The organism is Halosolutus halophilus, from assembly GCF_022869805.1.
Taxonomy (GTDB): domain Archaea; phylum Halobacteriota; class Halobacteria; order Halobacteriales; family Natrialbaceae; genus Halosolutus; species Halosolutus halophilus.
This window is the reverse complement of sequence record NZ_CP094974.1, coordinates 1-53,483: the sequence shown is the minus strand read 5'-3', so window position 1 is coordinate 53,483 and position 53,483 is coordinate 1. Positions and strand designations below refer to the sequence as shown.

General features: G+C 66.0%; 62 protein-coding genes and 4 pseudogenes (1 of these 66 running past the window's edge). 30 read left to right on the top strand and 36 right to left on the bottom strand.

The window, feature by feature from the left end:
• The 4 genes from MUG98_RS00325 to MUG98_RS00310 all read right to left on the bottom strand — a co-directional run.
• A protein-coding gene (locus MUG98_RS00325; RefSeq protein ID WP_265110199.1) for a DNA polymerase domain-containing protein crosses the window boundary here: on the bottom strand, positions 1-841 show its beginning. It extends 1,436 nt beyond the left edge of the window; only the first 841 of its 2,277 coding nucleotides appear in the window; the start codon lies at positions 839-841; its stop codon lies off the left edge, out of view.
• Positions 838-1,116, bottom strand: a complete 279-nt coding sequence (locus MUG98_RS00320) for a DUF8156 family protein (protein WP_265110198.1) — start codon at positions 1,114-1,116, stop codon at positions 838-840. The genes MUG98_RS00325 and MUG98_RS00320 overlap by 4 nt, the downstream gene beginning before the upstream one ends.
• The gene (locus MUG98_RS00315; protein ID WP_265110197.1) at positions 1,116-1,769 is read right to left on the bottom strand and encodes a P-loop NTPase family protein; all 654 of its coding nucleotides are present in this window, start codon (positions 1,767-1,769) and stop codon (positions 1,116-1,118) included. The genes MUG98_RS00320 and MUG98_RS00315 overlap by 1 nt, the downstream gene beginning before the upstream one ends.
• Positions 1,770-1,930: 161 nt before the next feature.
• Positions 1,931-2,956: a Cdc6/Cdc18 family protein gene (locus tag MUG98_RS00310; RefSeq protein ID WP_265110196.1), complete on the bottom strand. Its 1,026-nt coding sequence runs from the start codon at positions 2,954-2,956 to the stop codon at positions 1,931-1,933.
• Positions 2,957-4,405: 1,449 nt separating this feature from the next.
• Here MUG98_RS00310 and MUG98_RS00305 point away from each other — a divergent pair.
• The 11 genes from MUG98_RS00305 to MUG98_RS00255 all read left to right on the top strand — a co-directional run bounded on the left by MUG98_RS00305 (position 4,406) and on the right by MUG98_RS00255 (position 10,707).
• On the top strand, positions 4,406-5,257 hold the full coding sequence (locus MUG98_RS00305; RefSeq protein ID WP_265110195.1) for a GNAT family N-acetyltransferase: 852 nt from the start codon (positions 4,406-4,408) through the stop codon (positions 5,255-5,257).
• Between the two features lie 31 nt (positions 5,258-5,288).
• Positions 5,289-5,675, top strand: coding sequence for a DUF7971 family protein (locus tag MUG98_RS00300; RefSeq protein WP_265110194.1), 387 nt, complete (start codon positions 5,289-5,291; stop codon positions 5,673-5,675).
• A gap of 165 nt (positions 5,676-5,840) precedes the next feature.
• Positions 5,841-6,326 (top strand): hypothetical protein, encoded by a 486-nt coding sequence (locus MUG98_RS00295; protein WP_265110193.1) that lies wholly within the window; start codon positions 5,841-5,843, stop codon positions 6,324-6,326.
• 88 nt (positions 6,327-6,414) lie between these two features.
• Positions 6,415-7,524: a glycosyltransferase gene (locus tag MUG98_RS00290; protein WP_265110192.1), complete on the top strand. Its 1,110-nt coding sequence runs from the start codon at positions 6,415-6,417 to the stop codon at positions 7,522-7,524.
• A gap of 103 nt (positions 7,525-7,627) precedes the next feature.
• Positions 7,628-8,329 (top strand): YqjF family protein, encoded by a 702-nt coding sequence (locus MUG98_RS00285; protein ID WP_265110191.1) that lies wholly within the window; start codon positions 7,628-7,630, stop codon positions 8,327-8,329.
• Positions 8,330-8,419: 90 nt separating this feature from the next.
• Positions 8,420-8,770 (top strand): hypothetical protein, encoded by a 351-nt coding sequence (locus MUG98_RS00280; protein WP_265110190.1) that lies wholly within the window; start codon positions 8,420-8,422, stop codon positions 8,768-8,770.
• Between the two features lie 85 nt (positions 8,771-8,855).
• Positions 8,856-9,146 carry a ubiquitin-like small modifier protein 1 gene (locus MUG98_RS00275; protein WP_265110189.1) on the top strand — a complete coding sequence of 97 codons (291 nt, stop codon included), beginning with the start codon at positions 8,856-8,858 and terminating at the stop codon, positions 9,144-9,146.
• Positions 9,147-9,295: 149 nt separating this feature from the next.
• Positions 9,296-9,502, top strand: a complete 207-nt coding sequence (locus MUG98_RS00270; protein ID WP_265110188.1) for a hypothetical protein — start codon at positions 9,296-9,298, stop codon at positions 9,500-9,502.
• Positions 9,503-9,507: 5 nt separating this feature from the next.
• Positions 9,508-9,768 (top strand): MoaD-like domain-containing protein, encoded by a 261-nt coding sequence (locus MUG98_RS00265; RefSeq protein ID WP_265110187.1) that lies wholly within the window; start codon positions 9,508-9,510, stop codon positions 9,766-9,768.
• Entirely contained in the window at positions 9,768-10,139 is a 372-nt protein-coding gene (locus MUG98_RS00260) for a DUF8048 family protein (RefSeq protein ID WP_265110186.1), read from the top strand. The genes MUG98_RS00265 and MUG98_RS00260 overlap by 1 nt, the downstream gene beginning before the upstream one ends.
• 115 nt (positions 10,140-10,254) lie before the next feature.
• Complete coding sequence (locus tag MUG98_RS00255) at positions 10,255-10,707, top strand: pyridoxamine 5'-phosphate oxidase family protein (RefSeq protein ID WP_265110185.1); 453 nt, start codon at positions 10,255-10,257, stop codon at positions 10,705-10,707.
• Positions 10,708-10,745: 38 nt separating this feature from the next.
• Here MUG98_RS00255 and MUG98_RS00250 read toward each other — a convergent pair whose 3' ends face one another.
• On the bottom strand, positions 10,746-10,895 hold the full coding sequence (locus MUG98_RS00250; RefSeq protein WP_265110184.1) for a DUF7560 family zinc ribbon protein: 150 nt from the start codon (positions 10,893-10,895) through the stop codon (positions 10,746-10,748).
• A 119-nt stretch (positions 10,896-11,014) separates the two neighbouring features.
• Positions 11,015-11,671 (bottom strand): helix-turn-helix domain-containing protein, encoded by a 657-nt coding sequence (locus MUG98_RS00245; RefSeq protein ID WP_265110183.1) that lies wholly within the window; start codon positions 11,669-11,671, stop codon positions 11,015-11,017.
• A gap of 315 nt (positions 11,672-11,986) precedes the next feature.
• Between MUG98_RS00245 and MUG98_RS00240 the strand changes: the two genes are divergently transcribed.
• Entirely contained in the window at positions 11,987-12,370 is a 384-nt protein-coding gene (locus MUG98_RS00240; protein WP_265110182.1) for a winged helix-turn-helix domain-containing protein, read from the top strand.
• 168 nt (positions 12,371-12,538) lie between these two features.
• Here the strand turns inward: MUG98_RS00240 and MUG98_RS00235 are convergent, their stop codons facing one another.
• From MUG98_RS00235 to fdhF, 3 genes are all read right to left on the bottom strand, one after another.
• The gene (locus MUG98_RS00235; protein ID WP_265110181.1) at positions 12,539-13,171 is read right to left on the bottom strand and encodes a metal-dependent hydrolase; all 633 of its coding nucleotides are present in this window, start codon (positions 13,169-13,171) and stop codon (positions 12,539-12,541) included.
• A 156-nt stretch (positions 13,172-13,327) separates the two neighbouring features.
• Entirely contained in the window at positions 13,328-13,921 is a 594-nt protein-coding gene (locus MUG98_RS00230; protein ID WP_265110180.1) for a YIP1 family protein, read from the bottom strand.
• Between the two features lie 108 nt (positions 13,922-14,029).
• Positions 14,030-16,171: a formate dehydrogenase subunit alpha gene (fdhF, locus tag MUG98_RS00225; RefSeq protein WP_265110179.1), complete on the bottom strand. Its 2,142-nt coding sequence runs from the start codon at positions 16,169-16,171 to the stop codon at positions 14,030-14,032.
• A gap of 179 nt (positions 16,172-16,350) precedes the next feature.
• On the opposite strand from fdhF, the gene MUG98_RS00220 reads away from it, so the two are divergent.
• Positions 16,351-16,908, top strand: a complete 558-nt coding sequence (locus MUG98_RS00220; RefSeq protein ID WP_265112526.1) for a hypothetical protein — start codon at positions 16,351-16,353, stop codon at positions 16,906-16,908.
• An 81-nt stretch (positions 16,909-16,989) separates the two neighbouring features.
• Here MUG98_RS00220 and MUG98_RS00215 read toward each other — a convergent pair whose 3' ends face one another.
• The 3 genes from MUG98_RS00215 to MUG98_RS00205 all read right to left on the bottom strand — a co-directional run bounded on the left by MUG98_RS00215 (position 16,990) and on the right by MUG98_RS00205 (position 21,445).
• Positions 16,990-18,927, bottom strand: coding sequence for an aldehyde ferredoxin oxidoreductase family protein (locus MUG98_RS00215; protein ID WP_265110178.1), 1,938 nt, complete (start codon positions 18,925-18,927; stop codon positions 16,990-16,992).
• Between the two features lie 302 nt (positions 18,928-19,229).
• Positions 19,230-19,424, bottom strand: coding sequence for a DUF1328 family protein (locus MUG98_RS00210; RefSeq protein ID WP_265112525.1), 195 nt, complete (start codon positions 19,422-19,424; stop codon positions 19,230-19,232).
• Positions 19,425-19,558: 134 nt separating this feature from the next.
• Positions 19,559-21,445 (bottom strand): bacterio-opsin activator domain-containing protein, encoded by a 1,887-nt coding sequence (locus MUG98_RS00205; RefSeq protein ID WP_265110177.1) that lies wholly within the window; start codon positions 21,443-21,445, stop codon positions 19,559-19,561.
• A 128-nt stretch (positions 21,446-21,573) separates the two neighbouring features.
• Here MUG98_RS00205 and MUG98_RS00200 point away from each other — a divergent pair, with 128 nt between their 5' ends.
• Both MUG98_RS00200 and MUG98_RS00195 read left to right on the top strand, forming a co-directional pair.
• A complete protein-coding gene (locus MUG98_RS00200; RefSeq protein WP_265110176.1) occupies positions 21,574-21,765 on the top strand; it encodes an HVO_0649 family zinc finger protein in 192 nt (63 codons plus the stop codon).
• 180 nt (positions 21,766-21,945) lie between these two features.
• Positions 21,946-23,046: an archaeosine biosynthesis radical SAM protein RaSEA gene (locus MUG98_RS00195; protein WP_265110175.1), complete on the top strand. Its 1,101-nt coding sequence runs from the start codon at positions 21,946-21,948 to the stop codon at positions 23,044-23,046.
• Between the two features lie 78 nt (positions 23,047-23,124).
• Here the strand turns inward: MUG98_RS00195 and MUG98_RS00190 are convergent, their stop codons facing one another.
• The 5 genes from MUG98_RS00190 to MUG98_RS00170 all read right to left on the bottom strand — a co-directional run bounded on the left by MUG98_RS00190 (position 23,125) and on the right by MUG98_RS00170 (position 26,466).
• On the bottom strand, positions 23,125-24,282 hold the full coding sequence (locus MUG98_RS00190) for an MFS transporter (protein WP_265110174.1): 1,158 nt from the start codon (positions 24,280-24,282) through the stop codon (positions 23,125-23,127).
• 217 nt (positions 24,283-24,499) lie between these two features.
• Entirely contained in the window at positions 24,500-25,186 is a 687-nt protein-coding gene (gene purQ, locus MUG98_RS00185) for a phosphoribosylformylglycinamidine synthase I (RefSeq protein ID WP_265110173.1), read from the bottom strand.
• A complete protein-coding gene (gene purS / locus MUG98_RS00180; RefSeq protein WP_265110172.1) occupies positions 25,187-25,438 on the bottom strand; it encodes a phosphoribosylformylglycinamidine synthase subunit PurS in 252 nt (83 codons plus the stop codon).
• A 76-nt stretch (positions 25,439-25,514) separates the two neighbouring features.
• Positions 25,515-25,886, bottom strand: coding sequence for a rhodanese-like domain-containing protein (locus MUG98_RS00175; protein ID WP_265110171.1), 372 nt, complete (start codon positions 25,884-25,886; stop codon positions 25,515-25,517).
• A gap of 265 nt (positions 25,887-26,151) precedes the next feature.
• Positions 26,152-26,466, bottom strand: a complete 315-nt coding sequence (locus MUG98_RS00170) for a HalOD1 output domain-containing protein (RefSeq protein ID WP_265110170.1) — start codon at positions 26,464-26,466, stop codon at positions 26,152-26,154.
• A gap of 146 nt (positions 26,467-26,612) precedes the next feature.
• On the opposite strand from MUG98_RS00170, the gene MUG98_RS00165 reads away from it, so the two are divergent.
• Together MUG98_RS00165 and MUG98_RS00160 are read left to right on the top strand one after the other, a co-directional pair.
• A complete protein-coding gene (locus MUG98_RS00165; protein ID WP_265110169.1) occupies positions 26,613-26,846 on the top strand; it encodes a hypothetical protein in 234 nt (77 codons plus the stop codon).
• Positions 26,847-26,905: 59 nt separating this feature from the next.
• Positions 26,906-27,853, top strand: coding sequence for a formyltetrahydrofolate deformylase (locus MUG98_RS00160; RefSeq protein WP_265110168.1), 948 nt, complete (start codon positions 26,906-26,908; stop codon positions 27,851-27,853).
• Between the two features lie 99 nt (positions 27,854-27,952).
• Here MUG98_RS00160 and MUG98_RS00155 read toward each other — a convergent pair whose 3' ends face one another.
• Together MUG98_RS00155 and MUG98_RS00150 are read right to left on the bottom strand one after the other, a co-directional pair.
• Entirely contained in the window at positions 27,953-28,111 is a 159-nt protein-coding gene (locus MUG98_RS00155) for a DUF7576 family protein (RefSeq protein ID WP_265110167.1), read from the bottom strand.
• Positions 28,112-28,198: 87 nt separating this feature from the next.
• Positions 28,199-28,606 carry a DUF2267 domain-containing protein gene (locus MUG98_RS00150; protein WP_265110166.1) on the bottom strand — a complete coding sequence of 136 codons (408 nt, stop codon included), beginning with the start codon at positions 28,604-28,606 and terminating at the stop codon, positions 28,199-28,201.
• A gap of 239 nt (positions 28,607-28,845) precedes the next feature.
• Here MUG98_RS00150 and MUG98_RS00145 point away from each other — a divergent pair, with 239 nt between their 5' ends.
• A complete protein-coding gene (locus MUG98_RS00145) occupies positions 28,846-30,153 on the top strand; it encodes an acetamidase/formamidase family protein (protein WP_265110165.1) in 1,308 nt (435 codons plus the stop codon).
• A gap of 135 nt (positions 30,154-30,288) precedes the next feature.
• On the opposite strand, the gene MUG98_RS00140 is transcribed toward MUG98_RS00145, so the two are convergent.
• From MUG98_RS00140 to MUG98_RS00130, 3 genes are all read right to left on the bottom strand, one after another.
• Positions 30,289-30,615 carry a DUF5789 family protein gene (locus MUG98_RS00140; RefSeq protein ID WP_265110164.1) on the bottom strand — a complete coding sequence of 109 codons (327 nt, stop codon included), beginning with the start codon at positions 30,613-30,615 and terminating at the stop codon, positions 30,289-30,291.
• Positions 30,616-30,838: 223 nt separating this feature from the next.
• Positions 30,839-31,054 (bottom strand): hypothetical protein, encoded by a 216-nt coding sequence (locus MUG98_RS00135; RefSeq protein WP_265110163.1) that lies wholly within the window; start codon positions 31,052-31,054, stop codon positions 30,839-30,841.
• Positions 31,055-31,223: 169 nt separating this feature from the next.
• Entirely contained in the window at positions 31,224-32,336 is a 1,113-nt protein-coding gene (locus MUG98_RS00130) for a phosphoribosylaminoimidazolesuccinocarboxamide synthase (protein WP_265110162.1), read from the bottom strand.
• 152 nt (positions 32,337-32,488) lie between these two features.
• Between MUG98_RS00130 and MUG98_RS00125 the strand changes: the two genes are divergently transcribed.
• From MUG98_RS00125 to MUG98_RS00115, 3 genes are all read left to right on the top strand, one after another.
• On the top strand, positions 32,489-33,286 hold the full coding sequence (locus MUG98_RS00125; protein ID WP_265110161.1) for an alpha/beta fold hydrolase: 798 nt from the start codon (positions 32,489-32,491) through the stop codon (positions 33,284-33,286).
• Between the two features lie 129 nt (positions 33,287-33,415).
• A complete protein-coding gene (gene cofH, locus MUG98_RS00120) occupies positions 33,416-34,789 on the top strand; it encodes a 7,8-didemethyl-8-hydroxy-5-deazariboflavin synthase subunit CofH (protein WP_265110160.1) in 1,374 nt (457 codons plus the stop codon).
• Positions 34,790-34,913: 124 nt separating this feature from the next.
• Positions 34,914-35,195 (top strand): hypothetical protein, encoded by a 282-nt coding sequence (locus MUG98_RS00115; RefSeq protein ID WP_265110159.1) that lies wholly within the window; start codon positions 34,914-34,916, stop codon positions 35,193-35,195.
• Between the two features lie 100 nt (positions 35,196-35,295).
• On the opposite strand, the gene MUG98_RS00110 is transcribed toward MUG98_RS00115, so the two are convergent.
• The 5 genes from MUG98_RS00110 to MUG98_RS00090 form a co-directional block, all read right to left on the bottom strand.
• Positions 35,296-35,802 carry an Hsp20/alpha crystallin family protein gene (locus MUG98_RS00110; protein WP_265110158.1) on the bottom strand — a complete coding sequence of 169 codons (507 nt, stop codon included), beginning with the start codon at positions 35,800-35,802 and terminating at the stop codon, positions 35,296-35,298.
• Between the two features lie 169 nt (positions 35,803-35,971).
• Positions 35,972-37,129 (bottom strand): 7,8-didemethyl-8-hydroxy-5-deazariboflavin synthase subunit CofG, encoded by a 1,158-nt coding sequence (gene cofG / locus MUG98_RS00105; RefSeq protein WP_265110157.1) that lies wholly within the window; start codon positions 37,127-37,129, stop codon positions 35,972-35,974.
• 86 nt (positions 37,130-37,215) lie between these two features.
• Positions 37,216-37,851 (bottom strand): 2-phospho-L-lactate guanylyltransferase, encoded by a 636-nt coding sequence (gene cofC, locus MUG98_RS00100; RefSeq protein WP_265110156.1) that lies wholly within the window; start codon positions 37,849-37,851, stop codon positions 37,216-37,218.
• 139 nt (positions 37,852-37,990) lie between these two features.
• Positions 37,991-39,172 carry a tubulin/FtsZ family protein gene (locus MUG98_RS00095; protein WP_265110155.1) on the bottom strand — a complete coding sequence of 394 codons (1,182 nt, stop codon included), beginning with the start codon at positions 39,170-39,172 and terminating at the stop codon, positions 37,991-37,993.
• Between the two features lie 291 nt (positions 39,173-39,463).
• The gene (locus MUG98_RS00090) at positions 39,464-40,381 is read right to left on the bottom strand and encodes a complex I NDUFA9 subunit family protein (RefSeq protein ID WP_265110154.1); all 918 of its coding nucleotides are present in this window, start codon (positions 40,379-40,381) and stop codon (positions 39,464-39,466) included.
• 112 nt (positions 40,382-40,493) lie between these two features.
• Here MUG98_RS00090 and tmk point away from each other — a divergent pair, with 112 nt between their 5' ends.
• Together tmk and pdhA are read left to right on the top strand one after the other, a co-directional pair.
• Positions 40,494-41,105 carry a dTMP kinase gene (gene tmk, locus MUG98_RS00085; protein ID WP_265110153.1) on the top strand — a complete coding sequence of 204 codons (612 nt, stop codon included), beginning with the start codon at positions 40,494-40,496 and terminating at the stop codon, positions 41,103-41,105.
• Positions 41,106-41,240: 135 nt separating this feature from the next.
• Positions 41,241-42,287, top strand: coding sequence for a pyruvate dehydrogenase (acetyl-transferring) E1 component subunit alpha (gene pdhA / locus MUG98_RS00080; RefSeq protein WP_265110152.1), 1,047 nt, complete (start codon positions 41,241-41,243; stop codon positions 42,285-42,287).
• Between the two features lie 12 nt (positions 42,288-42,299).
• Here the strand turns inward: pdhA and MUG98_RS25315 are convergent.
• Together MUG98_RS25315 and MUG98_RS25310 are read right to left on the bottom strand one after the other, a co-directional pair.
• Positions 42,300-42,652 (bottom strand): annotated as a pseudogene (locus MUG98_RS25315) (nucleotidyltransferase domain-containing protein); the annotation flags it as partial.
• A pseudogene (locus MUG98_RS25310) lies at positions 42,649-42,952 on the bottom strand (RNA polymerase subunit sigma-70); the annotation flags it as partial. The pseudogenes MUG98_RS25310 and MUG98_RS25315, both read right to left, overlap by 4 nt.
• Here MUG98_RS25310 and MUG98_RS25465 point away from each other — a divergent pair.
• Positions 42,953-44,063: pseudogene (locus MUG98_RS25465) on the top strand (RNA-guided endonuclease InsQ/TnpB family protein); the annotation flags it as partial.
• A 75-nt stretch (positions 44,064-44,138) separates the two neighbouring features.
• Positions 44,139-44,399 (top strand): annotated as a pseudogene (locus MUG98_RS25295) (hypothetical protein); the annotation flags it as partial.
• Positions 44,400-44,567: 168 nt separating this feature from the next.
• Here MUG98_RS25295 and MUG98_RS00065 read toward each other — a convergent pair.
• Positions 44,568-44,798, bottom strand: coding sequence for an Lrp/AsnC family transcriptional regulator (locus MUG98_RS00065; protein ID WP_265110150.1), 231 nt, complete (start codon positions 44,796-44,798; stop codon positions 44,568-44,570).
• Positions 44,799-44,912: 114 nt separating this feature from the next.
• On the opposite strand from MUG98_RS00065, the gene MUG98_RS00060 reads away from it, so the two are divergent.
• On the top strand, positions 44,913-45,614 hold the full coding sequence (locus MUG98_RS00060) for a potassium channel family protein (protein WP_265110149.1): 702 nt from the start codon (positions 44,913-44,915) through the stop codon (positions 45,612-45,614).
• Positions 45,614-45,844, top strand: a complete 231-nt coding sequence (locus MUG98_RS00055; protein ID WP_265110148.1) for an Lrp/AsnC family transcriptional regulator — start codon at positions 45,614-45,616, stop codon at positions 45,842-45,844. The genes MUG98_RS00060 and MUG98_RS00055 overlap by 1 nt, the downstream gene beginning before the upstream one ends.
• Before the next feature lie 245 nt (positions 45,845-46,089).
• Here MUG98_RS00055 and MUG98_RS00050 read toward each other — a convergent pair whose 3' ends face one another.
• A complete protein-coding gene (locus MUG98_RS00050; protein ID WP_265110147.1) occupies positions 46,090-46,620 on the bottom strand; it encodes a DUF5813 family protein in 531 nt (176 codons plus the stop codon).
• A gap of 173 nt (positions 46,621-46,793) precedes the next feature.
• On the opposite strand from MUG98_RS00050, the gene MUG98_RS00045 reads away from it, so the two are divergent.
• On the top strand, positions 46,794-46,967 hold the full coding sequence (locus MUG98_RS00045) for a hypothetical protein (protein ID WP_265110146.1): 174 nt from the start codon (positions 46,794-46,796) through the stop codon (positions 46,965-46,967).
• On the opposite strand, the gene MUG98_RS00040 is transcribed toward MUG98_RS00045, so the two are convergent.
• The gene (locus MUG98_RS00040; RefSeq protein WP_265110145.1) at positions 46,964-47,362 is read right to left on the bottom strand and encodes a DUF7522 family protein; all 399 of its coding nucleotides are present in this window, start codon (positions 47,360-47,362) and stop codon (positions 46,964-46,966) included. The genes MUG98_RS00045 and MUG98_RS00040 overlap by 4 nt on opposite strands.
• Positions 47,363-47,479: 117 nt before the next feature.
• Positions 47,480-48,766 (bottom strand): O-acetylhomoserine aminocarboxypropyltransferase/cysteine synthase family protein, encoded by a 1,287-nt coding sequence (locus tag MUG98_RS00035; protein ID WP_265110144.1) that lies wholly within the window; start codon positions 48,764-48,766, stop codon positions 47,480-47,482.
• 317 nt (positions 48,767-49,083) lie between these two features.
• On the opposite strand from MUG98_RS00035, the gene MUG98_RS25460 reads away from it, so the two are divergent.
• A complete protein-coding gene (locus tag MUG98_RS25460; protein ID WP_265110143.1) occupies positions 49,084-49,287 on the top strand; it encodes a hypothetical protein in 204 nt (67 codons plus the stop codon).
• A 39-nt stretch (positions 49,288-49,326) separates the two neighbouring features.
• Here MUG98_RS25460 and gpmI read toward each other — a convergent pair whose 3' ends face one another.
• Entirely contained in the window at positions 49,327-50,850 is a 1,524-nt protein-coding gene (gene gpmI, locus MUG98_RS00025) for a 2,3-bisphosphoglycerate-independent phosphoglycerate mutase (protein ID WP_265110142.1), read from the bottom strand.
• Between the two features lie 178 nt (positions 50,851-51,028).
• Positions 51,029-51,289, bottom strand: a complete 261-nt coding sequence (locus tag MUG98_RS00020; protein WP_265110141.1) for a hypothetical protein — start codon at positions 51,287-51,289, stop codon at positions 51,029-51,031.
• A gap of 124 nt (positions 51,290-51,413) precedes the next feature.
• On the opposite strand from MUG98_RS00020, the gene MUG98_RS00015 reads away from it, so the two are divergent.
• Positions 51,414-52,691 (top strand): DNA double-strand break repair nuclease NurA, encoded by a 1,278-nt coding sequence (locus MUG98_RS00015; RefSeq protein WP_265110140.1) that lies wholly within the window; start codon positions 51,414-51,416, stop codon positions 52,689-52,691.
• Positions 52,692-52,763: 72 nt separating this feature from the next.
• On the opposite strand, the gene MUG98_RS00010 is transcribed toward MUG98_RS00015, so the two are convergent.
• A complete protein-coding gene (locus tag MUG98_RS00010) occupies positions 52,764-53,108 on the bottom strand; it encodes a DUF7113 family protein (protein WP_265110139.1) in 345 nt (114 codons plus the stop codon).
• Positions 53,109-53,483 lie beyond the last annotated feature (375 nt).

Here is a 53,483-nt window from a genome sequence, read left to right as displayed (position 1 = left end):
CGAGCCCCGACTGGTGCCAGAGGAAACTGTTCGACGCGTCGACGATCGCTCGGCCCGGAACCCGGTACCGCGCCGGCGAGTGACCCACCTGTCCGTAGCTCTCGTAGGTGTTCTCGCTCGCGAGTCGGGTCACGCCGGGGAGCCGGCCCAGCCGAAACCCGTCGAGACCCAGTTCCGACGCCCGCTCGTCGAGGAGCGGAATCAGGTCGGCGTGGCTCACCACGAGCACGTCCGGATCCCGGCGATCGAGACGATTCGCGAGCGCGCGGAGCACGTGTTCCGGGTCGGCGTTCACGCCCGCGTCGGCGCCGGAGTCGCCGGAGTCGCCGGTGCCGCCGGCGGCGATCGGCTCGCCGTCGACGTCCAGCGCGGAGACGACGCCGTCGGCCAACGCGGGCTCGGGGAGCGCGAGTCGCACCGTTCGCAGGTCGCGGCCGGGTGCCGGATCGAGCCCCCGATCGAGACAGTAGCGAAAGCCGGGCGCGAGATCGACGTCGTACAGGCGAAACGTGCCGGGCGCGTGGGTTTCGCGCTCGTAGACGCCGCGGATCTCCCGGGCGAGCGTCCGCACCTCGCCGACGCGATCGAGGGCGACGCGCAGCACCTCGGACCGATCGTCGACGTGCGCCTCGTGGAGGTCGGTCGCCCACCGCTCGAAATCCGTCGCGACGACCTTCGGATCCGAGCCGAGCCGGTCCCGCAGGTCCGCGAGCGCGTCGTTCGGGCCGCCGACGAACAGCGACGGGGCGTAGTCCTCGACGATCGCGGGCCTGGCACCGGTCTCGGTGAGTTGCCACTGCCGGACGATGCCGTCCTCGAACTCGAACGTGTACGGGCTCATTCGTCCGGGACAGGGAGTTCGCTTTCCGGATGCGTCTCGAGTTCCGCCCGGAGCCGTCGCAGTTCGATCTCGTGGGCGAGCAAGACCGACAGCAGCACGGCCCGCTCGGGTTCTCGCGGGTTCGCGTAGCCCGCCGCGTCGGCGATCGATCGCGCCCGATCGAAGAGCCGATCGAAGTCCGACTGGTACTCCCGGCGCAGCGCCCGCCGCATCGGCTCCCAGTCGGACTCGATCCGCCGGACGGCGTCGCGGTAGGTGGAGTTCGTCCGGCCCATCAGCCGGTCACCTCCAGCAGCCCCCGATCGTGGGCGGCGACGGGATCGATCGCGTCGACGGCGCCGCAGAGATCGACCCAGTAGGGGATCGTCGTCTGCCAGTAGTCCCCGTGCCAGTACCCCTCGGTCACCCGGTCACCGTCCGCGGACTCGAGGCGAACGCCCTCGCGGGTGCGGACGCACTCGATCGTCGTCTCGGCGACCTCGGCGATCCGGTTCCCGTCGGCGTCGGTCGCGCTCGTGACGAGGACGGGACAGTCGAGCACCCGCCCCAGTTCGGACAGCGTCTCCAGGCTCGCGGCCAGCAGGTCCTCGCGTTCCCACTCGGCCACGTCGTCGTCCCGGTAGAGGGCGGCGACGTTCGGCGCGACGAGCAGGTCGGTGTCGGGACTCGCCCGCCGCGTGACGGTCCGGACCAGCGAGTGGTGCTGGTAGGCGGTGAACGCTCGCGCGATCTTCAGGTCGTCGAGGACGCGCGGCCGGGAGACGCAGTCGTACAGTGCGTGCGTCGCGGCCGTATTTCGCGCGTCGATCCAGTAGGCCGGGCCGTCGGCGTTGGCCAGCCGGCCGCACGCCAGCCGGTGTACGATCGTCGATCGGGGCGACTCCGTCCGCAGGAGCGTCAACCCTGGGTCGAGTTCGAACTGATGCATACGCGAACGGTCGCGCGGACGGTCCATAAGCGTCGGACGGCCGCTTCCGAACCTTCCGACATTCCGATACTCGTCGGAAACCGACGTGAGCGGCTGTCCGGCGGTCGTAGGTCGATTCGCTGATCGAGGTCGGCATTTCCGAAAAGAGCCGATCGCCGCCCCTAGTCCGAGTCGCGGTCGACCTCGTCCTCGACGAGCCGGTAGGTTCGGCCGCGACGTTCGCCGACGGCCTCGATCAGGTCGTAGTGGACCATCTTCGTCAGGTAGTTCCGTAGCGTCCGTTTCGTCTTCGGGTCCGCGACCCGCCGCTCGTACTCGGCGTAGAGGTCACCGGGTTCGATCTCGCCTTCCTCGGCGATCACGTCGTAGAGGACGCGCTGGTGTTCGATCAGTCCCTCCACGGTCTTGCGGCGAATGGCCGTCCGGGCGTCCGGAATCGCCGCTTCGAGCACCTCGTCCGTGATCGACTCGCACCCGTCTCGCTCCGCGCGGCGGGCGGCCGACCGGAGGATACCGATGCCGACGCGAGCGTCGCCGGACGCCGCCTCGGCGATCGTCCGCAACTGATCGTCGGAAATCGCGTCCGGTTCGAGCCCCTGATTCGCCCGTTCCGCGAGGATCGCGACGAGTTCGTCGGTGCCGTAGCGGTCGAACTGTACCCGGGTCCCGGCCCGCAGCCGCGACCGGACTCGATCGTCGAAGCTCGCGAACAGTTCCTCCTCGCGGTTGGCGATCAACACGAGCGAGACGTGCCGGAGCCGGTGGAGGTCGTAGAGCGCGGCCGTTTCCTCTAGCTGGTCGACCTCGTCCAGGATCGCGACGATCGGCCGGTCGGTCGCCTCGTCCAGCCGTCCGAACAGTTCGTCCTTCGGCGTCGATCGGTGGACGTCGACCGCCCGGCCGATCGAGTCGAGCAGGCTGTAGAGCACGCGAAACCGGGTGTACTCCTGCCAGCAGTTGACGTAGGCGACCGCGACCGACGGCTCCTGTTCGCGCAACTGGGAGAGCGCGTACCGGGCGATGCAGGTCTTGCCGACGCCCGTCGGCCCGAACAGGAACGCCGGATCCGGGCGTCGATCGTACAGCAGCGGCTCCAGGGTCTCCGAGAGGAGGTTCACCTCGTCGTGGCGGTGGACCACCTCGCTGGGGACGAAGTCCTCGCGCAGCACGCGGCCGTCGACGATCACGGGTATCCTGTTTTGGCTGGATCCCCTTAAGCCACGGCGGGCCGCTTCCGAAAGTTCCGAAAGTCAGTCCAGGTGCCGCGTACGTGACGCGGGCTGTGCGTACGACGGTGCCGGCCGTCGATCGGTGGTCCGAACGGCCACTCTCGGCAAGCCGGTTCAGTACTGGGTTGGCAGCCCCCAATTCTATATCGCAATATGTGATTTACTGTTTGGGTACTGGTCGGTCTGGAAGGAAACGGCGTCCTCGCCGATGCTCGCGGCAGTTGGCGAGATCCAGCGACACCGCTCGGCCGTCCGACGGCGGGGAGCCTGCGACCGAGACAGGCCCGGAGCGTCGACTGCCGACCCCGACGCCGACCGATCGGCAGTGGTCGTGCTGACCGATAGACGGGACCGAGCGACAGCGCAGGCGGACCCGGATGCCAACACCCGATCGGTCGGCCACCCGCTGGGCGATCGGAGCCGAATCGATCCTCGAACCGAGCCACCCGTAGCCGAATCGAGTGCACGTCGCCGCGCGCGATCGATCAAGAGCGCGATCGGTCGAGGATGGAGCGGTGCGCGTGGGGTCGTCTTCTGGCGCCCCCCGTATCGTGAGCGAGCCAGTGGAACCGTGATATCTGTCGTCCGAGAGCCGAACCCGGCACCCGTCGTAACGATCGGCCGGTCGTTGACTGGGGATCGGAGGCCACGAACCCCTGGTTCTAGCCGTCGAAAACCGGTTCCACGCGTCAGGTAGGGCTCGTGTTCGGGACCCGATCGTCACGGGGCCAGAGAGGTGGCCCGATCGAACGGAGACGAGGGACATCGAACGCAGGTGCACCGGAGTCCCGCGACGGCGCAATCGAATCCGTCCCGCAGTCCTCGGATGCGATCGACCGGCCTGCGATCGTCTCTGTCGTAGCGAACCGCCAACAGGTCGGGATCCGGTGAGTCCGAGCCGACGAGATGGCGGGGCGAATCGATGGAAAAGCGAGCTGACCGAAACGGCCGGCCGTTCACGGGCCCCAGGTGTTCGGGCTGCCAGCGATGCGGTCCGGGAACCGATCGGTTGGCACACCAGTGCGAGGATCCGGGGCGTGTCGATCGCCTCGAACCGGCGTGCGTGATCGGCCACGGCGACGGCTACCGAGACCACTCGGTACGGCCCGGACGACCGGTGTCCGGGCGGCGAATCCGGGAGGAAACGGTGCAGACAGCCGAGAGCGTCGGATGGTGAAGTCCATACTGCTATATCAAATCCCCTCGTTCGGGGCCGGAATCGGGAGGACGCCGACTCGACCCGACGGCGCGACAGGCCCAACGAGGTATTAGCGGGACGTGACGGCCACGACGGCGGGCCGAAACGGTTCCGGGGCCGCCGGCAATGACGCGATTCGCGGCCGCGCGCGATCGACGAGCGCCGATAGGGGAAGCATAATAATGGGGAGCGTCGGTGCCGATGGCCGTATGAGCGTCTACTCCACGTTGTCGTTCGACGAGCCGATACAGCGGACGATCTACGAGTACGTCGAACGACACGGTGCCGTCACGGCCGACGAACTGGCCCGATCGATCCGTGTCGATACGGGTCCCAGCCACTCCAAACCCGCTCGATCGGCCACCTACACCGACGAGAAGCCGCTCTCCCCGGAGGAACTCGGATCGTGTCTCGAGGTCCTGAAAGAACAGGGCTACCTGACCGAAACGAACGGCAAACTCCGGATCGCCGTCGCGGGGAGTCCGACCGCACTCGACCTCGGGGACGGGACCGTCACGATTCGCCCGGCACGCGAGGAGGACCGCCCTGGCGTGGTCGAGACGATGCGGACGGTGGCAGACGACGGGACGTACATCGTCGCCGAAAACGTCGCGGCGCAACTCGAGCGCGAGTCGGCGCTGATCCGGGCGAACGACGAACGATCGCGGATGTTCTTCGTCGCCGCGTTCGAACCGGCGGCGGACGACGAGGACGGGTCCGACGCCGAAACGGGGGCGGAAGCGACCGATGCGGAGGAGATCGTCGGCTGGCTCCACGTCGACGCCCCCGAACTCCCGTCGCTGCGACACACCGCCGAGGTGACGGTCGGCGTGCGGCCCGACTTCCGGCGGAACGAGATCGGATCGACGCTGCTCGAGGACGGCATCGAGTGGGCCGCCGACGCCGGCTACCGGAAGATCTATCAGAGCGTCCCCGCGACCAACGAGGAGGCGATCGCGTTCCTCGAGGCCAACGGCTGGAACCGCGAGGGCACGCGCGAAGAACAGTATCTGATCGACGACGAGTTCGTCGACGAGGTCCTGCTGGCGACGTGGCCGTAGTTACTTGCGGGTGGCCCGTCTACACCGCCGCATGGACGAGCTATCGCTCGGTGTACCACAGCCATTGCTCGATCGACTGCCCGACGACGACGATGCCGCCGCCGCGGACATGCAGGAGGCGGTTACGGGCTGGGAGCAGCGCCTGAACGAGGCGATCGAGGGGGCCGAGGACGACCGCGAGGCGGCCGCGATCGTTCTCGACGCGATCGATCGGTTCGAGGCCCGTCACGAGACCTACGACGACCTCGTGCCGGAACTGCGCGCGTGGGGCCAGTCCCCGATCTACGCGATCGCGTGGCGGACGCTGTACGCCGACGTGATCGCCCAGCTCTACGAGCACGAGGATCTTGCGGAGCACCTCGAGCGGGAACGAAACCAGCGCATCGTCGAGGACGGGATCCGGTTGCAGGACCTGTGACGATCGGGGCGCGGGCCGCCGACTGACCGACGTCGGCAGTGGGTCAGTTCCCCGGAGACGGGACAGACGCGGACCGATCGGCGGGCCGATCGCGACCGGGGTGACCGGGGTCGTGTGCGACCGGAACCCACAACGGTTTTGCTCTCGTCCGCGGTACCCCCTACTGTGGCGACGAGGAACGATCGATCCGACGACGACCGCTCGAGCGCGATCGACCTGACGACGCGCGTCCGCCGTCGTGTTCTCCCGACCCTCCACCGCATCAAGGAACCGCTCGGTGGGTTCGCACAGTGCGTTCAACATCCCGACGAGTACGTCGGCACCGTCCAGTCCGGACTCCGTGAGTTCCGGACGGACCTCGATGAGATGGCGTTCGAACCGGAACCGATCGCGTCGCTGAAGGTTCATCGAGACGGCCGCCTCTCGGCCGGAAGCTGGGTCCGGCGGAAACGGCCGCTCGCGACGTGGCAACTCCACGTCGCGCTGTTCGAGAACGGAGCCGACGCGACCGACGTGTTCGCCCACCGCGAGTACTCGTGGCTCCGGCATCCGCTCAAACACTACCGGGGCGACGGCTGGGACACGACCAGCGGAGTCGAGCGAATGCGATCGCTGCTATCGAGCCACGACGTGACGTTCCGGATCGACTGACCGGCAGTTTTCACCGGGCTCACCCGACCCCGCGGCGGACGTGTCGGTTCCGGAACTGGTTTGTTCGAGGCCGTTGGATCGTCGATCGATGGCCAGAACGGCGTCCGTCACCGCGTTTACGGACCTCTACCTGCCGACGATCAACGGCGTCTCGTACACGGTGTCGCTCTGGCGCGAGCGCTGGCCCCGGTGTCGGGATTCGATGACCGTCGTCTTCCCGCAGATGGACGGCTACGTGCCCGGAGAGGGGGAGTACGCGATTCCGAGCGTTCGCGCACCGCTGTACTCCCGGTACCGACTCGGACTCCCGACAGTTCCCGACGAAGTGCCCGCGTCCGACGTCGTCCACCTTCACACGCCGTTTACCGTCGGCATCGCCGGGCTCCGGTTCGCCCGCGAACACGACGTTCCCGTCGTCGCCTCCTACCACACCCTGCTCGACGACCGCGCCGACCAGCACGTTCCCGACCGGTTAGTCGGTGGGTTCCAGCGGGTCTGCCGGGCGTACGAACGATCGTTCTTCGAACGCGTCGACCACGTCGTCACCCCGACGTCGTTCGCCCGACGCCACCTGCAACACCACATCGGGGTGGACGGCGACGTGAGCGTCGTTTCGAACGGCATCGACACCGAGTTCTTCCGGCCGGTCGATGCGACGGCGTTCCGGGACCGGTACGACTTGCCCGAGGGACCGCTGCTGGGGTATAGCGGTCGGCACAGCCCCGAGAAGAACCTGGAGGAAGCGATCGACGCGATCGAAGGGACCGGTCACACGCTCGTCCTGGCCGGGGACGGCCCCGCCCGCGAGGACCTCGAAGCGTACGCCGCGGACGTCGACGCCGACGTCCGATTCCTCGGCTTTCTCGATCGCGAGGACCTGCCCGCGTTGTACTCGGCTCTCGACGTCTTCGTCTTCCCGAGTCCGGTGGAGACCCAGGGTCTGGTCGCGCTCGAGGCGACCGCCTGCGGAACGCCGGTCGTCGCCGTCGACGCGGGCGCGCTCACCGACAGCGTCATCGCGGGCGAGACCGGCTATCGGTACGAACCCGGCGATCTCGAGGGCTTCCGCTGGGCGATCCACCGGACGCTCGCGGAGAACGATCGGCTCTCGGATCTCTGTCGCCGGCGGCGGGCGATGCTCTCGGTCGAACACTCGCTCGAGCAACTGGCGACGGTCTACGACGCGCTGCACTCGTGAGACGGAGCGAGGGGTGTGTCTCGCCGGCCGGGTCCGCCGACCGTGCGGGACGAGCGCGCAGCGAGAGGAAACAAGTTTTCACGCTTGCCGACATGTCGTCACTATGGTCCTCCCGCTGGAGATGGGATGGCGACACCTGCTGTTCGAGAACTGGCCCGTCGACGCGAGCGTGATCGACGCACACCTTCCCGACAGGCTCACCGTCGACGAACACGACGGGAGCGGGTGGCTCTCGGCGGTGCCGTTCACCAACGTGGCCGTTCGACCGCGGGGGTTCCCGGCCGGGGTCGGCATCCCACTGCCCGAACTCAATTTGCGGACGTACGTCACCTGTGACGGCGAACCCGGGGTCTACTTCTTCAGTCTCGATGCACAGGGGCTGGCGAGCGTAACCGGCGCACGCCTGTTCCACCACCTGCCGTACTACTACGCTCGCATCTCGCTCGACTGGGACGACGGGCGAGTACAGTTCTCGAGTCGCCGACGACATCCCGGCGCGCGCCCCGCACACTACGAGGCCGCGTACTGGCCGACCGGCGAACCGTTCTCGGCACCCGAGGAGCCACTGGCACGGTTCCTCGTCGAGCGGTACCGGTTTTACACGGAAGCCTCCGACGGCACCCTCCGATACACCGAGGTCGACCACGACCCGTGGACGCTCTATCCGGCAGCCGCCGACGTCGAGACGAACACCCTGTTGACGGCCAACGGCTTCCGGCGACCGGCTTCGGAGCCGGTCACTTACTACAGTCCGGGCCTGGACGTGGCGGCCTCGCGGAGCCAGCAGTGGGAGGAGCGAGCCTGATCGCGCCCGGCCCCCGGATTCGATCGGAGACACGATACGGCTGCCATCCCAGCCCAAGCGTTCAAATCCCCGGCCTCGTTAGAGGCAGCCATGGAGTTTGCCGTCTCGCGTGACGGGACGACGCTCGTGACGCTGCACGAGGGAACCGACACGACTGCCTGTGACGCCGCCACTGCGGAACTGACCGCGAATCTCGAGTCGCTCGAAGCCGAAGGACGGATCGCCGGCTGGACGATCGAGGACGCCGAGGTGTACGAACACCCGACCGCCCCGTTCGACCCCTACACGATCACGGTCGCGTTTACCGTGACCGTCACCGTCGAGGCCGACGACCCCGAAAGGGCGACGGAAATCGGCGCGAGCGCGATCGACGACGCGCTCGAGAACGCGGGCGTCGACGCCGTTTCGTACACCTCCGCGCCCGCGACGTCGGCGACCTGAGCCGATCGGGGCCGGCCGTGCCGTCCCGATCGGCTGCTCGGCCGTCCGGACCTACGTTTATGTCGTCACGAGCCGAGAATCCGATATGGAGATCGAACTTCGGTTTTTCGCCACCTTTCGCGACGCCGTCGGAACCAAAGAGCACAGTCGGACGGTCGAGGACGACACGACCGTCGGAGACGTCCTCGAGACCCTCGAGGACGAGTACGACGGACTCGACGGGCGACTCCTGTCGGACGACGGGGACGCGGTCCGGCCACAGCTAAGCGTCCTCAAGAACGGGCGCAACGTGGCCCACATGGCAGGCCCGGCGACGGAGCTATCCGACGGAGACGTCGTGTCGGTGTTCCCGCCGGTCGCCGGCGGCACGGCGTAGCCGATCGGTCCCGGGTCCACCGGAACGCTTGTTACCCCTGGCTGACACGAACCCGTATGCTCGAATCCGTGCTCCGCCTCGACGTCGACGGGCTGATCGACGTCCTGTCCGGCCGGAACGAGACCCGATCGAGGATCGAGTGAGCGTGCGTGGTCCTGGGGATCGGCCGTCTCCTGCTCGCGGCCTGGAGTCCCGTCTCCACCGGTAGCCGGGCTGGACTCGCCGTAGCGATCGTCGGGACCGTACTGGAGCTATACGGCCAGTATCCGGATCTCGACGGGCCGACTCCGGAGTCCAGGGGCGGCAGCGAGACGATCGAACGACAGGCGAATTTAACCGGCCAGGTGCCCAACTGACCGGCATGGGAACACGTATCGAGCGCTCCTTTCGCGGCATCTCCGAACGCCTCGCGATCCGGTACCTGACGAACCTGGGCGGCGAGCGCGTCGACGACAGCACGGTCGAGGGCGAGGACTGGTCGGCGTCGATATCCTCCGAATCCGTCGGGATCGGCCCCTCGCTGACGCTGACGGAAGTGACGGTCGTCTTCGAGGGCGAGGCGGAAACGCTGGACCCGCTCGTCGAGGACTTCGCACGGAAAGCGATGCGCGCGGGTGGCTGATGGCGGGCGAACCGATCGAGGGGCAGGTGCTCTTGCTCACGGCCGCGAAGGCGAGCGTGCCGGGGACCCGGCTCCCCGACCTCGTCGACCTCACGCAGGAGCTACTGGCGGCGGAACGCGAGCGGTACCGTCGCGAGTACGAGCGGGTCCACGACGGAGAGACGTTCGAGGCGTTTCTCGTCGATCCCGGTCACTGGGAGGCGATCGGCGACGAACTCGGATTCGAGGACCGCGAACTGTCGGCCGTCCGCCGGGCGCACGAGGAACAGCTGTTACGGGTCGGACGCCGGCTCGATCGGGAACCGGAGTTCGAGACGGCCCTCGAGATTCGCGAACCGATCCTCGTCGGGACCGACGACGAGAGCGAGTAGGGGCCGATATCCGCCGGGACGATCCCGTGGAGCACGGCCAGCGGCCGTGCGGGACCCGTCGGTGACGATGGCAACTCTAAAGATAGTGTTTCTCCTTTGGCAAAGCAACGAGACGATGGCTATCGACAAGGAAGCCGACATGACCGACGCGGAAATCGACGAGTTCCTCGGTCATCGCGAAACTGGAGTGCTATCGCTGGCCCGGGACAACGAGCCGTACGCGATTCCGATCTCCTACGGCTACGACGAGGAAAGCCGAGTCTTCTACATGCGACTTGTGTCGACGCCGGAGAGCGAAAAACGCGAGTTCCTGGCATCGACGCCCCAGAGCCGACTCGTCGTCTACGACGAGGCCGAATCGACCTACCGGAGCGTCATCGCGAAGGGAACCCTCGAGAGCATCGACCCGAACGATCTCACGCCGGGCCAGATCGCCCAGTACGGCGATGCGAAACGGCCGCTGTTCGAAATCTGGGCCGAGGGAAAAGACGCGCTGAGCATCGAACTCTACCGACTCGACCCGGAGACGCTCGACGGACGCCGAACGGAAGTCGATCGGGACGAGTAGCGTACGAACACGGAACTGACGCGCCGGCGCAGCCGAGGTCAGTTCGTCGGCTGTTCGGCGACGAAGTCCGCCGGGGAGACGTTCGCACCACAGACCGGACAGCCGTGAGAGAGAGTCGCCTCACGCATCGACTCGTTGACCTCGATCTCTTGCCCACATTCGGGACACGTAAACTCGTATCTGCTCATGACGGGGTGTGTTGACGAACTGTTGATTGCCTACGTAATAGCTGTGCGTCCACTATATATAGGATTGCGGTTCGGTACTATCGGGTAGTAGTTCCCGAAGCGTTCTTACGGGAGCAGAGTCAGGCGTCGAGGATCGCGTCGAGAAGTTTCGTCTGTGCGGCAGCGAGGTGCTCGGTGAACGTCGTCCCGGAGATTTCGAGTTCGGCCGCGACCTCGCCGGCGTTCGCCCGTTTCGGGTGGTCGAAGTAGCCCATCTCGTGGGCCGTCTCGAGGACTTCCAGCTGGCGGCTGGTCAGCGTGTTTCGATCGACGAACACGAGGTGTTGCTCGGCGTGGTCCTGCTCGGACTGGAGGAGTCGCTGGACGTCGAGGTTCGAGTGACGATCCTGGAGCGCACCGATGATGGCCTGTAGCCCCTCCATGTCCGGAGCGTGAAACGTGAGGTACAGCGCCGATCCCTGCGCGCGGACGTCGACGACGGGACAGTCGAACTGCTCGATCGCCTCGCAGGGACAGCCGCGTTCGAGGTCGCGCTGGTACCGGTAGACCGAGTTCGAACCGTAGGAGAAGATCTCCGCGAGGTCGACGTCGGTGTCGAACTCGTCGGGGGATTCCTCGGCCTCGAGCATGAACTCCTCGGTCATCCGGTCGGGCGAGGTCGGGTCGACGCTCTTCGTCACCGACTGTGCCGTTCCGTCGACCTCCGCAGCCGCTTGCGCGACTACACACCCGTCCGGATCGTCGATCCGGATCTCCGCACGAATTCCCGACGGCATTGTCGGTGCTTCGGAGGCCGCGACCCTAAACCCACCGCCGATCGGTCTCCGTTCAGCCGTCACCGCGCTGGCGATCGGTGTCTCGAGCCCATATCGAGTTCTGCGTCTCCGGGCCCGCATCGTTCTCGACGATTCCCGTCCGGCCGGACCCGTCGTTCGAACGGTGGCCAGTCATCGCTGGCGCGGAGCGCGAGACGCCACTGTGTGAGGTTCACACGCCCGAATTCCGGACCACCATATAAAGCACCCTGTATTTATTGGGACTCAATTGGAGGGGGCCCGGCCGGAAGTAACGGATAGAAACCGATGTCACCGATGAAACGCAGTCCCACGAAGCAGCCAGGGTGGCCAACCGACGACGACCTCGACGCGCAGGCGGTCCTCTCCGCACTGGACGACGACGGCTGCCGTGCGATCCTCGAAGCGACGACCGGCGAGGCCCTGACAGCGACCGAACTCGCCGAGCAGTGTGACATCCCGACCTCGACCGCCTACCGGAAAGTCGAGAAACTGGCCGACGCCGACCTCGTCGAAGAGCGGGTCCGGATCAACACCTCCGGCAAGCACGCCACGGAGTATCACCGGTGCTTCGACGACGTCGTCGTCTCCGTCGGCGATACCGGCGGCGTCGAGATCGAACTGACGCAGCCGGACACCGGCTCCGACTCCGAGTCGATGCCCGCCGTCGCCGGTGACTGATCGACCCGGCGTGCGTTCGGGGACGCGCTCGTCCGCTCCAGCGCCGATCGACGCGGGCAGCGTCGAACCGGCTCCGAACCGGGTCGACATCGAGCGCCCTCCTGCACTGATTCCGCCGGGCTGACGGCTTCTCCTGTGCCCTATTTCGCCCCGATCGGCAGTGCCGGATCAGTCGGCCGCGTGATCGCGCTCGTCGTCGATCGGCACGAACCGCTCCGGGACGGCCGACAGGACGGACGCGGGGGCGCGATCGACCAGCCACTCGCCGACGCTCACCAGCGGTTTTCGAACGAGCGTGTACCCGATCGAGATCGCGAGCAACGCGAGCAGGACCCGCCGGACGCTGCCGTCGAAGACGGTCAGGGCGGGCAGCGCGAGCACGCCGGCGAGTGCGAGATCCGCCGGCGACCCGTCGTAGCCGACCCAGCGACGCGGCGGAAGCCAGCGGCCGTGGTAGTGACTGTAGACCGCCCGCTCCGAGGTTCCCAGCCACGGCTTGCGTTCGAGACCGCCTCCAAAGTGATCCATTACCGAGTGGAGGCCGGCGGCGACCAGACAGACCGCGAGGGCGACGGTCGTCTCGGTCGGAACGAGCACCGCCGCGAGCGCCGTCGGGAGGGCGAGCAGCCAGTAGTAGACGGGGAAGTGCAGCGTCTTCCGGTGGCCCGCGTACAGATCGAAGTCGGGGAAGAGCCCGCCGACGATCGCCGCGACGGCGACCACGACCGCGAACTGCGGCGCGACCAGGGCGACGACGGCCGCGAACACGAGCCCGGCGAAGACGTGGGTGGTGGCCATCACGATACCCGGCATAGGGGTGGAACCGGCATATGCTCGTTGCTCGGGCCGGGTCAGGGTCCGGGACCGGACTCCGGCGACGGGCGGCCCGATCGATCGCTACAGGTCCCCCTCGAGCCCCGGAAAACTGCCGCCGATCGAGAGCCCCGTACGCGTCGGCTACGCGACGTGCTCGAACAGGAGCATGGCCGGCGCCGGGTTAGCCGGTTCGCCGAGGTCGAGGACGAACGTGGCGATCACGGCGGCGAGGACGACGATGACGGGGAGGAAATACAGGACCGACGCGAAAAGGCCGGCGATCGCGGCTTTTCCGGTCGAAATGTCGTGGAACTCGGCCACTCCCTTGATCTGGAGGTAGAACCCGTAGAGACCGACGAAGTTGACGAGCGGAATCCACCACAGACCGTACCGGACGACGGTCGGGAACGCGTACGCTTCGAGCGTTCTCGCCACCCCCCGTGCACCGAACAGATACGCGATTGCGTGCGCGAGCAGCGCCTCGATGAGTCCCAGGATCCAGAACACGACCCCGAGTACCAGGAAGGCCACCAGACCGATAGCCGCCTCGCCCGGTGCCGTGACGTTCAGTACAGCAGAGAGCACCGCGAGCGGTACCATGACGGCGACGAACGAGACCAGCATGAACGCGATCGGATAGCCGATCCCGTGCGTTTCGTCGTACTCCGTAAAGAACACCCCCGGATCCCGTATCATATACCGGTTGACACCCTTCCACTGATTCGCGAATCCCATACTGCCCAAAGTCAAACGAAAGTATAAATATTTATCGTGTGACTGGTATCGGCTGAAAGTAGCGTCCGGAGGGGTGAGACTGATCGGGGAAACGACCCCGTCGAGCCGTCAGTCGTCGGCCGCCGATTCCGCGTCCGCGTCGGCGGGCTCGATCCCGACCTCGATCTCCGCGGCTGCGGCCTTGTACTCGGGGATCTTCGCCCGTTCGTCGAGGACGTCGTTCGTGAGTTTGTTGGCCGAGGCGGCCGCGAAGTGCGGGGTCGTCCAGACCGATCCTTCCTTGATGTCGTCGGTGACCTGTGCCGCGACCGTGATCTCGCCACGGCGGGATTTGAGGACGACGTCCTCGCCGTCCTCGATGCCGTACCGTTCGGCGTCGTTGGGGTGAACGTCGACGAAATTCTCGGGCGTCTGGCGGTTCAGCGTCGGCGATCGGCGGCTCATCGTCCCCGTGTTGTAGTGCTCCTCGAGGCGAGCGGTCGTCAGGATCAGCGGGTACTCGTCGTCCGGCGTCTCCCGGGGCGGCTGGTGACTGACCCCCTCGATGTGTCCCAGGCCGCTCTCGGTGTCGAACTCGTTCTCGTAGAGGTACGGATCGCCCTCGTCGCCCGGTTCGTAGCAGGGCCAGTGGAGCCCTTCCTCGCCGAGCAGGTCGTAGGTCATCCCGTGGTAGATCGGACAGACCTGCCGGAGTTCCTCGAAGACGTCCTCGGGATCGTCGAACTCGAAATCCTCGCTCCCGAACAGGCGACTCCCCACCGTCGAGAGGATCTCGAGGTCGTGTTTCGTGTTCTCGTGGACTTTGTCGACGCCGCGCATCCGCTGGACGCGGCGATCGGTGTTGGTGACTGTGCCGTCGCGCTCGGCCCAGGTCGTCGCCGGGAGCACGACGTCGGCGTACTTCGCAGTCTCGGTCATGAAGATGTCCTGGACGACCATGAACTCGAGGCGCTGGATCCGCTCGGCGACGCGGTTGGCGTCGGGTTCCGACATGACGGGGTTCTCGCCCATGACGTACAGGCCGTGGACGGACTCGCCGAACTCGTGGGAGAGTTCGACGTTGGTCAGGCCGGGTTCGTCGGGCACGTCGAACCCCCAGACGTCCTCGACGGCCTCGCGGGCCTCGTCGTCGTCGACGAGCTGGTAGCCCGGCAGGACGTTCGGCATCGCGCCGACGTCACAGGTGCCCTGGACGTTGTTCTGCCCGCGAAGCGGATTGACGCCGGTTCCGGGGCGGCCGACGTTCCCCGTAATCAGCGCCAGGTTGATCTCGTTTTGCACGTTATCCACGCCGCAGGCGTGCTGGCTCATCCCCATCCCGGTGAAGATGGCCGCGTTGTCCGCCGTGGCGTACTTCTCGGCCGCCAGTTCGATGTCCGCGAGCGGGACGCCACACTCCTCGGCCGCCGCCTCCTTGTCGAAGTCCTCGAGCGTCTCCGTCAGGTGGTCGAACCCGTCCGTACGTTCCTCGATGAACTCCTCGTCGATCCACCCCTCGTCGGGGTTTTCCTCGTGGTTCTCGAGGATCGTCTTGAGGACGATATTCAGGAGCGGGATGTCCGTTCCCGGGTTCAACTGGAGGTGCATGTGGCGATCGGTGTCGTCGATCTGGAACGATCGCGTCGTCTTGTTCGCGTGCGGATCGACCTGGATGACGGTCGCCCCCTCGAGGACGGCTTGCCGGAAGTACTGGCTGTTGGCGATCGGGTGCTGTTCGCCCGGGTTCGCCCCCTGGATCCAGAACACGTCGCCTTCCTCCCTGAGGTCGCGCATGCTGTTGGTCATCGCGCCCGCCCCCAGACTCGTACGGAGCGCCCAGACGGTCGACGCGTGACACATCCGCGTGCAGTTGTCGACGTTGTTGGTGCCGTAGCGGCGAGCCAGCTTCTGGAGGAGGTAGTTCTCCTCGTTCATCGTCTTCGACGAGCCGAAAAAGCCCATCGCGTCCGGGTCGTACTCCGCGCGGATCCGTTCGAGTTCGCCGACGATTCGATCGTAGGCCTCCTCCCAGGTCGCCTCGCGGAACTCACCGTCGTCCTTTATCAGCGGCTCGGTGAGTCGATCCTCGTGGTCGACGACCTCCGTCGCCGCGCCACCTTTGATGCAGATGCGGCCCTCGTTGACCGGCGCGTCACCCCACGGCATGAACTGTACGTCACCTGGCTCCTCGCCCTGCTGGACCTGAATCCCGCAGCCGACTCCGCAGTACGGGCAGATCGTCTTGACTGGATCGTGTTCGTCACTGGACATTGTTCTGGTTTTCTAGGTTTCGGACCGCGGGCCGAGTTCCACGTATATAGTTGGTGTCCATTGGTATGAGTCTTTCTGGCATGCGAAGTCGGCGAGACGGGGCCGATCGCCACGACCACTCGCGCGAAACCCGGTACGGGGAAACGCTCACGGATCGTCGCCGCGTAGCCTCGCGGACGATGGCGCTCACTCGGTCGACCGTCACGACGAAAGCCGACGAGTACCGGGAGCGCGAGCCCCTGTACGCCGTCGAGCAGGAAGGAATCGAGACGCTCCCGGCGGCCTTCGAGGCCGGCGAATTCGGCTGGCGAGACGTCGAGTGGGTCGTCCAGTGGTACTACCGGCGGTTTCTCGGTTCGGTTCCGAACGCCGAGCGCCGAGAGCGCGAAGAGCGGTTCGGTCGGAACGACTTCGAAGACGTCCGGGACGCGCTCGACGACGTCACCTCGGCGATCGACCCGGCCGATCGGATCGATCGGTTGACGGCCCTCGACGGCGTCGACGTCCCGATCGCGTCCGCGTTCTTGCTGTTTGCCGATCCCGACGCGTGCATCGTCGTCGGCGAGCGCGAGTGGACGGTGCTTCGCGATCACGGCCGACTCACCGATCCCTACCCGGATCCGCCGTCGGTTTCGGAGTACTGGACGTACCTCGAAACCTGTCGCTCGCTCGCGGAACGCCTCGACTGTGACATGTGGACGCTGTACCGCGCGTGCTGGCGGTTGTGGAAGAATTGAGCGGTGCCGATCGAATCGAGAAGGGCGGTCGCGTCGCGCTATCCGTCGGAGACTGCGGGTTCGCGATGACCGTTCGACCGATCAGTCGTCGCTGGGAGCCGCCGCACCGCCCTCGTCGGCACTGACGCCGGTGCCGGGGCCGATCTCGATCCCGAGGTCGGCGAGTTTTTCGTCGGGGACGACGCCGTCGACCCAGCCGCGGTAGTCGTAGTACTCCGCTTTCATCTCCTCGAGTTCGCAGTACTCGCCCTCGCTGGCACCCTGACCGCGGATGCCGTCTTCGAGGAAGCGCTCCGGCAGCGAATCGTCGCTCCCGTCGAAGCCCGCGAGGTTGTTGTAGTACCGCTCGAGGTTGTAGACCCGCTCGCCGGCCTCCATCAGTTCCTCCTCGGAGACGTCCAGTCCGGTCATCCCGTTATACTGGAGGACGTACTCCTCGATGCCCTCGGCGAACGCGTTGAACTTGCAGATGTCGAACGAGTCGCTGATCGCGTGGAGGTTCTGGAACTCCGCGGTGAGTTCGCCTTTCCCCTCGTACTCGTACGGATCGACCTTCTCGGGGATGCCGAGGATCTCGGCCGCCGGGGTGTACCCGCGCAGGTGGCAGGCCCCGCGGTTCGAGGTGGCGTAGCCGATCCCCATCCCTTTCATGCACCGGGGATCGTACGCGGGGATCGTCTGGCCTTTGACCGCCAGCGAGTTGTCCTCGGCGTTTCGCTTCTCGGCGACTCTGCGCGGGCCCTCGGCCAGCAAGTCGGCGAGGTCGTCCTCGCGGTGACCGATCCGCTCGATCATCTCGATCATCGTCTCGGAGTCGCCCCACTCCAGATCGTCGTCGAGGTCGTCGAGTTTGCCCTCCTCGGTCATCTCCATCGCCATCGCCATCATGTTACCCGTCTCGATCGTGTCGATGCCCATGTCGTTACACCGATCGATCATGAGGGCGATGTCGTCGCGCTCGGTATGCCCTGAGTTGGGACCGAGGGCGAACGCCGATTCGTACTCGTAGGACTCCATGCGGACGTTCATCTCCTCGCCCTTGTGCATCGTCTGCACCTCGACCTCCTTCTTGCAGGCGACTGGACAGGAGTGACACGTCGGCTCGTCCACCAGGATGTTCTCGCGGACGTTCTCACCCGAGACCTTTTCGGCGTCGAAGTCGGCGTCGGCGAAGCCGTCATCGACGGCGTCGCGCGTCGAGGTGTACTTGCCGTTCCTGGTCGGGAGGCCGGACATCTCCTCGGTGACGTTCATCAGGACGTTCGTCCCGTACATCGAGAGGCCGCCCTCGTTGGGCGCGGTGACCTCCGACTCCTGGATGGCCTGCATCGCCTGCTGGTGGCCCTCCGTGAACGTCTCCTGGTCCGCCGGCTGGGGCATCTTCGTCGAGGACTTGACGACGACCGCTTTCAGGCCCTTGTTACCCATCACGCAGCCGGTGCCGCCGCGGCCCGAGGCGCGGTCGTCCTCGTTGATGATACAGGCGTACTTGACCTCGTTCTCGCCGCCGGGGCCGATCCCCATGAAGCTCAGATTCTTCCCGTAGGAGCCGTCGACCTCCTCCTCGAGCGCGTCACGGGTCTCGTGGACGCCCTTGCCCCAGAGGTCCGACGCGTCGCGGAGTTCGACCTCGCCGTCCTCCACGTAGGCGTAGACCGGGTCGTCTGCCTGCCCCTCGAACAGCAAGCCGTCGAAGCCCGCCCACTTCAGCCGGGCACCGGACCAGCCGCCGTGGTGGCTGTCGGTGACCGTCCCGGTCAGCGGCGACTTCGTACAGACGGCGATCCGGCCGCTCATGGTCACCTGCGTCCCCGACAGCGGCCCGTTCATGAACGCCAGCAGGTTCTCCGGCCCCAGCGGATCGACGTCCGGCCCCTGTTCGAAGACGTGCTTTACCCCCAGGCCGCGTGCACCGATATACTTCTTCGCGTCCTCGTCGTCGATCGACTCGTACGCGACCTCCCCGTCCGAGAGATCGATGCGGGCGACCCTGTCTTGAAAACCGCCGAGTTCTGTCATGGTAAACCCTATCTATTATCTATGCTGTGGAAGGTGTTAGTCGTTCCCAACGTAGTGTAACCACGATCGGTTACGCCACCTTCGACCGCGACGAGCGATCGACGCGGCGAAGGGACGAAACGTCACCGGTTCGGGACGACACCGGGCGCAGGCAAATCCTGCGAACTCGAAACCACAACCGATCGCGGTCGGCCGCCTCGAGGAGTCTCGATCGGAGCGCGACGGCCGGGGGCGACGAACGGTCGACTCGCGACCCGACGAGCGGTAGGCGCACTACGGCGCGTGTGCCGGTGAGCCCCGGGTTACAGTAGCAAGGCGACGACCGCGAGGATGATGAAGATCAGCACGAAGATCCGGGCGATCTCCATCGAGATGCCGGCGACGCCACGGGCACCGACGGCCGCGGCCACGATCGCGAGCACGAAGAAGATCACTGCCCAGTACAGGAACCCACCGCCGCCGACCTGTAACGGAGTCGCTGTTGCGAGTTCGAGCATGAACCCGGCTGCCACGTCGGGATACATAAACGGGGGCGACCGTCTTTTCCTCTAAGAGGCGACTACACCCTGTTAAGGAGCCGTTCAACGGGTTACAGCGCCTCCGAAAAGCGGACCGGGGTCGAGCGGGCAACTCACTCGTCCCCGAAGAACGCCCGGCACAGTTTGGCCTCGGCCGTCCGGAGGTGTTCGTGGAAGGTCGGCCGGGAGACGCCCATCGTCTGGGCCAGTTCCTCGCCGGTCGTCGGGCGGGGCCACTCGAAGTACCCGCCGAGATAGGCCCGCTGTAACGCGCCGAACTGCCGATCGGTGAACTGCTCCTCCAGGCGGGCCGCGAACTCCTGGCGGGTCTCACCCTCGCGTTCCCGCTGCTGGAACGAGATGACGTCGGTCCCCTCGTACCGGTCCTCGACGGCCTCGACGATCGATCGCACGTTGGCCGATCGGGGGATCTCGAGGGTCAGTCGGGCGCGGCCGTCCTCGCTCTCGATCGCCTGCGTCCGGACGCCGCGTTCGGAGAGCCACCCGACGAGGTCGTCGTCGCCGGTCAACTCGACCAGGCAGCCGTCGGCCTCGTCGCGCTCGACGAGCACGTCGAGGTCGACCCCCGAAAGGTCGTCCGCGGCCGCGGTGAGATCCGCAGCACTGACACCGGTGGCCGTAAACAGCGACGCCGTCTCGTCGCCGGTGCGGTGGACCGATCGGCGATACTCCAGGTGACTCCCGGTTGCGGCCGAAACGGCGACCGGCGCGACCGATCGATCGGTGAGTTCGAGGTCGACGGCGACGACGGCGTCCGTCGCGAGCATACGGCTCGTTTCGCGTGCGTTGACGCCGCTCGCGACGGCGCGGGCCAGCGCCGAGAGGATGACCGCCTCCCGCTCGTCGACGGGACGATCGCGGTCCGTACAGACCGTCAACACGCCGTACTCGATGCCGTTGTAGGTCAGCGGGAACGCCGCGTGGGTCGTCCCGCCGGCCGTCCCCACGGTGGCCTCGTTCGCCCCGAGCGTCTCCGCGGCCGGATGATCCGCGTCGGCCGACACGTCGTCGGGGTCGACGCCGGCGCTCGATCGCACCTCGATCGTCCCGATCGCCGGGTTCCGTTCCCCGATCCACGCGCCGTCGTAGGCCGCCTCGGCGGCGATCCGGTCACAGACCGCGGCCTCGAGTTCCGATCGCGAGGTCGACCCCGCGACGACGTCCGTGACGTCCTGGATCAGCCCCTCCACCCGATCGAGGATGTACTCGAGTTCCTCGGTCCGGCGTTCGAGTGCGAGTTCGGCCTCTTTGCGCGCCGTGACGTCGTTCTGGAAGCCGACGTAGTTGGTGACCTCGCCCGCGTCGTCGCGGACGGGCGCGATCGTCACCTCGTTCCAGAACTCGGTGCCGTCCTTCCGGTAGTTCTTCAGTTCGACGGTGACGGGCCGCTCGCCGTCGATCGCCGCCCGCATCTCGGCGATCGCGTCGGGATCCGACTCTTCGCCCTGCAGGAGCCGACAGTTCCGACCGACCACCTCGTCGAAGCCGTAGCCGGTCAACTCCTCGTAGGCGTCGTTGATGTAGACCAGCGGGTTGTCGGGGCGATCGGGATCGGAGATCGAGATCCCGACCGGCGCCTCGTTGATCGCCCGGTCTTTGACGGCGCGATCGCTCGTCGGCGTCTCGTCGTCCGCCGCGGACTCGAAGGTAATCGTCACCCCGTCGTCCCCCCTGTGAACGCGGGCGTCGTACTGGTCGTGGTCGATCGAGACGTCGCGAGCGGTCCCGACCGTCGTCTCCACGATCGCCGCCTCGAGAGCGTCCCAGAAGGGGGCGAACGCGGACGACGCGTCCCAGCGACCCGTTCCGTTCTCACCGGTCCCGTCGTCGGCCGCCGACAGGTCGAACGCCTCCCGGGCCGCCGCGTTCGCGTACGTGATCGTCCCGTCGGCGATCGCCACGATGGGGTCGACGACGTGTGCAAGAGCAGTCGCTGCCGTCGCGTCCGTCCCGCCGCCTCCCGCGTCGACAGTGTCCATAAGCCTACATAGGAAGGGCATCCCTAAAGAACCACGGTGATTCGAGCGACGGGGCATCCCCAGACGCCCCACCTCGGCCCGGTCGATCCACCCCGATTGTTATACTGCCATACGTTATATGATAACATATGTCTATCCGCCGATCGCCGTTCGAGCGCTTCCGGACGAAGTTCGACGCGTCGGACGCCCGCTGTGGGGAGTGTGGCTACGTCGTCGAGGACGGCGGCTGGCGCGTCACCGCCGCCGGAAGCCGCGTCCGGTACCAGTTCGCCTGTCCGACCTGCAACGCCGTCGAGACCAGAGAGATGCGTCTCGAGTGAGGGGCCAGCCCCGGCGTACCAGAGATTACGATCGAGCCCGGTCCTCGAACGGGGACGATCGAGTTCGCTCATCGAACCGGGCGACTAGCGAGTCGCGCTTCTGTTGGCCCTCGACCCCGCGAGTGGCGCGATCGTGGCCAGACGAAGGCGCTTTACGCGCTGGACCGCTTGCCCCGTACAATGAGTAAACCCACGCCCGAGGTCTACGAGCAGGGCAAGGGCATGGACGCCCACAACCAGGTGATGCGGGAGATCCGCTCGCGCAAGGAGGCGAGCTACGATCCCCACGAGCCGACCCGCGTCTGGCTCGACGAGGACAACACGCCGACCGGGGTCAAACGGAGCCTGACGATCATTCTCAACACGGGCGGCTGTCGCTGGGCCCGCGCCGGCGGCTGTACGATGTGTGGCTACGTCGCCGAGAGCGTCGACGGCGGGAGCGTCAGCCACGAGGCCCTGATGGACCAGATCGACGTCTGTCTCGACCACGAAGCGGAAAATGCAGACGAGCAAGCCGATCTCATCAAGATCTACACCTCCGGCTCCTTCCTCGACGAGCGCGAGGTCGGCGCGGAGACCCGTCGGGCGATCGGGGAGACCTTCGCCGACCGCGAGCGGATGGTCGTCGAGTCCCTGCCCGACTTCGTCGACCGGGAGAAGATCGGGGACTTCACCGGACGCGGGATCGACACCGACGTCGCGATCGGCCTCGAGACGGCGACCGATCGCGTGCGCCACGACTGCGTGAACAAGTACTTCGACTTCGCGGACTTCGAAGACGCCTGCGCGGAGGCCGCAGCAGCCGACGCGGACGCGGGCAGCGACGCCGAGGCGGGGATCAAGGCCTACCTCCTGATGAAGCCGCCCTTCCTCACCGAATCCGAGGCGGTCGAGGACATGCGCTCCTCGATCGAGCGCTGTGCCGACGTCGCGGGCTGTCACACCGTCTCGATGAACCCGTGTAACGTTCAGCGCTACACCATGGTCGACGAACTCTACTTCAACGACGGCTACCGGCCGCCGTGGCTCTGGTCGGTCGCCCACGTCCTCGAGGAAACCGCCGACGTCGACGCCATCGTCGTCTCCGATCCGGTCGGCCACGGCTCCGATCGGGGGCCGCACAACTGCGGGGAGTGCGACGACCTCGTCCAGAAGGCGATCAAGGACTTCGATCTCCGCCAGGACCCCTCCGTGTTCGAGCAGGTCTCCTGTGACTGCGAGCGGACGTGGGAGGTCGTGATGGAGCGCGAGCGGAGTTTCAACCAGCCGCTGACGCGGTAGACGGGCCCCGGTCACCGGCGGAGCGTCTTTTGCCTCGCCGCGACGATCGCCGAGCGCCGATCGGCGAATTTCGACGGATCAACTCGGCAACCGTCCCGTCCGTTCGAGGAGGACGAGAACGACGATCATCGCACCCAGAAGGAGTGCGGCGCTGGCGAACACCGCGTCGTAGGAGTAGTCGCGTTCGATGAACAGGCCGAGGACGGACGAGCCGATCGCCTGGGTGAGCATCCAGATCGAACTGAACACCGCGTAGGCGCTCCCCCGGGTCGAATCCGGGAGCGTATCGAGGAGGTACGTGTCGGTAGCGGGGAACAGCGCGTGAATGACGAAGCCGATGACCGCGCTGATCGCGACGAGTGCGACCAGACTGTCGATCATCGTCAAGGCGAGCAGGCTCGCGGAGAACATCCCGACGATCCCGAGCAGGTACGGGACCTGCGGGAACCTGTCGGCCAGGTCGCCGCCGAAGAAGAACGCGGGAACGCCGGCGGCGAAGACTATCGTGAGCATCGTCCCCGCCGCCCGGTCGGAGAGTCCCTTCGACTGCATGTACAGTTCGTAGAAGTTGAACACGCCCTGCCAGACGAACGACGCCGCGCCGACGATCGCCAGCGCCGTCACGATGAGCCGCCACTCCGACAGCGCGCCGGCGACGAAGTCGCGATCGGACTGCCCCGCCGTCGGCATCTCGGTTCGCCTCGCGGCGAGCCACGTGTAGGCCGTCACCACCGCCGCACCGGCGGCGATCGCCCACAGCGAGAGTCGCCAGTCGATCAGGAGCGTGAGCAAGACGAACGGGGCGGCGATCACCGCGGCGATCTGACTGGCGGCCCCGTGGATCCCCACGACGCGTCCGACGCGTTCGGGGTACAGTTCGCTCAGGAGCGGATTCGCCGAGACGAAGTAGACGCCGGAGGCGAGACCCATGAGGAAGGCTCCGATCATGAGGTGTGGAACCGTCGTCGAGGTCGCGGCGAGCGCGGCAGACCCCGTGAGGATCGCTCCGGACCCGACCACCACGTAGTATCGCGGGACTTTCGTGAGCAGCCACCCGGTGGGGAGCCGAAGGGACGCGCTGCCGACCCACGCGAGGGTCACGATGAGTCCAGCAGTCGCCTCGCCGATCGCGAACTCCTCGATAAACACGTTCAGGAGCGGTGCGAAGATGATTCTGGCGAGATTGAGGAGAAAGACGAGTCCACAGAGGGATGCGAAGAGTCGAGCACGGCTCACAGTCACTAGTTCCGACAATCAGCAACAAGCGTTCCGAAATCGGACGGCCCGCGCCCCTCGGGTGCCCACTCCGAACCGGGCCCCGTCGGGGCCTCAGGACCGACCCGATCCCTCGCTCGTCTCCGTCCCGGCGACCCCCGATCGAACCGATTCGACGTCGGCGCGCTCCGTGCGATCAGACTCGAGGGCGAATTCGACCAGTCGCGCCACGAGGGACTCATCGTCGAGTCGACTCGAAGCCACGGAGGACGCCCTGTCCGTCCGTGGATCCGACGTCCGGCAGCGTCGCGCGTTCGGGGTGGGGCATCAGGACCGCGACGGAGTCGGTCTCGCCGAGGATGCCCGCGACGTCGTGTTTCGAGCCGTTCGGGTTCGCGTCCGGGCCAGTCTCGCCGGTCTCGTCACAGTACCGAAAGAGGATCCGATCGTCGTCCTCGAGTTCGGCCAGCCGATCGTCGTCGATCTCGTACCGGCCTTCGCCGTGGGCGATCGGCACCTCGATGACCGCTCCCTCCTCGTAGGCGTCGGTCCAGGGCGTGTCGTCCCGCTCGACGCGGAGGAAGACGCGTTCACACTGGAAGCGGGCGCTCTCGTTGGTGGTGAACGCGCCCTCGGTCAGTCCCGACTCGCAGCCGATCTGGGCCCCGTTACAGACCCCGAGGACGGGGACGCCGTCGGCGGCGGCCTCGCGGACCTCGGCCATGATCGGCGATCGAGCGGCCATCGCCCCCGCCCGGAGGTAGTCGCCGTAGGAGAAGCCACCGGGAAGCAGGATGCCCGTCGTCTCTGCGGGCAGGCCGTCCTCGTGCCAGACGATCTCGGCGTCGATCCCGAGGTGTTCGAGCGCGCGCTCGGCGTCGCGATCGCAGTTCGAGCCGCCGAATCTGAGTATTGCGACCGTCATCTACCGTTCGTCGACCTCCACGTCGTAGTCGTGGATGGTCGGATTCGCGAGCAGCCGTTCTGCCATCTCGCTCGCACGTTCGCGGGCGGCCTCCGCGGAGGTCGCGTCGAGGTCGACCTCGAATCGATCGGCCGACCGGAGGGCCTCGAGTTCGAAGCCGAGGCGCTCTAGGGCCTGTTTCGTGGTCTCGGCCTCGGGATCCAGAACGCCGCGTTTGAGTCGAACCGTCACCGTCGCGGTGTAGGCGGTCATTACATTGAATCCCGTATCCGTGCTCAAAAACGCTTTCGGCTTTGCGGTGTAATGCACGTACGTGGATATCCGGTCGTCAGGGGAGGAGTCGACCGAGCACGGACGCCACGCGGTAGCCGATCGATCCATTCTGGTACCCGTTCCAGCCCCGCATGCCGCCGGCCAGCGTCGCAGCGTCGTACCCCTCTTCTTCGAGTACCGCCGTCGCGCGGCGTGCGACGATTCCTGCCTTGCAGACCGTGACGACGGTCGCGTCGTCGGGAACGTCCGCGAGCGATCGACGGAACTCGTCCTCGTCGCCCCGTCGCAACTGGCCGTAAACCGGGACGTTGTGACTCCCGTCGATGCGATCCCGCTGGTACGCGTCACGGGGTCGAATGTCGAGAACGTACGGCGAGTCACCGTTCGAGAGCTTCTCGTCCAGATCCTCGGGGCGAATCTTGCTCACGAGTCCCATTACTCGACACGTGTGCAAAACGATTCGGATATCGCCCGACGGCGACCGCGAGTCCGGGTGAGCGACGCGGATCCGCTGGATCCGATCGTCTGGAACGGCGACGGCGGGCTCTACTGGCGAGTACGCGTCGGCAGCGTCCGAGAAGATCGCTATCGGGCCGATCACCGCTCAGTTCGGGTCGCGCGACTGGTCGTCGATCGCATCCAGGCTATCAGTCGGACGACGCGTCGACCGCCACGCGCGGCTCGCGGATCGGTTACCCCGCTTTCGTAACGACGACGGTTCCGCTCGCGTGCACCGTAATCGAGTATGCGTCCAGCCGAAACGAGACGCGACCGCCGTTCCGGTGAGTACTCCCGTTCGCAGGTTCGAAGATCGTCTCGAGGCTGTCCGGATCGATCCGGTCGTAGAGTCGATCGAGTTCCGCCGGGTCCCGCCCCGAGAGGTCGGCAATGGTCGAGACGATGGTCGTAGACAGCGACGTGTCGTTCTCCCAGTCGTGGGCGACGACTGCCGTCTCCATCTCGGGGTCGATCCCAGCTCCGCCGTGGTTCGTTCGTGTTGCAGTCATTGTGTTCACCGTGCAGAGATCGTCACGCAACGTGACACAAAGGTCCACCACAGTCGAAGTCATAAAACCCTGTCAGACATTTTGCACGCATTTGTACGACGAAAATATATCGATCGGGAGACGTGGGAGGGGGAGAAGTCATCCGGATGTCAGACATCGATCGTCATGCGTACGTCAGACACGGCGGACCCCTGCCGCGACCGGACGCGGTCCGCGATCACGGGCGGATCGACGCGACGAATACGGTCGACGAGGCCGCGATAGCGGTCCCGAACGGCCAGGGTAGTCGTCGAGGTCGGCGGTTCGTCTCCGCTCGACTGGCCGATCGAGGGGTGATGTCCATCGTTCTCACACGCGTCCACGGAAAGCAGGACTTTTAGCCGCCGGTAGACTGGTGCCGTACTGATGGATCGACATTCGCTCGAGCGGAGGTGGCGGGATGACGACTGACCTGACCGAAATCACGGTCATCGGGGACGACGACACCGGACTGATCGCTCGCGTCACGAGCCTCCTGTTCGAGCGCGGGATCAACATCGAGGACTTAGACCAGGCGGTCCGGGACGGCGTCTTCCGGATGTATCTCGCCGTGGATACCTCGGAGATGGTCTGTACCGAGGAAACGCTACGCGCGGACCTCCACGACCTCGGTGACGACCTCGGACTCGACGTGCAGGTTCGGTTCCCGGCCGATCGGGACCACCAGCGAATCGCCGTCCTCGTGACGAAGGAGAGTCACTGTCTCGAGGCGCTGTTCGAGGCCTGGGCCAACGACGACCTCGGGGCCGACATCGGCGTCGTCATCGGCAACCACGACGACCTCCAGCCGCTGGCCGAGCACTACGACGTGCCGTTCCACGACGTCGGCGACGACGGCGGACAACAGAACGAAGAGCGACTGCTGGAGGTGCTCGGCGAGTACGACGTCGACCTGATCGTCCTCGCGCGCTACATGCGCATTCTCTCCCCCAACGTCGTCTTCCGGTACGAGGACCGCATCATCAACGTCCATCCCTCCCTGCTACCGGCGTTCCCCGGTGCCGAGGCCTACAGACAGGCCCTCGACGAGGGCGTCCGCGTCGCAGGCGTCACCGCCCACTACGTCACGACCGACCTGGACCAGGGACCGATCATCACCCAGCGAGCGTTCGACGTCCCGGACGACGCCGATCTCGAGGATATGAAACGCCGCGGCCAGCCGCTGGAGGCCGACGCCCTGCTGGAGGCCGTCCGACTCCACCTGAACGGCGACGTCTCCGTCCACCGCGGCCGCACGAGCGTCCGCGAGAACGGCGATCGCTACCAGCTCGGACTGCCCGAGGAGATGGACGACGTCACGCCGGACCGGCCGGTCGACGGGATCGGGACGGCGGTCGCCGACGAGTAGTCACAGGACGCGCGACCGACGCGAAAGCGCGGTCGTTCGATCGCACGTTATGCACGTCACACCGTGGTCGTTTCGCGGCCACGGAAGGCGAGGTCCGGATCAGGATTCCCAGGCCGTCAGACAATCGTCGCTACAGAAGTGAGTGTGGATCGCCTCTCCGTCCTCGACCGTGCTCACGACTCGCTGTTCGCCCGTCGACGCGACAGCCACACCACAGCGGTGACAGTCGGGTCCGTCTTCGTCCGTCGAATCGATCATCGGGTGGCAAGACGAACGAGACACACTTCAACGAACCTGTTGCGGCGGATTCGGCCACCCGAGAGAACTCGCGCCCGGACCGCGAACTCAGACGTTCTCCCGATCGATCATCACGCCCTCGAACAGCGGGTGGAGGTCGTCGTCGAGTTGTGCCTTCAGGTCCTGCAACTGCCCGTCGGTGAGCGCGACCGCCATGGCGTCGGTGACGGCATCGGCGTAGCGTTCCGCGTCGTCCGGTTCGACGTCCGTTCCGCGGAGTCGTTCGCTCACGCGCTCCATGAACTCGTCGCCGTCGTAGCCGGCGGCGTCGTGGGCCGCGTGTTCGACGATCGCTGCCAGTTCGTCGGGCAACTGCCTGGCGACGTCCCCGGCTTCGCCGCCCGTCAGGCTCTCGCCGAGCGTCTCGAGGACGGCTTCGGTCGCAACCTGTGCACGATCGGTCGTGTCCAGGTGGCCCGCTTCCCGGACGAGTCCGTAGAACTCGGTGTCCTGCATACGACCGACTTCGACGGTGGACGGTTTCGGGATTGGGCACTCAGTTGCAAGGATCGCTACCCGACGCTCTCGCTCGCGGTGAACGCGAGGCCGGCGAGGCGAGCGCGACGGTCGCCTCGACTCGTGACCCGATCGAAGCCGCGATCGGTCTCGCTTCGCATCACGAATCCGGAACGTAAGCGGCAGACACGCGTGCTACTGCAGGGTTTATCGACGGGGACGTCGTAGTCTGGTGTGGTATGGCACAACGAGAAATCCAGCAAGAGCTGTCCGTCGACCAGTACACGCTCGGCCTCGTGGGTCCCGACCAGGAGTGGGCGGGAACCGTGGCCGACGGCGGCACGATCGAGACGTACACGCCCCCGGCCTGCTGGGGGCCGATGATCACCCCCGAGTTCCGCGGCGGCCACGAGGTAACGCGACCGATCCGGGTCGAGAACGCCGAGGTCGGTGACGCGGTCGCGCTGCGGATTCGAGAGATCGACGTGACGAGTCTCGCGACGAGTACGGGCTCGATGCGCGAGCGCGAGGGGGCCTTCAGCGACGATCCGTTCGTCGATCACCGTTGTCCCGAGTGCGGGACGGAGTGGCCCGACTCCGTCGTCGAGGGCACCGGCGAGGACGCCATCCGCTGTGCGGAGTGTGGCGCGAACGCGTCGGCGTTCGGCTTCGAGTACGGCTACACCGTCGCGTTCGACGACGACCACACCGTCGGCCTCACGATGGACGAGGCGGGAGCCCACGAACTCGCGGAAGACGCCGAGGACGTGATGGACATCCCCGAAAACTCCCGCCAGCACCCGATCCTGCTGTACGAGCCCTCGGAGATGCCCGGCACGCTCGGCCGCCTGCGACCGTTCATCGGGAACGTCGGCACGACGCCGCCCGTCGAACTGCCGGACTCGCACAACGCGGGCGACTTCGGCCAGTTCCTCGTCGGCGCGGAACACGACTGGGGGCTCGAGAGCGAGGCCGATCTCGAAGAGCGCACCGACGGTCACATGGACGTCCCGGAGGTCCGGGCGGGCGCGACGCTCATCTGTCCCGTCAAGGTCGACGGTGCGGGCGTCTACGTCGGCGACCTGCACGCCAACCAGGGCGACGGCGAGCTCTCCCTGCACACGACCGACGTCAGCGGCACCGTCACGTTGGACGTCGAGGTCATCAAGGGGCTCGACGTCGACGGCCCGATCCTGCTGCCCAACGAGGAGGACCTCCCGTTCATCAGCAAACCCTACAGCGAGGACGAACTCGAGACCGGCCGGGAACTCGCCGCAAAGCACGGCGTCGACATCGAGGACGACGTGGGGCCGATCCAGGTCATCGGCTCGGGCGCGACGATCAACGACGCGACCGAGAACGCCTTCGATCGAGCCGGGAAACTGCTCGACATGAGCGAGGGCGAGGTCCGATCGCGGTGTACCTTCACCGGCGGCGTCCAGATCGGCCGGCTTCCGGGCGTCGTCCAGTTGGACATGCTCGCGCCGATGGACGTCCTCGAAGAGCGCGGGATGGCACACCTGGTGCGCGAACAGTACGATCTGTAGCGTCAGTCTCTCCGCCCCGAATTGGACAGGGCAGGGGAGTGACGGGGCGCTCGTCCTCTCGAGCGATCGGGTGAACCGACGCTGATCACCCACGGCGGCGAACGGGCAGTCAGCCGCCCCTGTGAAGCCGGCCCGTCAAAACGACAGTTGCTCGTCCGGCCGTCGTTCACCGAGGGCCGGCGGCGTTCGATCGGAGTAGTACTTTCGCCCGATAGCCCTGCTGTCGACCATGTTGAAGATCGCTTCGCGGGCCTCCGCGGGGGAATCGTACGTCTCGGTGGCGACCGGGCCGAGCACCTCTTCGAGCAGGGTCGACCCCGACGGGAGCTGGATCGCGTACTCGCCGTAGATGTCGACGAGTTCCTCGTTCGTGGCCGGATAGCCGTGCTCGCCGAGTTTCGAGTGGAGTTCGCCGAATTCGACCCCGAGTTCGCGGGTCCGTTCTGCGTGGTGGTCGGTCATGAGATCAACTCGGATGCCGTACCACCGCGAACGACATACATCTGAGGGGCTAGAGCGATCCGGCGGAACGTGCGTATACAACGCTCGAACCGCCGCGTACTCGTCGATGCGACCGTCGAGCGCTCGTTCCGGCGATCGTACCGAGTTACGGGCTCGTCGCGGGGCGAAACGGACCCCTCTCGATTCGCAGCGACCGAAGAACGATTCGCGTCGGGCAGCGAATTCAGTCGGCCTCGTCGGTGGTCCGCTCGATCGACGGGCCGCCGTTCGGGGTGGCGTTCAGTTGCTCCGTCCACGTCTCGGAGACGAGGGGTGCGATCGCGAGGAACGCGAATACCGCGATGGTGAGGGTCAGCATGACGCTGGCGACGATCGCGATCGCGCCGGTCGGACTGGTCGGGACGATACTCGCTGCGAGTCCACCGATGGGAGCCGTCATTTGTGCTCACCAGCCACTCGTTACTCCCACCATATGAGGGTTACTTTGTTCGTCGAGTATTGTAGCAAACCGCCGCCGTTGACGCTCGAAACGTGGTATCACGTCTCACGAACGACGGGGAGGAATTCGCGCGGACGAGGCCCGCCGGCGGGCCGCCGGGGTGGCCGGATCAGAGACGCTGGACCGCTCCGATCGCGCTGGAGAGCGGCGGCGCGTCGAACAATTCGCGACCCGTGTAGGCGTTGGCCCCGGCGCAGTACATGTCACGGGCGGTCTCGATCACCGACTCGTCGAGGGGCTCGGGATCGACGTCACACAGCCCCTTCCAGTCGGCGACGTCCGTTCGTTTCGCCTCCGCCTTGGCTTCGGAGACGGCCTCGACCCACTCCGGCTGGGTGCGCTTGTGGTACTGGCGAATCACTTCCTTCGAAAGCTGGGTCCCCTCGTAGCTGAAGCGATTTTCGTCGAACGTGCCGACGACGTCGCCGACGCGGATCTCGCCGTTCGCGGGCCCGCTAGCCCGCTCACCGTCCGCGGCAGCAGCCGCCCCATCGTAGTAGAGACACTCGATCTTGCCGTCCTCGTGGACCAGTCCGGCCGCGTCGGCCTGCTCGGTGACGATCCGGTTGACCTCGCGGGCGATCGACTCGAGGTCGTCGATGTCGGCCTCGCCAGCGATGGAGTCGGCCTCCTCGCGATCGAGGTAGCGGTCGCTCTCCTCGTACTTCGTGGAGAACTCGACGATCGGGTCGTCGAGGTCGACGGCCTCGTCGGGCCACTCCGCGAGGTCGAGACCGTGGTCTGCGGGGTCGGTCCGCCGGCGCAGACTCGATCCGACGGGGACGCGGTTGCGGAAGACGATCTCCAGCGGAACGAGATAGTTCGAGCCGGCGTCGGCGTGGTAGGCCTCGTAGTCGTACTCCCGGCCCTCGTGTGGCAGGTCGGGCACCTGCGTGAGGTCGATCGCCATCTCCCGGGGCGGGTTCTCGACGTCCGCGAGCGGGACGACGTCGCCGTCCTCGACGTCCTCGTCGGACGCAGTCCGACGGTCTGTCGAGCTACGCTCGACAACACCGCGGTAGTGGGTCGGGACGCCCTCGGACTCGAGCAGTTCGAAGTTGAACGCGCCCATCGAACAGAGACTCGCCCCCTTCTGGGGGATCTGGTCGGGCATCTTCCCCCAGTCGAAGACGGAGTAGTCGTCGGTGAAGACGAACGAGCCGCGACCGAGGTTGTCGGCGGTCGCTTCGTCTTCGATTCGAAACTCTTTGACACTCGTCATACGGACCACCCCAGGATCTGTCCGCCGCCGCAGTTCATATCCCAGTTGCCGTGTCCGGACCGTAAGAAGGTTTCAGTATCGGGCCAGCCCGTGTATGTTTTATATAAAATCCGGTGCAGAAGCCCTACACGGCTGGCAGCCGATCGAAGCGTATGGAGATGCACCACATCCGGCGAGGCACCGGGGAGCCGCTCCTTCTCGTTCACGGGCTCGGCGGAAGCTGGCGGACGTGGACGCCCGTGCTCGACGAACTGGCGGCCGAACGCGAGGTGATCGCGGTGGATCTCCCCGGCCACGGTGAGACGCCGCCGTTGTTCGGCGAGGTCTCCATCGACACCCTCGCCGGGGCCGTCACCTCGTTTCTGGACGCACACGATCTCGAAGGGGTCGACGTCGTCGGGAACTCGATGGGCGGGCGGCTCGTTCTCGAACTCGCGCGCCGGGGGACCGTCGGCGCGACCGTCGCGCTCGATCCGGGTGGATTCTGGACGGGCTGGGAGCGGTACTTCTTCTACGCGACGCTCGCCCCGTCGATCCGTCTCGTCCGCGCGCTGCAGCCGGTGATGGACCGACTGACCGCCAGTGCCGTGGGTCGAACCCTACTCCTGGCCCAGCTCTCGGCGCGCCCCTGGGAGCTGTCCGCCGACGTCGCCCGCGAAGAGCTGCGGACCTTCGCCGGCTCACCCTCGTTCGACGAACTGTTGCGTCGATTAGCCTTCGGTCCCGGCCAGCCGGGGACTGACTCCACACCGGGACCCGTCGTGATCGGATGGGGGAGCAAGGATCGGGTCACCCTTCCCCGGCAGGCGAAACGCGCCGTGAACCGGTTCCCCAGCGCACAGGTGTACTGGTTCGAGGGGTGCGGGCACTACCCCCACTGGGATGCCCCCGACGAGGCCGCACGGGTGATCCTCGTCGCCACTGCCCGCAACGAGAAGGACGCGTCGTGAGCACGTCGGGCAGCGGGATTCTGCGAGTGAGACGGAGCGATCGATCGTCCTGACCGAGACGTGATCGGCTCGATCGAACGAAAGGACGATCCATCACCCTTTTCTCACTGTACCAGCATCGGTACGACGATGGAGCGACCGGTGACCGACGCCGACCTCACGTTCGACTACGTTCCCGAGACCGACCAGTCGTTCGAGAACGCACTCGCGAAAGCCCGCGCCGGCGACCGCCTCACGGTCGACGACGCGATCGAGTTACTGACGACGGGAACGGACGTCGACGGCATCCGCCGCGACCGCAAAGAGCGGGTGCTCGAGGCGGCCGATCGGCGTCGCGCCGAGGTAGTCGGCGAGGAGGTCACCTTCGTCGCGAACCTGAACAACAACGTCACGACGGCCTGTAACGTGGGCTGTCTGTTCTGCAACTTCAAGGACGCCGCCCACACCTTCGAACGCGACGCCGAGGTGGAGACCGCCGGCTTCACGAAGACGCCGAGCGAGTCCCGCGAGATCGTTTCCGACGCGGTCGATCGCGGTATCTACGAGGTCACCTCGGTCTCCGGACTCCACCCCGCGTTCGCGCTGGACGATGAACACCGGGAGATCCTCGAGGCCCACCCGGAGCCGAAGGCGGTCAATTACAAGTCGCCCGAGGTCTACGAGACCAGCCCCGGCACGTACGCGGACCAGATGTCGGCGATGAGCGTCGACGGCGTCCACGTCCACTCGATGACGCCCGAGGAGGGGTACCACGCCCGCCGCGGCACGGACTGGTCCTACGAGGAGGTCTACGGCCGACTCCAGGAGGCGGGCCTCGACACCGTCCCCGGCACGGCCGCCGAGATCCTCGTCGACGAAGTCCGCGACGTCATCTGTCCCGGCAAGATCGGCACCGAGGACTGGCTGGAAGCGATGGAAGCCGCCGCGAACGTCGGTCTCGGCCTCACGGCGACGATCATGTACGGCCACGTCGAGAACGAGGCCCACCGCGCGCTGCACCTGAAACGGGTCCGCGACCTGCAAGAGCGCGTCGACGGCGCGATCACGGAGTTCGTCCCGCTGTCCTTTATCCACCAGAACACGCCGCTGTTCGAACACGACGTCGTCTCGGGCGGGGCCTCGCAGGCCGAGGACGAACTCATGATCGCCGTCTCGCGGCTCTTTCTGGACAACATCGACCACGTCCAGTCCTCGTGGGTCAAGTACGGCGACGAGGGCGGGCTGAAGATGCTCAACTGCGGCGCGGACGACTTCATGGGGACGATTCTCTCCGAAGAGATCACCAAACGCGCCGGCGGCGAGTACGGCGAGTACCGGTCGTTCGCGGACTACGTGGAGATGATCGCCTCGATCGGCCGCGTCCCGGTCGAGCGATCGACCGGCTACGACGAACGGCGCGTCGTCGACCCCGACGACCCGCCGTTCGGGCCGCGCCTCGGGCCGAAGGCGGACGGGACGCCGCTGCTGACTGACGAGGAGCGACCGATGCCGGCCGACGACTGATACGGATTGCTGTACCGATGTACCGGCGCAACCGCGATCCGGGCGGCGGTTGCGCCGGAAATGACTTACAGTAAACCGTATGACGCCGGATCAGCTTTTTCCCGGCCCCGACCGTTCCCCCGATATGAATCATCTCGTCCCGATCGACGACGACCGGTGGCACCTGCCGAACCACGCCCAGATCGTCGTCTACGAGCGCGAGGCGAGCGATCGCGGACTGCTCACGATTTACGACTGCGCCGCCGCACAGAAGCCGCCGAAAGCGCAGTTGCTCGGCACCCTCGAGTCGATCGACGCCAGCGCCGCGGTCGAGTCGAATCCGACGGGACGGGTCGTGAAACTCCGCGAGGAAGCGACCCTCGAGCGGACCGACGACGATCGGTTCGGGATCACCGCGTCCCGATAGCCCGCCGATCGAGTCGGAGTCATACGGACTGCTGACCGTCAGTTTCGGCGCAACAGCGATCCGTCGGTAGTTGCCCGGTACATCGGTACAGCAGTCCGTATCAGGAGTCGTCCGGCCGCAGCCTGACCTCGAGCACGCCGTTGTTGAACCGAACCCTGGTCGCCTCGACCGATCGCCACGGCGTCGCGACCCGTTCGAGGACGACCCCCGAGACGGTGATCACCACCTCGCTGGTCCGCGGATCGATACCGACCGAGACGTCGTCCCTGCTCGCGTCCGGAACGTCGGCGGTGACGACGAACTCGCCGTCGGCGCGCCGGGTGTCGACGAGGGGTCCGGCAGCCGATGATGGCCGCCGACGCGTCGCGTGAAAGCCGAGGGGGTCGTCACCCGACCGACGTCGTCGGTCAGTCGACCGATCAGTCCGTTCGGCCGGTGGCGGCAGGACGTCGGTGACCGTCACGTCGACGAGGGCATCGAGGAGGTCCGTGAGCGACCGGAGTCCGGCCTCGAAGCGGAATCCGCTCGCGCCGGTTCGATCGTCGCCGTCGTCGGGTGTCCCCTCCGCAGTGGAGTCGTCCTCCGTCGGCGGTCGGTCGTCGCTCACGCCGGCTCACCACCGCAGATGCGAGGGACGGATTGAATTGGTACGTTGTGGCACACCATACCAGGAGGTAGTGGTCAGCCCACAATAAGTCGTCGGATGCGAGAAGGAGAACGGTCGCGACGTAGCGGAGAAGCGGCCGCGACGCGCGGAAAAACGGCTGTGACGATCGTCAACCGGGAGTGCCGTCCCGGAGCACGCCCCGGTAGCGGTCACCGGCCGCGTCGTCGGCCGCGAGGGCTGATCGGATCGTCGGGGAGATCCACTCCCGGTCGCCGTCGTCCGCCCCTTCCGCGGGCACCCCGTCGAAGTCCGTCGGTCGCAGGTCGGCGGGCAGGAACCGCTCGTAGACGGGCAGGCGTTCGTGCAGGGGGAGCCCCGCTGTCTCGGCGATCTCCTCGAGTTCCCGCAGGGCGGGCCACTCGTAGTCGGGGTTGATGTGATCGTCGGTGATCGGCGAGACGCCGCCGAGGTCGTCGACGCCGCAGTCGATCAGGTCCCGGGCGGGCGCGAGGTTCGGCGGGACCTGCACGGAGACGTCCTCCGGCAAAGCGACGCGAGCCATCGCCGTCACGCGGCGCATCGTCTCGAGGGCGGGCGAGCCGTCGGACCAGCGCTCGTTCTCCACCACCGGCTGGACGATCACCTCCTGTACGTGATCGTACCTGTCGTGCATCTCGGCGATCGCGAGCAGGCTCTCGGCCCGATCGCGCCACGTCTCGCCGATACCGACCAGAATGCCCGTGGTGAAGGCGACGTCGAGTTCGCCGGCGTTCCGGATCGTTCGCAGGCGCTGGGCCGGCTCCTTCCTTCGCGGGCCGGCGTGGGCGTCGACTGCGGCGGTCGACTCGAGCATGACGCCCATGCTGGCGTTGACGGCCGCGACTTCGGCCATCTGCTCGCGGGTCTGGTCGCCGGGGTTGGCGTGGGGGAGCAGTCCCTCCTCGAGGGCGACCTCGCAGGCCTCGCGGAGGTAGGTGTGAATCGAGTCGTGGCCCCACTCCGCGAGCTGATCGTGGATCTCCGTGTAGCGATCGTCCGGGTCGTCCCCGAAGGTGAAAAGCGCCTCAGTACAGCCCGCGTCGGCTCCGCGCTGGCAGATCTCCCGGACCTCCTCGAGCGAGAGCAGCGACGCCCGTCCCGGCGGATCGAAGTACGTACAGTAGGTACAGGTGTACCGGCAGGCCGTCGTCAGGGGAACGAAGACGTTCCGTGCGAACGTCAGCTCCGACGGGCCGGCGACGTCCTCCGGCCCGACGTCCAGCAGCGTCGCTACGGCCGCGTCGTCGATCGACAGGTCGATACCGTACTCGCTCGCCCCGGGAAGCATCACGTCGGAGTGTCGTCGCGGCGCACATAAGGCTTCACTTTGGCCGTCCGACACCGTGCTCGCGGTCGACGATCACCAGCGCAGTGTCAGTCCCGCGCCGCCGAGACGCGGGTGACGTCGACCCGACCCGCGGACGTCTCGAGTTCGAATCCGAACTCACGGAGGCAGTCCCGGGCCCGCCCGGTGCCGTGGACGAGCACCTCGACGAGATCCGCCGGTTCGTCGACGTCCGTCGCGAGCCGGTACGAGTCGATCGTCTCGACGTCCGCCCCGACTTCGCGGGCGATCGCACGGTGATCGAGATAGGACGCGCCGTGGTAGTCGACCCGGAACCCGGGGTGGCGAACGACGAGTGCGTTCGTTCCGCCGCCCCGTCCCGGCGCGATCACGACGTCGCCGTCCCGGGAGAACAGTCGCTCGAGCGCCGCCGGCGTCGCCAGCGCGAGGTCGGCCATGACGATCGCAACGGGACCGTCCGCGGTCGCGAGCCGTGCGTTGACGGCGGGCGTCAGTGGCCGGTCGTCGACCGCGATCGTCGCGGCGTCGACCCCGAGTTCGAGGGCCGACGTCGACAGGACGATCGGCTCGTGGCCCGCGTCCACGACGGTCGTCACGACGTCCGCGAGCATAGCCCGCGCGAACGTGGACCGCTCGTCGGGATCGAGCACGGGCTCGAGCCGCGTCTTCGGGGTTTCGGCGGCGAACGGGACGACGACCTGCATCTGCAGGACGTAGCCGGTACGCGCTCAAAAACACGTCGGAGTGGCTGGCGCGAGGCCCGGCGGCGCGACGGTCCGGTTCCCCTCTCCCGAGACGGGTGCAACTGCTGTCGGAGCCCGACGTCGCAACGACGCCGGTGGCTCAGAACAGCGGTTCGAGTTCGTCCTCGTCGTCCTCGACGAGTTCCTCGAGGTTCTCCTCGCTCTCGGACTGGATGTCGTCGATGTTGTCCTGTGCCTCGATCGCGACCTGCTGCAGCCGCTTGATCCGCGGGACGTTCGTCACGCCCGACAGCAGGATGGCAGCAGCGACTTCCGGCTCGCTCCGGGGGAAGTCGCCGCCACGGACCTCCATGCTCCCGGTTTCCTCTTCGAGCCACTTGCGGCCGCGTTCGATGCCTTTCCGGTTCAGGTACTCCGAGGGCCCGGAGAGCACGAGCAGGGCTCGCTCGGTGCCCTCGATCTCACACGGGAGCGTGAGCCGGCCGAGCGCGGCCTTGCGGACGAGGCTGGTGATGCGGTTGGTCGTGTTCGCGGCGTCGAGATCGTCGTCGCTGGCGCTGGCATCGCCGGTGAACCGCGAGAGGAGTCCGCCCCCGCTGTTGAGTTCGACCTCCTCGCTCGCGAAGCCGACGGTGGAGACACCACCGCCGGAGAGCGTGTTGATGATCTCGGAGGAGTCGACGACGCTCTCGGCGACCTCCTGGCCGTCACCCACCTCGCCGGCACCGAAGAGGATCCCGAAGCGGCGGACGATCTCCTCGTTGATCTGTTCGTAGCCGCCCTCGACGGACTCGCCGGTCTGTCGCCACGAGTCGTTGTCGAAAACGAGCAGGTTGTCGACCTCGCGGACGAACGTCTGGAACGATCGCGCCGCGTTGAGCGTGTAGATCCCGCCTTCGTCCGTGCCCGGCAGGACGCCCAGCCCGTAGACGGGAATCGTGTAGATGCGCTTGAGGTGCTTCGCGAGGACGGGCGCACCACCCGAGCCGGTGCCACCGCCCATGCCGGAGACGATCAGAAACGCGTCGACCTCGTGGGTCGGGATCTGATCGATCGCGTTCTGGACCTCGTCGATGTCCTCTTCGGCGACTTCCGCGCCGAGTTCGTTGTCAGCACCCACGCCGTGGCCCTTCACGCGGGCCTGGCCGATGAGTACGCGATTCTCCTGTGGAATATTCTCGAGACCGATGAGATCCGCCTTCGCGGAGTTGACCGCGATCGCCGCTCGGACGATCCCGCTGTTGGTGCGATCGTCGTAATCGAGGAATCGATCGACGATTTTGCCACCGGCCTGTCCGAATCCGATCATCGCCAGCTTCATTGTTTGTCAGGGGGCTCCGTTGGATTGGTAACAGTGGTATTAAGAATATAAATCTTCTGATTATGTGAATTTCTCGCATAATTTTGTATTACTCGAAACCACACGACAGCACCGCTATTCGGGGGGTTACTTCGGTCGTGAAAACGGGTATTACTATCAGAGGTACAGCCCTTTATGGTAAGTCTTTGGGCCGATCCCCGCCAGTAACCGCTGCGTCTCCGCGAGCGATCGCTCGACGCTCACCGATCGGCCGGTCGCGCCGACTGTCGTGGCTCACGGCCGGTCGATCGGTCACGTCGACTGTCGCGACTCACGAACTGGCCGGGGTTCGATATCGAGATACGACCGGAGCGTCCGCAGTTCCTCCGGATCGACGCCGAACGCCGTGACGTCGTTGTCGACAACGGTGTTGTTCATCTCTAACGATCGCGCCTGATCCGGGCCGAACGGGACGAACGGGAGCGCGTCCGCCGCCGTGAGTCCGAGTTTCGCGACCGACATCGGAATCGGCAGGATGGTGACGGACTTCCCCTCGGCCTCGTAGGCGAGTTCCGTCACGTCCGCGAGCGTGACGATCTGTGGGCCGGCAACATCGTAGATTTCGCCGACGTGGGCCTCGTCCTCGAGCGCGTCGGCGAGCATGGGGACGAGGTCGCCGACCCAGATGGGCTGGAACCGGGTCTCGCCGCCGCCAGGGAGCGCCGTGACGAACGGCGTCGTCAGGGTCTTCGTGAACTCGACGAACTCGCCGCCGTCGCCGAACACTACCGACGGCCGGAAGATCGTCCACGCCAGATCCGACTCCCTGACGACGTCTTCGGCCTTCCCCTTGGCCCGGAGGAACTCGGTCTCGCCGTTCGGATCGGCGCCGAGGCCGCTCATCTGGAGGAATCGATCGACGTCACCCGCCTCGGCGGCGCGGACGAGATTCTCGGTCCCGCCGAGGTGGACGTCCTCGTGACTCAGGTCGCCTCGCGGCTTGTACAGGGGCGACAGCGAGACGAGGTTGACGACGGCCTCGTGGTCCGCGACGGTGTCCACGATCGAGTCGTACGCGCCGACGTCGCCCATCGCGAGGTCGACGCCGGACGGAAGGTCGCTCCCGTCCGGATCGCGGGACAGCGCCGTGACGTCGTGGCCGCGCTCTTGCAGTTCCGTACAGAGGTTCGTCCCGATGAAACCCGTACCGCCGGCAACGAGGACCTTCATACCGGGAACGTATACGCGAGACGGTAAATAGCTGATCGGCTACGCTGTGGGGGTCGCCGTCGCGACGCGGCCTCTCGACAGATTGTAGTACTCGTCACGACGAGGTGCGAACATGCTGGTCACGCTCGAGGGGTTGGACGGCAGCGGGAAGACGACGGTCTGGGAAGCCCTGCAGGAGCGCTATCCCGATGCGGTGTTCACCCGCGAGCCCACGGACGATTCCTGGTACGGCGAGGCCGTCTCTCGATCGATCTCGGACGACGACGCCGACCCGCTCGCGGAACTCTTTCTGTACACCGCGGACCACGCCGACCACCTCTCGCGGGTGATCGAACCCGCCCTCGAGCGCGACGACCTCGTGGTTTCCGATCGATACTCGGACTCCCGCTTCGCCTACCAGGGGGCAACGCTCGCGGCGACCGAACGTCTCGACGACCGACTCGACGACCCGCTCCAGTACGTCGTCGACGTCCACGACCCGTTCTCGATCGAACCCGACCTGACGATCTACCTCGATCTCGACCCCGAGACGGCCGCCGAGCGGGCCGGGACGACGAACAAGTTCGAACGGGCCGAGTACCTCGCGGCAGTCCGGGACAATTACGAGCGACTGATTGAGCGCGACCCCCATCGGTTCGTCCGCGTCGACGCGAGCCAGGAGCCGAAGGCGGTGCTCGATCGGGTCGAACGCGTCCTCGCGTCGGCGCTCGAGACGGACGAGTAGGCCGTCGATCGGCGGCCGCTGTGGACGCGCGTTCAGTCCGGAGGTCGCAGGTCGAACAGCGCGGAAACCCACGACTAAAGTCAGCGGATTAGCTTACTTCGCAATCACTTTCACCGCCGCCAGTGACGTGCCTCCATGCACCGCGTCATTGGTGAGACGTCGCTTGCAGCGAGCCGAGTACCCGTCGAGGACGCCCTCGCGTGTTACCGGGATATGGTGCGGGCGCGCCGGTTCGACGAACGGGCACTCGCCCTCCAGCGACGGGGCTGGATGAGCGGCTATCCGCCGTTCAAGGGGCAGGAAGCCTCGCAGGTGGGGGCTGCCCACGCCCTCGCCGCGGACGACTGGCTCGTCCCGACGTATCGATCGAACGCGATGCAGATCGCCCACGGCGTGCCGATGAGCGACATCCTCCTCTTTCGACGGGGTTACCCCGAGTACACCTCCGACCACGACCTGAACGTGTTCCCGCAGTCGGTGCCGATCGCGACCCAGATCCCCCACGCAGCGGGGCTGGGAATGGCCGCCAATTACACGGACTCCGGGGAGGCAATCTGCTGTTACTTCGGCGACGGCGCGACCTCGGAGGGCGACTTCCACGAGGGACTGAACTTCGCCGGCGTCTTCGACGCCCCGGTCGTCTTCTTCTGCGAGAACAATCACTGGGCGATCTCGCTCCCTCGCGAGCGCCAGACCGCGAGCGCGACCATCGCCCAGAAGGCCGAGGCGTACGGCTTCGAGGGCGTCCGCGTCGACGGCAACGACCCGCTCGCGGTCCGCGAGGTCGTCAGCGAGGCGCTCGACGCTGCTCGCGAGGGCAACCCCGTCCTCGTCGAGAGCCTGACCTACCGGCAGGGTGCCCACACGACCAGCGACGATCCCTCGCGGTACCGCGACGACAGCGACGACCTGCCCGACTGGCGGACCGGCGATCCGCTCGATCGGTACGAGTCCTACCTCCGCGAGCAAGGGGTGCTCGACGACGACCTCGTCGGCGAGATCGAAGCCGAGACCGAACGGGAACTCGAGGAGGCGGTCGAAATCGCCGAATCGACGCCCCTGCCCGATCCGGACGACGTGTTCGAACCCGTCTACGACGAAGTTCCGCCCAGGCTGGCCGACCAGCGGGCCCGGCTCGAGGAGTTCGCCGCGGAGGAATCGGCGCGGGAACTCGAGTACTGAGTTCCTGACCCGATCGAACAGATAGTCGAACGACCACTGTGCCTCCGTCTGTCGACAGCCGAGCCCATTCACCAGCAAATCGAAACCGATCGGCTGCTGGGGTGCGAGTCGCTTTTCGTACTCGATCACTTCCGTATCGTAGAACCACTGCTTGGCGTGACTATCTGTTTCCTCGAATCCACGAGTTTCGAGAAAGTCGACGAATTCCTCTTTAGAGTTCGGTGCAACGACGATATCGAGATCTGTCGAAAAGCGTGCGTCGAATGCGGACACAGCGTAGCCGCCGACGAGCACGTACTCGTGGTTACTCTGGGTGAGTTCCCCGAGAGTTCGATGAGTGCGTCACTCCGATTGTGGAAACTCATGATTGGGCTCTCTCACTCTCGGTAGGCAACACCGAGGTCGTCGTACATTCGGTCGACCATCGCGAGGGCTGACTGGAACTGCACGTAATGGTCACGCATATACTCGATCGTCTCCGCCCGTGGAATGACCGGATAGCCTCCGACGTGGTCGATCTCGAGCGATGGTTGAGGATCGAGCACGATCTGCAGCGGCCCCGCTAGCTCTTCTCTCGGTTGGCGCTCGAATGCAGTGGGCAGGTCGAACGACTCGAAGAACGCCTCCCAGTGAGTGACGTCCTGCTCCCGAACAGCGAGGAATAGTACATCCCACAGCTCTGTGGCGGTAGTTACGACGCGAAAGAACTTCACGACGACCATCCCGTCCGCTTCACGAACGAAGGCCCGAAGCTCGACCACAAGCCCCAGAACGCTCTTGAATGGTACGTCAAAATCCCGCACCACGACGACTACCACCTCTGGGTGCCCGCACAACCGAATCCAGAACAGCGGGAGTGGTTGGAAGCCCTATATGCGGGTGGAGCGGAAATGGGAGAGTGTCGGCTCGTCGAGCGGGACGAAACGTGGTATTTTCACGTCACCGCTACCCGCGACGTAGTGGATCACTCGTCGATGACTGCCGACGAGCGGACACCGATCGGTGTGGACGTCGGAGAAGCGAGTCTCGTCACGGTGTGTCACCGCGACGAGAACGGATCTCCGGTTCGCCCCAAACTGTGGGCCGACGACGGCAAAGCCGTTCGGCGGCTCCGAAAAACCTACTTCACTGCCACACGGCGACTTCAGAAGCGTGGCAGTAAACGAATTGCCGAGTCCTACGGTCACGCACTGTGGAACCAGATCGACGACGTGTTCCACCGTGTGACCCGTGAAGTCGTCAAATACGCTGAGTCTGTTGAGAATCCTGTGCTGGTGCTGGAAGACCTGACGTACATCCGTGAGAACATGGACTACGGCGAATACATGAACCGACGGTTGCACGGATGGGGCTTCGCGAAACTACGCACAGATCCGGTACAAAGCTGTCGAGAAGGGGATTCCCGTCGAGACGGTGGATCCTCGGAACACGTCGAAAGCATGCCACGCCTGCGGCGAGATCGGCTATCGACCACGACAGTCGACGTTCCGCTGTTCGAACGACGACTGTTGGGTTACAGAGTACCAAGCGGACGTGAACGGGGCGATAAACATCGCAGACCGCTACCGTAGTGGAGAGAGTCACCGCCAAAGCGACCAGTATTCCCGACAGAAGGCCGGTGACGATGACTCGGCTACGGATGGGGTCGTTCGAGAGACTTCGTCTCTCGTGATCACGAAAATCTTCGATTTTCGAACGACCTCATTGACCGGGCCACAAGACAGCCATGCCGATGCTGAAACCCAGCAGGTGACACATGGAACGTACGCGTCTTGAAACCAACGGGCCGCGACACTCGGCCTGAAATCCCATGGTGGGATTCCCCCGTGTTCACGCGGGGGAGGAGGTCGATCGTTCAGTAGTCGCTTTTCGCTATTCGACGACGCCAGCGTCACAACGGCCGATGCGCTCGCTGATGAGTTCGCCGGATCCGCCCTCAGGGATCGGATTGCGACGGCGACGGTCGATGCCTACCGACACTACCGTAGCCTCCATCACGAGTACGTCGACGAATGGGTCTCTACTCGAGGAGAACTCTTCCGAACGGTCGCATCCACGGATCAGCCATCGACCGACCGCTCGCCCGAAATCGATGTCGGTGTTCTATCCGGGCGATTACCGACCGCGAGCGACCGGCGGGTACGAGCGGGCCGACGACCGACGTGAAGTGAACGCAGTGAACGAAACGGAGAGGAGTGCTTCTGGTCCAGCTTTTACGCTGCAGTTTGCCGCGCTAGTGTCTGCGCACACAGCGCAGCGTCCCTCGGTACAAGCTGGCATCTAGTCCATCGCGATGTACGTCTTCGTGTCGGTCACGCCCTCGAGACTCTGAATATTCGAAGAGACGACCTTGAGAACGTCGTAGACTTGCTCCGCGTCGACCTCCGTGATGATGTCGTAGTTGCCGGCGACGATGTGGGCGTCGGTGACCATCTCGAGGCCCCTTATCGACGCGAGCAGCCCCTCGGACTTCCCGGCGGCCGTCTTCACCATAATAAACGCGTGAACCATCTGTCTCGCTGGTGTGGTACTCCCTCACACGACTAAAGCCTTTGGTCGATCTTCGAACGAGTGGTATGTTACACCGGGGCAAACTTATTCACGGGGGCGAGCGTACCCCTGTCCATGCGGTTCGTGATCATCGGCGCAGGACGGGTCGGTCTGCGCACAGCGCGTGTCTTACGCGAGGAGGGCCACGAGGTGACGATCATCGAGCGCGATGAAACGAAGGTCAAACGAGCCCGGGAACAGGGATTTTCCGTCGTCGTCGGTGACGGCTCCCGGGAAGACCTCCTCGCAGAGGCCGGCATCGCGGAGGCCGACGCACTCGGTGCGCTGACCGGCGACCTGAACGTCAACTTCACCGCCTGCATGATCGGGGACCACTACGGCGCCCGGACGATCATGCGCATCGACGAGGCCTACCGCGAGGGGATCTACCGGAAGTACGCCCACGAGGTCGACGAGGTGATCTACCCCGAACGCCTCGGCGCGATCGGCGCCAAGAACGCCCTCCTCGGCGGCACCATCCGCGCGATCGCGGACATCGCCCAGAACCTGCAGGTCGTCGAACTCACGATCACCAACAGCGCACCCGTCAACGGCTACACGATCAGCGAACTGCATCTCCCGGCCGACGCGACCGTCCTCGCGTTCGGCAAACGCGGCCAGCCCCTCGAGATACCGAGTGAGGACCTCTCGCTCGAGGACGGCGATCGGCTCGTCGTGCTCGCGGACTTCGAGGTGTTGAGCGACGTCAGACAGTTGCTGGTCGGTGAGAATCCCGATCTCGCGGCCGCCAACGCGGACGCCGGAGGTGTCAACTGATGGTTACGGCATTCGTCATGATCAAAGCGAACACGGGCGAGGCGGATCGGCTCAGAGACAGCGTCGAATCGATCGAGGGGGTCCAGTCGGCCCACATCGTCGCCGGCGACGTCGACATCATCGCGAAAGCGCAGGTCGAGACGCCCGCCGCAGTCAAGGAGATCGCGGCGACCCAGATCCAGGGCATCAGCGGGATCGAGGACACGCAGACGTACATCGCGATGGACTAGAGCCCGACTTTTGCGCTGCGGGTGCGGCGAAGCCGCGCCCGCGGCAAAACCTGGATGAAAAGCACTCCTCCTTCCGCTCCGCTCGCAATGCTCACTCCGAGTCAGTCGTCGGCCCGCTCGCTCCCGCTGGTCGCTCGCGGTCGGTAATCGGGTGTTAAACCCGCCCTTCCCCGGGGAACGCGGCTCGAGAAAGTCGAGAACCGCGTTCCCGGCCACAGCAATCGCTGGCAATCGCCGGCAACGAGTTACATCGGCATCCCGCCGCTACTCCCGTCTCCGTCCGCAGCCTGCTGACCGCGGTTCTGAGCGTTCTCGAGCAGCGTCGCCGCCTCGCCGCGGTACTCGTAGCCCGGAATGATTCCCTGTGCGTACGTTCCCTCGACGAACTCGATGAGAGCCTTGGCGTCCTCGACGCCCTCGCCGGCGTTCCAGGCGACGTACTCCAGGGTAACGGTGACTTCGTCGCCGTCCCGATCGACGACGGGCTCATCGTGGGTGCTCGTGTGGGCGACAGTGAAAACGTCCTGCAGCCGGCGCTCGAGCGTCTCGAACCAGCCGTCTTCGACGACGGGCGCGACGGACTCCCCGGCCACCGCAGCGTCGAGGGCCGGCAGGAGTACGGTGGCGGTGAAACGGCCGTCGCGCTTCCCCTCCGCCTCGTCGGCGGTGACGGTCGCGTCGAAGACCGTCGTCGTGAGTTCGTAGCCGTCGTCGGCTGGCGTGAAGGCGTCGTGGGCGTCGAGTTCGCGCTCGACGGGCGCTGGAAAGTCGGTCATCGAGAGGGGAGACGGGCCTGGCGGAGAAGGGTGTTACGCTGTAGGGGTCCGTCGTTGTCGATGCTTGATCGTGAAACCGCCGGTCGGCGCGGGGATCGTTTCACGACGGTAGTCGTGGATTTCCAGGGGAAACGCTCCGCATTACTACAACGGATCCAGGCATGCTGGTCAGCATGTCTCTCGACAGACACGCCGCAGAGCGCCAGCGTTTCGCACGATTGCTCGGTATCCACGGGGAACTCGGGTCGGGTCTCCCGATCGGCTCCGAGTCGAGCGCGGATCAGCCAGCGACCGCGCGGTCCGAGTCCGAGTCCGAGGACGGAGCGGAGCGGACGCGCGATCGCTAGACCGGTCGCTCGAGCGCCCGACGCTCGAGTTCGTCGCCCAGCACGGACGCGAGGTCCGCGAACTCCTCGAGCGTGAGGTCGTCGGTCGTGACGAACACGCCTTCGCGCTCGGAAGTGACACGGAGGCGGTTGCCGTTCTCGAAGACGCGGATGGTGTACCGGTACGCCCCGAGTTCCGACCCCTCGTTGGCGGCCTGGGTGACCTTGAAGCCGCACCACTCGTTGCCGATGAACGTGTCGAGATCGGCGTTGCGCTCCAGGCCCTCGCGCAGGTACACCTGCTCGAAGTCGTCGCGGGTGAAGCAGGTGACCGACCGCAGTTCCTCCCCGACGGAATCCAGGCAGGTGGTTACGAACCGATCGACGGCGTCGGACGTGAGGGGTCCCGTAGTCATGACCGACCAGTCGCGCCGGGAGACCTTACCGGCGAGGGGAAACCCGGCGGACGTAACGGGGTGGATCGGTCCGACCGCGGGGAACTGTCGACGCGATCGACCGCGACAGCCGTGGACTCAGGCCTGCTCGATCGCGCGATCGAGGTCCGCGATCACGTCGTCGACGTCCTCGATGCCGACCGAGAGGCGTACGAGGTCGTCCGTGACGCCGCTGGCCAGTTTCTCCTCCTCGGTGAGTTGCTGGTGGGTCGTGCTCGCGGGGTGGATGATCAGGGTCTTCGCGTCGCCGACGTTCGCCAGCAGGCTCGCGAGGTCGACCTCGTTGCAGACCGTCTCGGCGGCATCGTAACCGCCGTCGAGGCCGAACGTGATCATGCCACCGTAGCCGCCGTCGAGGTACTCGCGGGCGTTCGCGTGGGTCTCGTGGCTCTCGAGGCCGGGATAGTTGACCCACGAGACCTTCGAGTGGTCCTCGAGGTACTCCGCGACTGCCATGGCGTTCTCGCAGTGTTTCTCCATCCGGAGCGGGAGCGACTCGAGTTTCTGCAGGGTGACCCAGGCGTCGAACGGGGACTGCTGGTTCCCCAGATCCCGCAGGCCGCGGGTGCGCGCGGCGATCGCGAACGCCCGCTCGCCGAAGGTCTCGTGGAAGTTGACGCCGTGGTAGGCCGGATTGGGTTCGGTGAGTTCGGGATAATCGCCCTCGTCCCACGGGAACGAGCCGCCATCGACGAGGATTCCGCCGACGGTCGAGCCCGCACCGTGGATCCACTTCGTCGTGGAGTTCCAGACGAGGTCCGCGCCGTGTTCGAGCGGTCGGCACAGGTAGGGTGTCGCGAACGTATTGTCGACGAACAGCGGCACGTCGTGGTCGTGGGCGATGTCGGCGATGCGCTCGATGTCGGGCGTCACCAGGGCGGGATTGCCGATCGTCTCGAGGTGGACGAAGGCGGTGTCGTCGTCGATCGCCTCCGCGTAGGCCTCGTAGTCGAGCGTGTCGACGAATTTCGTCTCGATCCCGCGTTTCGCGACGGTGTGGGTGAGGTAGGTGTAGGTGCCGCCGTACAGTGCCGAGGAGGAGACGATGTTGTCCCCGACCTCCGCGAGGATGAACGTCGCGAGGTCGAACGCGGCCATCCCCGAGGCCGTGGCGAGCGCACCGACCCCGCCCTCGAGCGTCGCGATGCGCTCCTCTAGCATCGCGTTCGTCGGGTTCATAATCCGCGAGTAGATGTTGCCGAACTCCTCCAGTCCGAACAGGGCGGCAGCGTGCTCGGTGTCCTCGAACTCGTAGGAGGTGGTCTGGTAGAGCGGCGGTGCTCGCGCCCCCGTCGTCGGGTCCGACTCCTGACCGGCGTGAATACTTCGTGTGGCGAATCGGTGATCGTCGCGATGGTCTCCCATAGCCGGACCCTGCCACCGGAGGGTGATAATCTTCCCAGTAGCCGCAAAATCGGTCGCTATCCCGGCTCTCCCCGAACTGATTCGGGGCCGCGAACGGTGACCGTCCGGCCGAACCGACGGCCGCTCGAACCGGAAGACAGCGATCGGCGATTCGCGATCGGCGGGGAGAACGACTGTCGGGAGTGCGATCGTCCTCACCGGACGCGAAAATCCACGCCCGACGCACTATCCGTTACTGACAGTTCGATCGGTAGTCGCGATAGCGGCCGACGATCCGTCACCGGGAATACCGGCTGCTTCCGGTGGAGCTGTCACCGTTGGCCGTCGAACGTGAGCTAGCGGCCGACGCAAAGAACCCCCTCCTCGTCGACGACCCATCGGAGTTTGTCTCCGGCCTCGACGTCCGCTCGTCGTCTGACGGCGGCCAGGACGGTGATGGAGTAGCTGTCATTCCCGTCGGTTCGTTTTCGACGCGCTGGGACATGCGTGACGGGATTTCTATAACCGAACTGGCGTCCTAATTCGCAGCGATTCTCTCGCACCGGTCGAGCGTAACGCCGCTACTCGAGCAGCAGTTCACCCGTCATCTCGGGAGGTTGATCGACGTCGATCAGTTCGAGGATCGTCGGCGCGATGTCCGCGAGCGTGCCGCCCTCGCGGAGGTCCCGATCGTCCGCCGTGTCGTCGGCTGAAACGTAGACGAAGGGCACGTCGTTGTACGTGTGGGCCGTGTGCGGGTCCTCCTCGGTCCCCATGTCGTCGGCGTTACCGTGGTCAGCGGTGATCAGGACGTCCGCGCCGGCTTCTTCGAGGGCCTCGACGAGTCGGCCGAGTTGTGCGTCGACCGCCTCGACGGCCTCGATCGCGGCCTCGTAATCGCCCGTGTGGCCGACCATGTCCGGGTTGGCGTAGTTGAGCACGAGCACGTCCGGGTCGTCGGATCGTATCGTTTCGATCGCCGTATCCGTGACCTCGGGGGCGCTCATCTCGGGCTGGAGATCGTAGGTCGGGACGTCGGGGCTCTCGACGATCTTTCGGATCTCGCCGTCGAACTCGACCTCGCGACCGCCGTTCAGGAAGTAGGTGACGTGGGCGTACTTCTCGGATTCGGCGATCCGGAGCTGGGTCTTGCCAGCGTCGGAAAGCACCTCGCCGAGCACCTGCTTTGGCTGGGTCGGCGGGTAGGCGACGGGGAGGTCGAACGTCTTGTCGTACTGGGTCAACATGACGACCTCGGCGTCGGGCGGACTCGTCTCGAACACGTCCGCCCAGTCTCCGGGTCGGATGTCCGCGAGCATCCGGGTGAGCTGTCGGGCGCGATCGGAACGGAAGTTGAACCAGACGACGGAGTCGCCGTCCTCGAGCGCCGGTTGTCCCGAGATAACGGTCGGTTCGACGAACTCGTCGGTCTCGCCCCGGTCGTACGACTCCTCGATCGCTTCGACCGCGGACGCGGCCTCGTGGTCGGCCGCCCGGTTCACGATCGCGTCGTAGGCCCGCTTCGTGCGGTCCCAGTTCTGGTCGCGGTCCATCGCGTAGTACCGGCCCGTCACCGTGGCCACGTCGCCCGTCCCGTGCTCGTCGACGACGTCCGCGAGCGTCGAGAGGTAGTCGCGGCCGCCGGTCGGCGAGGTGTCGCGGCCGTCCGTGATCGCGTGCGTGACGGCCTCGACGTCCCGATCGCCGGCGAGTTCGATCAGCGCGTGCAGGTGCTCGTGGTCCGAGTGCACGCCCCCGTCGCTGACGAGGCCGACGAAGTGGATCTTCCCGTCGTTCTCGCGGGCGTTCGTAAATGCCGTGTTGATCGCGTCGTTCTTCCGGAACGAACCGTCCGCGATCGAGTCGGAGATTCGGGTGTACTCCTGGTAGACGACTCTGCCGGCACCGATGTTCAGGTGACCGACCTCGCTGTTGCCCATCTGGCCCTCGGGGAGGCCGACGCGTCGGCCGGCCACCTCGAGGGACCCGTACGCGCCGGCGTCGGCGAGCCGATCGAACACGGGCGTCCGGGCCGCCTCGATCGCGTTCCGTCCCTCGCCGTCGCCGAGTCCCCAGCCGTCGAGGATGATCAACGCAGCGTCCATGTGCGACGGGAACGGACCCGGGCGTAACTAGCTGTCGTTGTCGATTCAGGCCCGGGACCGGTGAATCGAAACGGGCGGCGAGTCTATCGCACGAACCCAACGTATAAGAAATTTGACTACCGTGTCGCGTCGATCGATCGCGAGTCGTCCGCCGGCGCGATCCGATCCGGGCACGTCGTCAGGCGTGGTCGTGATCGAACGTCGTCCCGCAGTCGCCACAGACGGTGCCGCTTCCGGGTTTGCTCCGCTGGGCGAAGACGGCACCACACTCGTTACAGATCATGAACAGCCGGTGTTCGGGCGAAACACCGGCCTCGAACTCCATGTGTACCCAGGCCTCGGGGTTGTCCTCGTCGTAGACCGTCACGCCGGAGTTGGTCTGTCGCCAGTTGATCGAATCGTCGGTCGAGTCGGCCGTCTCCAGACCTCGCTTTGACATCGGGTATCCGCATCCATGCGATCGCCTCATATAATTTTTCTGATGATAATTTACCCGCTCCCGAGTTAACCACGGGCTACCGGCGACCACTGGATTTTTGCGGGTGCGCCGGGAGCCACCGGGCATGACACTCGATCCGGTCCACTTCGACGGCATCGCCCGCCTCGCACGGCGGATCGACCACGGTGCCGACGAGCGCGACCGCCGTGCCTTCGCCGAGACGGTCTGGGCGGAGTTCCTCGATCCCCTCGCCCACGAGGGCCGGACGATCGTCGAACCGGTCGACGAGCAGTCCCGCCGACTCGTCGACTGCGAGGACGTCGCCCTCCGCGATCGACCGTTCCCGACCGAACACGGACTCGACGCGGGCACGATCAACCCGACGACGTTCAAGAACGGGCTCGTCATCGACATCGCACAGGCCGCGATGAGTGCGACGCCGAGCGACCTCGACCTCCATCGATCGCGGACCACCGTGATGACGGTCCATTCGAACGACGAGACGATGACGGTCGACGAGACGTGGGGGAAGTTCGACGAGGGTTACAGCCGGAGCCGAGCGGTCAAGATCCCGCCGCTCCCGCGGTTCGCCGAGGGCGTCGTCCACGCGTTGGCGCTGTACCTCGCCGAGAGTACCCACGCCCGCGACCACGCCGACGACGTCGACGACCTGCTCGTGCTCGATGGGCCGCTCTACCCGCGCGGATTGCTTCGCTGGGCCGACCAGCACCCCGACCTCGCCGACTTCCTGCTCGAGAACCCGCAGCCGAAGACAGTCCTGGAGAACTACGTCCGCCTGGTCGAGACGTTCGTCGACCGGGGCCGACCGCTGGTCGGCTTCGTCAAGAACCCGGCGACGCGAGTCATCACGCGGACGCTGAAGTCCAGGCGGGACGCCGACGTTAGCGCTCCGTGGGCCGACGACTCCGCCCTGTTCACCCGCCTCCTCGAGCGCGGCGAGTACGTCCCCGACGTCGAGGGGCAACGCTGGGAGCGTGACACGTCGTGTCTGACCTACACGAACTGGTTCCGGTCTCGCGGCGGCGTCGATCGGCCCCTGTCGATCGACGGCGACGCGCTCGGCGTCGACCGCGAACTCGACCCGGAGGGGTACGAGGTGACGTTCTTCGTCGTCTACGACCCGCGCGACGATCTGTGCTACCGGATCGAGGCCCCGTACGCGTTCACCCGCGACCCGGACACCCGCGAGCGGCTGACGATGCAACTCCTCCAGGACGTGGCCATCGCCCACGGACCGCCGACGATCGTCGAGAAAGCGGACGAACTCGCCCGGATCGGGAGGGCGGAGAAGCGATCGCTCCGGGACACGCTCGAGATCCAGTTCGATACGAGCCGGGATCGGACGTACGACGATCACCGCTGGGACGCGGAGTATCGCTAGTCGCTATCGAGAACGGAGGGGAGACGTGCACTGCCGAGCGCGATTCGGAGCCTGTGTCGACGTCCGACGGTATCAGTCGGTATCGCCGGGCTCGTCCTTCTCGACCTCGAGTTCGACCGCTTCCGGATCGACGCCGATCCGGGCGAACTGCGTCCGGACGTGTTCTTTGGCCCGTTCGAGCGCCTGATCGCGGGTGTCGAACCCCCGCGGCATCGGGGATTCGAACGCGACGTTGACCTCCCGCCCGTCGACGAGCTGGGTCGTCCCACCGCTGTCGACCTCGTAGAACTCGTCACAGACCCAGACGTACGCGGCGTCTTCGTCGGGTGCGCCGCGAAAGGTTGGGGCCCGTTCACCGCGTTCGTACAGCGTCCCGGTGAGTTCGGTTCCCCCCGCGCGGCCGCGTACCAAGAGCATGCGGTCTCGTACGGGCCGTGGACGCAAAAAGGGCGTGGAGTCCAGCGGATCGCCAGCCGAGACCGCGACCGCGGTCGGGAAATCGACCGCTACTGCGCCCGCCGATCGCCGCGACCACGCGTACGATCGGCCAACTATTGGACGGGATTCGATACTACTGCGGACGGGTGACGGTCACGAGAGTTGTAACGAGCGCGTTACGGGCCGATTTCGAGGGTATTGGTGGACTACTGCCGTACGGATAGAGTAATGTCACATTCACAACCCAAATCGTTTTGGAAATGGGCTTATCCCCCTTGCACTGGTTGCAACGAGTAATGAGTTCGGACGCCCACATCGGCGAGAGGCGGGAGTCACTGACGAATGTCCCGGCGG

Coding starts and splice junctions, on each gene's coding strand:
- MUG98_RS00210 (WP_265112525.1), bottom strand. CDS start 19,424: ATGCTCGAACTCGCAACAGCGACTCCGTTACAGGTCGGCGGCGGTGGG.
- tmk (WP_265110153.1), top strand. CDS start 40,494: ATGCTGGTCACGCTCGAGGGGTTGGACGGCAGCGGGAAGACGACGGTC.
- pdhA (WP_265110152.1), top strand. CDS start 41,241: ATGCACCGCGTCATTGGTGAGACGTCGCTTGCAGCGAGCCGAGTACCC.
- fdhF (WP_265110179.1), bottom strand. CDS start 16,171: ATGTCCAGTGACGAACACGATCCAGTCAAGACGATCTGCCCGTACTGC.
- MUG98_RS00170 (WP_265110170.1), bottom strand. CDS start 26,466: ATGACTGCAACACGAACGAACCACGGCGGAGCTGGGATCGACCCCGAG.
- MUG98_RS00065 (WP_265110150.1), bottom strand. CDS start 44,798: ATGGTTCACGCGTTTATTATGGTGAAGACGGCCGCCGGGAAGTCCGAG.
- purS (WP_265110172.1), bottom strand. CDS start 25,438: ATGACCGCCTACACCGCGACGGTGACGGTTCGACTCAAACGCGGCGTT.
- MUG98_RS00285 (WP_265110191.1), top strand. CDS start 7,628: ATGGTCCTCCCGCTGGAGATGGGATGGCGACACCTGCTGTTCGAGAAC.
- gpmI (WP_265110142.1), bottom strand. CDS start 50,850: ATGGACGCTGCGTTGATCATCCTCGACGGCTGGGGACTCGGCGACGGC.
- MUG98_RS00135 (WP_265110163.1), bottom strand. CDS start 31,054: ATGACGGCTCCCATCGGTGGACTCGCAGCGAGTATCGTCCCGACCAGT.
- MUG98_RS00260 (WP_265110186.1), top strand. CDS start 9,768: ATGGCGGGCGAACCGATCGAGGGGCAGGTGCTCTTGCTCACGGCCGCG.
- MUG98_RS00255 (WP_265110185.1), top strand. CDS start 10,255: ATGGCTATCGACAAGGAAGCCGACATGACCGACGCGGAAATCGACGAG.
- MUG98_RS00275 (WP_265110189.1), top strand. CDS start 8,856: ATGGAGATCGAACTTCGGTTTTTCGCCACCTTTCGCGACGCCGTCGGA.
- MUG98_RS00095 (WP_265110155.1), bottom strand. CDS start 39,172: ATGAAGCTGGCGATGATCGGATTCGGACAGGCCGGTGGCAAAATCGTC.
- cofG (WP_265110157.1), bottom strand. CDS start 37,129: ATGCTTCCCGGGGCGAGCGAGTACGGTATCGACCTGTCGATCGACGAC.
- MUG98_RS00160 (WP_265110168.1), top strand. CDS start 26,906: ATGACGACTGACCTGACCGAAATCACGGTCATCGGGGACGACGACACC.
- MUG98_RS00140 (WP_265110164.1), bottom strand. CDS start 30,615: ATGACCGACCACCACGCAGAACGGACCCGCGAACTCGGGGTCGAATTC.
- MUG98_RS00125 (WP_265110161.1), top strand. CDS start 32,489: ATGGAGATGCACCACATCCGGCGAGGCACCGGGGAGCCGCTCCTTCTC.
- MUG98_RS00320 (WP_265110198.1), bottom strand. CDS start 1,116: ATGGGCCGGACGAACTCCACCTACCGCGACGCCGTCCGGCGGATCGAG.
- MUG98_RS00010 (WP_265110139.1), bottom strand. CDS start 53,108: ATGCTCTTGGTACGCGGCCGCGCGGGGGGAACCGAACTCACCGGGACG.
- MUG98_RS00305 (WP_265110195.1), top strand. CDS start 4,406: ATGAGCGTCTACTCCACGTTGTCGTTCGACGAGCCGATACAGCGGACG.
- MUG98_RS00150 (WP_265110166.1), bottom strand. CDS start 28,606: ATGCAGGACACCGAGTTCTACGGACTCGTCCGGGAAGCGGGCCACCTG.
- MUG98_RS00050 (WP_265110147.1), bottom strand. CDS start 46,620: ATGACCGACTTTCCAGCGCCCGTCGAGCGCGAACTCGACGCCCACGAC.
- cofH (WP_265110160.1), top strand. CDS start 33,416: ATGGAGCGACCGGTGACCGACGCCGACCTCACGTTCGACTACGTTCCC.
- MUG98_RS00300 (WP_265110194.1), top strand. CDS start 5,289: ATGGACGAGCTATCGCTCGGTGTACCACAGCCATTGCTCGATCGACTG.
- purQ (WP_265110173.1), bottom strand. CDS start 25,186: ATGACGGTCGCAATACTCAGATTCGGCGGCTCGAACTGCGATCGCGAC.
- MUG98_RS00315 (WP_265110197.1), bottom strand. CDS start 1,769: ATGCATCAGTTCGAACTCGACCCAGGGTTGACGCTCCTGCGGACGGAG.
- MUG98_RS00015 (WP_265110140.1), top strand. CDS start 51,414: ATGACACTCGATCCGGTCCACTTCGACGGCATCGCCCGCCTCGCACGG.
- MUG98_RS00035 (WP_265110144.1), bottom strand. CDS start 48,766: ATGGGAGACCATCGCGACGATCACCGATTCGCCACACGAAGTATTCAC.
- MUG98_RS00040 (WP_265110145.1), bottom strand. CDS start 47,362: ATGACTACGGGACCCCTCACGTCCGACGCCGTCGATCGGTTCGTAACC.
- MUG98_RS00130 (WP_265110162.1), bottom strand. CDS start 32,336: ATGACGAGTGTCAAAGAGTTTCGAATCGAAGACGAAGCGACCGCCGAC.
- MUG98_RS00055 (WP_265110148.1), top strand. CDS start 45,614: ATGGTTACGGCATTCGTCATGATCAAAGCGAACACGGGCGAGGCGGAT.
- MUG98_RS00230 (WP_265110180.1), bottom strand. CDS start 13,921: ATGGGATTCGCGAATCAGTGGAAGGGTGTCAACCGGTATATGATACGG.
- MUG98_RS00145 (WP_265110165.1), top strand. CDS start 28,846: ATGGCACAACGAGAAATCCAGCAAGAGCTGTCCGTCGACCAGTACACG.
- MUG98_RS00155 (WP_265110167.1), bottom strand. CDS start 28,111: ATGATCGATTCGACGGACGAAGACGGACCCGACTGTCACCGCTGTGGT.
- MUG98_RS00290 (WP_265110192.1), top strand. CDS start 6,415: ATGGCCAGAACGGCGTCCGTCACCGCGTTTACGGACCTCTACCTGCCG.
- MUG98_RS00090 (WP_265110154.1), bottom strand. CDS start 40,381: ATGAAGGTCCTCGTTGCCGGCGGTACGGGTTTCATCGGGACGAACCTC.
- MUG98_RS00265 (WP_265110187.1), top strand. CDS start 9,508: ATGGGAACACGTATCGAGCGCTCCTTTCGCGGCATCTCCGAACGCCTC.
- MUG98_RS00215 (WP_265110178.1), bottom strand. CDS start 18,927: ATGACAGAACTCGGCGGTTTTCAAGACAGGGTCGCCCGCATCGATCTC.
- MUG98_RS00200 (WP_265110176.1), top strand. CDS start 21,574: ATGTCTATCCGCCGATCGCCGTTCGAGCGCTTCCGGACGAAGTTCGAC.
- MUG98_RS00165 (WP_265110169.1), top strand. CDS start 26,613: ATGTCAGACATCGATCGTCATGCGTACGTCAGACACGGCGGACCCCTG.
- MUG98_RS00280 (WP_265110190.1), top strand. CDS start 8,420: ATGGAGTTTGCCGTCTCGCGTGACGGGACGACGCTCGTGACGCTGCAC.
- MUG98_RS00020 (WP_265110141.1), bottom strand. CDS start 51,289: ATGTCAAAGCGAGGTCTGGAGACGGCCGACTCGACCGACGATTCGATC.
- cofC (WP_265110156.1), bottom strand. CDS start 37,851: ATGCAGGTCGTCGTCCCGTTCGCCGCCGAAACCCCGAAGACGCGGCTC.
- MUG98_RS00115 (WP_265110159.1), top strand. CDS start 34,914: ATGAATCATCTCGTCCCGATCGACGACGACCGGTGGCACCTGCCGAAC.
- MUG98_RS00250 (WP_265110184.1), bottom strand. CDS start 10,895: ATGAGCAGATACGAGTTTACGTGTCCCGAATGTGGGCAAGAGATCGAG.
- MUG98_RS00245 (WP_265110183.1), bottom strand. CDS start 11,671: ATGCCGTCGGGAATTCGTGCGGAGATCCGGATCGACGATCCGGACGGG.
- MUG98_RS00220 (WP_265112526.1), top strand. CDS start 16,351: ATGGCGCTCACTCGGTCGACCGTCACGACGAAAGCCGACGAGTACCGG.
- MUG98_RS00060 (WP_265110149.1), top strand. CDS start 44,913: ATGCGGTTCGTGATCATCGGCGCAGGACGGGTCGGTCTGCGCACAGCG.
- MUG98_RS00240 (WP_265110182.1), top strand. CDS start 11,987: ATGAAACGCAGTCCCACGAAGCAGCCAGGGTGGCCAACCGACGACGAC.
- MUG98_RS00195 (WP_265110175.1), top strand. CDS start 21,946: ATGAGTAAACCCACGCCCGAGGTCTACGAGCAGGGCAAGGGCATGGAC.
- MUG98_RS00205 (WP_265110177.1), bottom strand. CDS start 21,445: ATGGACACTGTCGACGCGGGAGGCGGCGGGACGGACGCGACGGCAGCG.
- MUG98_RS00045 (WP_265110146.1), top strand. CDS start 46,794: ATGTCTCTCGACAGACACGCCGCAGAGCGCCAGCGTTTCGCACGATTG.